Annotated in this window: 48 protein-coding genes (2 of these 48 running past the window's edge); 27 read left to right on the forward strand and 21 right to left on the reverse strand. The window is 62.8% G+C overall.

The window, feature by feature from the left end:
- The 3 genes from BC363_RS32455 to BC363_RS32465 all read right to left on the reverse strand — a co-directional run.
- Positions 1 to 1799 carry the 5' portion of a heavy metal translocating P-type ATPase gene (locus tag BC363_RS32455; protein ID WP_083223547.1) on the reverse strand. 724 nt of this gene lie to the left of the window's left edge, so only the first 1799 of its 2523 coding nucleotides appear in the window; it begins with the start codon at positions 1797 to 1799; its stop codon lies off the left edge, out of view.
- 109 nt (positions 1800 to 1908) lie between these two features.
- The gene (locus BC363_RS32460; protein ID WP_065784286.1) at positions 1909 to 2424 is read right to left on the reverse strand and encodes a DUF4396 domain-containing protein; all 516 of its coding nucleotides are present in this window, start codon (positions 2422 to 2424) and stop codon (positions 1909 to 1911) included.
- Between the two features lie 176 nt (positions 2425 to 2600).
- Positions 2601 to 2798 (reverse strand): heavy-metal-associated domain-containing protein, encoded by a 198-nt coding sequence (locus BC363_RS32465; RefSeq protein WP_065784287.1) that lies wholly within the window; start codon positions 2796 to 2798, stop codon positions 2601 to 2603.
- 431 nt (positions 2799 to 3229) lie between these two features.
- On the opposite strand from BC363_RS32465, the gene BC363_RS32470 reads away from it, so the two are divergent.
- Positions 3230 to 4522 (forward strand): NCS2 family permease, encoded by a 1293-nt coding sequence (locus BC363_RS32470; protein ID WP_065784288.1) that lies wholly within the window; start codon positions 3230 to 3232, stop codon positions 4520 to 4522.
- Between the two features lie 131 nt (positions 4523 to 4653).
- Here the strand turns inward: BC363_RS32470 and BC363_RS32475 are convergent, their stop codons facing one another.
- Both BC363_RS32475 and BC363_RS32480 read right to left on the reverse strand, forming a co-directional pair.
- The gene (locus tag BC363_RS32475) at positions 4654 to 4974 is read right to left on the reverse strand and encodes a 2Fe-2S iron-sulfur cluster-binding protein (RefSeq protein WP_065784289.1); all 321 of its coding nucleotides are present in this window, start codon (positions 4972 to 4974) and stop codon (positions 4654 to 4656) included.
- A 68-nt stretch (positions 4975 to 5042) separates the two neighbouring features.
- On the reverse strand, positions 5043 to 6296 hold the full coding sequence (locus BC363_RS32480; RefSeq protein ID WP_065784290.1) for a cytochrome P450: 1254 nt from the start codon (positions 6294 to 6296) through the stop codon (positions 5043 to 5045).
- Between the two features lie 110 nt (positions 6297 to 6406).
- Between BC363_RS32480 and BC363_RS32485 the strand changes: the two genes are divergently transcribed.
- A complete protein-coding gene (locus BC363_RS32485) occupies positions 6407 to 7255 on the forward strand; it encodes an AraC family transcriptional regulator (protein WP_083223548.1) in 849 nt (282 codons plus the stop codon).
- 69 nt (positions 7256 to 7324) lie between these two features.
- Here BC363_RS32485 and BC363_RS32490 read toward each other — a convergent pair whose 3' ends face one another.
- The 3 genes from BC363_RS32490 to puuE are packed head-to-tail and all read right to left on the reverse strand — an operon-like array spanning position 7325 to position 10287.
- Positions 7325 to 7810, reverse strand: a complete 486-nt coding sequence (locus BC363_RS32490; RefSeq protein ID WP_065784291.1) for an ureidoglycolate lyase — start codon at positions 7808 to 7810, stop codon at positions 7325 to 7327.
- Between the two features lie 29 nt (positions 7811 to 7839).
- Positions 7840 to 8862 carry an allantoicase gene (gene alc / locus BC363_RS32495; protein WP_065784292.1) on the reverse strand — a complete coding sequence of 341 codons (1023 nt, stop codon included), beginning with the start codon at positions 8860 to 8862 and terminating at the stop codon, positions 7840 to 7842.
- 9 nt (positions 8863 to 8871) lie between these two features.
- A complete protein-coding gene (puuE, locus tag BC363_RS32500) occupies positions 8872 to 10287 on the reverse strand; it encodes an allantoinase PuuE (protein ID WP_065784293.1) in 1416 nt (471 codons plus the stop codon).
- Between the two features lie 171 nt (positions 10288 to 10458).
- Here puuE and uraH point away from each other — a divergent pair, with 171 nt between their 5' ends.
- From uraH to xdhC, 4 genes are read left to right on the forward strand one after another with little or no spacing between them, the layout of a single operon-like run.
- The gene (gene uraH / locus BC363_RS32505; RefSeq protein WP_025428592.1) at positions 10459 to 10830 is read left to right on the forward strand and encodes a hydroxyisourate hydrolase; all 372 of its coding nucleotides are present in this window, start codon (positions 10459 to 10461) and stop codon (positions 10828 to 10830) included.
- Between the two features lie 6 nt (positions 10831 to 10836).
- Positions 10837 to 12318: a xanthine dehydrogenase small subunit gene (xdhA, locus tag BC363_RS32510; RefSeq protein ID WP_065784294.1), complete on the forward strand. Its 1482-nt coding sequence runs from the start codon at positions 10837 to 10839 to the stop codon at positions 12316 to 12318.
- 12 nt (positions 12319 to 12330) lie between these two features.
- Positions 12331 to 14682 carry a xanthine dehydrogenase molybdopterin binding subunit gene (gene xdhB, locus BC363_RS32515; RefSeq protein ID WP_065784295.1) on the forward strand — a complete coding sequence of 784 codons (2352 nt, stop codon included), beginning with the start codon at positions 12331 to 12333 and terminating at the stop codon, positions 14680 to 14682.
- Positions 14682 to 15551: a xanthine dehydrogenase accessory protein XdhC gene (gene xdhC / locus BC363_RS32520; RefSeq protein WP_065784296.1), complete on the forward strand. Its 870-nt coding sequence runs from the start codon at positions 14682 to 14684 to the stop codon at positions 15549 to 15551. Before xdhB ends, xdhC begins: the two co-directional genes overlap by 1 nt.
- A gap of 2 nt (positions 15552 to 15553) precedes the next feature.
- On the opposite strand, the gene BC363_RS32525 is transcribed toward xdhC, so the two are convergent.
- Positions 15554 to 15931, reverse strand: coding sequence for a helix-turn-helix domain-containing protein (locus BC363_RS32525; protein WP_065784297.1), 378 nt, complete (start codon positions 15929 to 15931; stop codon positions 15554 to 15556).
- Between the two features lie 99 nt (positions 15932 to 16030).
- Here BC363_RS32525 and BC363_RS32530 point away from each other — a divergent pair, with 99 nt between their 5' ends.
- Positions 16031 to 17011, forward strand: coding sequence for a zinc-binding dehydrogenase (locus BC363_RS32530; RefSeq protein ID WP_065784298.1), 981 nt, complete (start codon positions 16031 to 16033; stop codon positions 17009 to 17011).
- Positions 17012 to 17044: 33 nt separating this feature from the next.
- Here BC363_RS32530 and BC363_RS32535 read toward each other — a convergent pair whose 3' ends face one another.
- A complete protein-coding gene (locus tag BC363_RS32535) occupies positions 17045 to 17959 on the reverse strand; it encodes a LysR family transcriptional regulator (RefSeq protein ID WP_065784299.1) in 915 nt (304 codons plus the stop codon).
- A 147-nt stretch (positions 17960 to 18106) separates the two neighbouring features.
- Here BC363_RS32535 and BC363_RS32540 point away from each other — a divergent pair, with 147 nt between their 5' ends.
- Together BC363_RS32540 and guaD are read left to right on the forward strand one after the other, a co-directional pair.
- Complete coding sequence (locus BC363_RS32540) at positions 18107 to 19345, forward strand: urate hydroxylase PuuD (protein WP_065784300.1); 1239 nt, start codon at positions 18107 to 18109, stop codon at positions 19343 to 19345.
- Positions 19342 to 20697: a guanine deaminase gene (guaD, locus tag BC363_RS32545; RefSeq protein ID WP_065784301.1), complete on the forward strand. Its 1356-nt coding sequence runs from the start codon at positions 19342 to 19344 to the stop codon at positions 20695 to 20697. The genes BC363_RS32540 and guaD overlap by 4 nt, the downstream gene beginning before the upstream one ends.
- A gap of 66 nt (positions 20698 to 20763) precedes the next feature.
- On the opposite strand, the gene BC363_RS32550 is transcribed toward guaD, so the two are convergent.
- A complete protein-coding gene (locus BC363_RS32550; protein WP_065784302.1) occupies positions 20764 to 21585 on the reverse strand; it encodes an IclR family transcriptional regulator in 822 nt (273 codons plus the stop codon).
- 170 nt (positions 21586 to 21755) lie between these two features.
- On the opposite strand from BC363_RS32550, the gene gcl reads away from it, so the two are divergent.
- The 4 genes from gcl (at position 21756) to BC363_RS32570 (ending at position 26851) form a co-directional block, all read left to right on the forward strand.
- Entirely contained in the window at positions 21756 to 23540 is a 1785-nt protein-coding gene (gcl, locus tag BC363_RS32555) for a glyoxylate carboligase (protein ID WP_065784303.1), read from the forward strand.
- A 26-nt stretch (positions 23541 to 23566) separates the two neighbouring features.
- Positions 23567 to 24382 (forward strand): hydroxypyruvate isomerase, encoded by an 816-nt coding sequence (gene hyi, locus BC363_RS32560; RefSeq protein WP_065784304.1) that lies wholly within the window; start codon positions 23567 to 23569, stop codon positions 24380 to 24382.
- Entirely contained in the window at positions 24352 to 25272 is a 921-nt protein-coding gene (glxR, locus tag BC363_RS32565) for a 2-hydroxy-3-oxopropionate reductase (protein WP_244512936.1), read from the forward strand. Before hyi ends, glxR begins: the two co-directional genes overlap by 31 nt.
- Before the next feature lie 310 nt (positions 25273 to 25582).
- Complete coding sequence (locus BC363_RS32570) at positions 25583 to 26851, forward strand: glycerate kinase (protein WP_065784306.1); 1269 nt, start codon at positions 25583 to 25585, stop codon at positions 26849 to 26851.
- A 154-nt stretch (positions 26852 to 27005) separates the two neighbouring features.
- On the opposite strand, the gene hpaH is transcribed toward BC363_RS32570, so the two are convergent.
- The 3 genes from hpaH to BC363_RS32585 all read right to left on the reverse strand — a co-directional run bounded on the left by hpaH (position 27006) and on the right by BC363_RS32585 (position 29425).
- Entirely contained in the window at positions 27006 to 27809 is an 804-nt protein-coding gene (gene hpaH / locus BC363_RS32575; RefSeq protein ID WP_065793359.1) for a 2-oxo-hept-4-ene-1,7-dioate hydratase, read from the reverse strand.
- Between the two features lie 133 nt (positions 27810 to 27942).
- Positions 27943 to 28557 carry a LysE family translocator gene (locus BC363_RS32580; RefSeq protein WP_065784308.1) on the reverse strand — a complete coding sequence of 205 codons (615 nt, stop codon included), beginning with the start codon at positions 28555 to 28557 and terminating at the stop codon, positions 27943 to 27945.
- A 208-nt stretch (positions 28558 to 28765) separates the two neighbouring features.
- Complete coding sequence (locus tag BC363_RS32585) at positions 28766 to 29425, reverse strand: response regulator transcription factor (RefSeq protein ID WP_065784309.1); 660 nt, start codon at positions 29423 to 29425, stop codon at positions 28766 to 28768.
- 70 nt (positions 29426 to 29495) lie between these two features.
- Between BC363_RS32585 and BC363_RS36170 the strand changes: the two genes are divergently transcribed.
- The gene (locus BC363_RS36170; RefSeq protein WP_244519993.1) at positions 29496 to 30026 is read left to right on the forward strand and encodes a hypothetical protein; all 531 of its coding nucleotides are present in this window, start codon (positions 29496 to 29498) and stop codon (positions 30024 to 30026) included.
- Between the two features lie 9 nt (positions 30027 to 30035).
- Positions 30036 to 31271: a hybrid sensor histidine kinase/response regulator gene (locus BC363_RS32590; RefSeq protein ID WP_244519994.1), complete on the forward strand. Its 1236-nt coding sequence runs from the start codon at positions 30036 to 30038 to the stop codon at positions 31269 to 31271.
- A gap of 9 nt (positions 31272 to 31280) precedes the next feature.
- Here the strand turns inward: BC363_RS32590 and pbpC are convergent, their stop codons facing one another.
- The 3 genes from pbpC to BC363_RS32605 form a co-directional block, all read right to left on the reverse strand.
- A complete protein-coding gene (gene pbpC / locus BC363_RS32595) occupies positions 31281 to 33362 on the reverse strand; it encodes a penicillin-binding protein 1C (RefSeq protein WP_065784413.1) in 2082 nt (693 codons plus the stop codon).
- A gap of 8 nt (positions 33363 to 33370) precedes the next feature.
- Positions 33371 to 38821 carry an alpha-2-macroglobulin family protein gene (locus tag BC363_RS32600; RefSeq protein WP_065784412.1) on the reverse strand — a complete coding sequence of 1817 codons (5451 nt, stop codon included), beginning with the start codon at positions 38819 to 38821 and terminating at the stop codon, positions 33371 to 33373.
- A 156-nt stretch (positions 38822 to 38977) separates the two neighbouring features.
- Positions 38978 to 39643, reverse strand: a complete 666-nt coding sequence (locus BC363_RS32605; protein WP_065784310.1) for a GntR family transcriptional regulator — start codon at positions 39641 to 39643, stop codon at positions 38978 to 38980.
- Positions 39644 to 39921: 278 nt separating this feature from the next.
- Here BC363_RS32605 and BC363_RS32610 point away from each other — a divergent pair, with 278 nt between their 5' ends.
- The gene (locus BC363_RS32610) at positions 39922 to 40953 is read left to right on the forward strand and encodes a proline racemase family protein (RefSeq protein WP_065784311.1); all 1032 of its coding nucleotides are present in this window, start codon (positions 39922 to 39924) and stop codon (positions 40951 to 40953) included.
- A gap of 109 nt (positions 40954 to 41062) precedes the next feature.
- Here the strand turns inward: BC363_RS32610 and BC363_RS32615 are convergent, their stop codons facing one another.
- Positions 41063 to 41683, reverse strand: coding sequence for a cupin domain-containing protein (locus BC363_RS32615; protein WP_083223549.1), 621 nt, complete (start codon positions 41681 to 41683; stop codon positions 41063 to 41065).
- A gap of 234 nt (positions 41684 to 41917) precedes the next feature.
- Between BC363_RS32615 and BC363_RS32620 the strand changes: the two genes are divergently transcribed.
- The 11 genes from BC363_RS32620 (at position 41918) to rbsK (ending at position 55374) form a co-directional block, all read left to right on the forward strand.
- Entirely contained in the window at positions 41918 to 43495 is a 1578-nt protein-coding gene (locus BC363_RS32620; protein WP_065784312.1) for an ABC transporter substrate-binding protein, read from the forward strand.
- A 65-nt stretch (positions 43496 to 43560) separates the two neighbouring features.
- On the forward strand, positions 43561 to 44502 hold the full coding sequence (locus BC363_RS32625) for an ABC transporter permease (RefSeq protein ID WP_065784313.1): 942 nt from the start codon (positions 43561 to 43563) through the stop codon (positions 44500 to 44502).
- Positions 44499 to 45368: an ABC transporter permease gene (locus BC363_RS32630; RefSeq protein WP_083223550.1), complete on the forward strand. Its 870-nt coding sequence runs from the start codon at positions 44499 to 44501 to the stop codon at positions 45366 to 45368. Before BC363_RS32625 ends, BC363_RS32630 begins: the two co-directional genes overlap by 4 nt.
- A 1-nt stretch (position 45369) precedes the next feature.
- The gene (locus BC363_RS32635) at positions 45370 to 46383 is read left to right on the forward strand and encodes an ABC transporter ATP-binding protein (RefSeq protein ID WP_065784314.1); all 1014 of its coding nucleotides are present in this window, start codon (positions 45370 to 45372) and stop codon (positions 46381 to 46383) included.
- Complete coding sequence (locus BC363_RS32640; protein WP_065784315.1) at positions 46380 to 47393, forward strand: oligopeptide/dipeptide ABC transporter ATP-binding protein; 1014 nt, start codon at positions 46380 to 46382, stop codon at positions 47391 to 47393. The genes BC363_RS32635 and BC363_RS32640 overlap by 4 nt, the downstream gene beginning before the upstream one ends.
- Before the next feature lie 28 nt (positions 47394 to 47421).
- Complete coding sequence (locus tag BC363_RS32645) at positions 47422 to 49224, forward strand: aminopeptidase P family protein (RefSeq protein ID WP_065784316.1); 1803 nt, start codon at positions 47422 to 47424, stop codon at positions 49222 to 49224.
- 168 nt (positions 49225 to 49392) lie between these two features.
- Complete coding sequence (locus tag BC363_RS32650) at positions 49393 to 50124, forward strand: DeoR family transcriptional regulator (RefSeq protein ID WP_065784317.1); 732 nt, start codon at positions 49393 to 49395, stop codon at positions 50122 to 50124.
- Between the two features lie 178 nt (positions 50125 to 50302).
- Positions 50303 to 51316, forward strand: a complete 1014-nt coding sequence (gene deoC, locus BC363_RS32655; RefSeq protein ID WP_065784318.1) for a deoxyribose-phosphate aldolase — start codon at positions 50303 to 50305, stop codon at positions 51314 to 51316.
- 5 nt (positions 51317 to 51321) lie between these two features.
- Positions 51322 to 53706, forward strand: coding sequence for an aldehyde dehydrogenase family protein (locus tag BC363_RS32660; RefSeq protein ID WP_065784319.1), 2385 nt, complete (start codon positions 51322 to 51324; stop codon positions 53704 to 53706).
- A 156-nt stretch (positions 53707 to 53862) separates the two neighbouring features.
- Positions 53863 to 54318, forward strand: coding sequence for an RbsD/FucU family protein (locus BC363_RS32665; protein WP_065784320.1), 456 nt, complete (start codon positions 53863 to 53865; stop codon positions 54316 to 54318).
- A gap of 123 nt (positions 54319 to 54441) precedes the next feature.
- The gene (gene rbsK, locus BC363_RS32670; RefSeq protein WP_065784321.1) at positions 54442 to 55374 is read left to right on the forward strand and encodes a ribokinase; all 933 of its coding nucleotides are present in this window, start codon (positions 54442 to 54444) and stop codon (positions 55372 to 55374) included.
- Between the two features lie 238 nt (positions 55375 to 55612).
- On the opposite strand, the gene BC363_RS32675 is transcribed toward rbsK, so the two are convergent.
- The 3 genes in view from BC363_RS32675 to BC363_RS32685 are tightly spaced (at most 21 nt apart) and all read right to left on the reverse strand, a layout consistent with a single transcriptional unit that may run on beyond the window.
- Positions 55613 to 56119, reverse strand: coding sequence for a GAF domain-containing protein (locus BC363_RS32675; RefSeq protein WP_065784322.1), 507 nt, complete (start codon positions 56117 to 56119; stop codon positions 55613 to 55615).
- Positions 56120 to 56140: 21 nt separating this feature from the next.
- Complete coding sequence (locus BC363_RS32680) at positions 56141 to 56881, reverse strand: ABC transporter ATP-binding protein (RefSeq protein ID WP_065784323.1); 741 nt, start codon at positions 56879 to 56881, stop codon at positions 56141 to 56143.
- Positions 56878 to 57671, reverse strand: partial view of an ABC transporter ATP-binding protein gene (locus BC363_RS32685; protein ID WP_065784324.1) — the 3' portion only. It continues 40 nt past the right edge of the window; 794 of the gene's 834 nt are visible here — the last part of the coding sequence; its start codon lies off the right edge, out of view — the gene reads right to left on this strand; the stop codon is at positions 56878 to 56880. The genes BC363_RS32680 and BC363_RS32685 overlap by 4 nt, the downstream gene beginning before the upstream one ends.

Consider the following 57671-nt stretch of genomic DNA (forward strand, 5'->3'; position numbering starts at 1 on the left):
TGGACACTCCGCCCATTCACGACGGCGCTGGCGCCGAAGCCGGGGACAGCCTCGAAGTTCGAAGGCGCCGGGATCGCGACGCCTTCGGCCTTCGCAGCCTCGACGATTGCTTCGGCGATCGGGTGTTCGGATCGGGTTTCGACGGCGGCGACGAGTGCAAGCACCTCGCTGCGCTCAAAACCGGCTGATGTGTCGAGATCGGTCAGTTCCGGACGGCCCTTGGTCAGCGTGCCTGTTTTGTCGACGGCAATGATTTCGGCATTGCGCAGGGTCTGTAGTGCTTCGCCCTTGCGGAACAAGACACCCATTTCGGCGGCACGACCGGTACCGACCATGATCGAGGTCGGGGTCGCCAGGCCCATGGCGCAGGGGCAGGCGATGATCAGCACCGCGACGCCGTTAACGAGCGCGAAGGTCAGCGCCGGATCCGGGCCGAAGACCAGCCAGATCGCGAAGGTGACGGCGGCAATAGCGATGACGGCCGGAACGAACCACGCCGTTACCCGGTCGACCAGCGACTGGATCGGCAGTTTGGCGCCCTGGGCCTGTTCGACCATGCGAATGATCTGCGCAAGCACCGTATCGGCACCGACTTTGGTTGCGCGGAAGGTGAAGGACCCCGTCTTGTTGATGGTGCCGCCGACGACGTCAGCGCCCACGATCTTTTCGACGGGAACCGGTTCGCCGGTGATCATCGACTCGTCGACGTAGGAATTGCCGTCGAGGACGGTTCCGTCGACCGGCACGCGGTCGCCGGGACGCACCAGCACGGTATCGCCCGAATGAACATCGGCGAGCGGAATCTCGATCGTTTCCCCGTCGCGAACGACGCGCGCCGTCTTTGCCTGCAGGCCCATCAGGTGCTTGATCGCTTCGGAGGTGCGGCCCTTGGCGCGGGCTTCGAGCACCCGGCCAAGAAGGATCAGCGTCACGATGACGGCTGCGGCCTCATAATAGACGTTGGCTGTGCCTTCGGGCAGCAGCCCGGATGCGAAGGTGGCAACGACCGAATAGCCCCAGGCGGCGGCCGTGCCGATGGCGACGAGCGAATTCATGTCGGGCGCGAGACGCAAAAGGGCCGGGATACCCTTCTGGTAGAAGCGTAAGCCCGGGCCGAAAAGCACGAGCGTCGCCAACACGAACTGCAGATACCAGCTCTCCTGCATGCCGATGTTGATCATGACGAAGTCGTGCACGGCCGGAATGAAATGCGAGCCCATCTCCATCGCGAAGATCGGCAATGTCAGGGCTGCGGCAACCAATAGCGAACGGCTGAGGCGCCGGGTTTCGCGCTCGCGCTTTTCGGCTTCCTCGTCGGTGCTCTCGTCGCCGGTGATGCGCTTGGCGCCGTAACCGGCCGCGCGCACGGCCTCTTCCAGTGCGGTCGTGGTGGCAATTCCCTTGGTCAGGCGCACGGTGGCGCGCTCGGTCGCAAGATTGACATTGGCCTGCGTCACGCCGGGAACTGCCTTCAACGCCTTCTCGATGCGGGCAACGCAGGAGGCGCAGGTCATGCCGTCGATCGCCAGTTCGACCGATTCCTCAGCGGCGCCATAGCCGCTGTTCTCGATCGCCTTGACGATGTCGGCGGTCTTGGTCGTTCCATCGAACCGGACGTCGGCCCGTTCGGTTGCAAGGTTGACAGAGGCGGACGTGACCCCTGGGACTGCGCGGATGGCCTTCTCGACGCGCGCGACGCACGAAGCACATGTCATGCCTTCGACCGGTATGCTGGCCGTCAGGGCATTGCCGGGAATTGCTACGGCGCTTTTCGCTTCGATGGTGGTCACAGATCCCATGATCGTGGTCCTTTTCCTGTTCTTTTATCGGAAGATGGGGCTTCCAACGATGGGAAGGTCAAGGGCGGTTTGAAACATTTCTTCGGCCAATATGCATCGACCCACTTGCTCAGTGCCGGTGATGCGAATGCACGACGGCGTGACCCTTGCCCCGCGCGATCAGCCAGCGATTGACGGGAAAGGCGGCAGCGCCGGCGACGATGAGGGCAATCGCGAGGCTCGCCCAGAAGAGGAGGGACGTAACGCCCGCATCCATCGCACCCGGGATGATCAGCATCAGGGCGTTGTCGACGATCTCCATGATCACGATGGACGCCGTGTCGGCCGCAAGCGCGAGCTTCAGGACCGCGGCGAACGGCATGCCTGCTTTGATCAGTGGAAACATGGTCAGGCCATAGCCGAAGACAAAGGCAAGGAATACGGCAAGCGCGATGGTCTGGACATTGCCCCAGCCGAACGCCGAGCCGATGACCATGCCGAGCACCTCGCCGATGCCGCAGCCGGTCAGGCAATGCACCGTCGCAGATAGGGCGAGGCGGTTGAGCGACGTGCCTTCGCCTTGTGAGGGGCCTGCCGTCACCCTGCGGTGATCATGTCGAGTTGCGTGGTGTTCGTCGTGCTGCATGCTCGGTCTCCGTGAAGATGCGCAGCCGGCAAGCTAAAGCTTCCCACCGTTGTAAGGTCAAGGCGTGTGGTGGAGCGAATGGACCTTGGCCTCGGTCCGGCGACGTTAGACGGCAAACGCCTCGGCACGAGGCCAAGGCGCCAACCGGTGACTGGAGGCACCGTGGCGATCTTGATCTAGAGTTGGCGGCTCTCGTAGCCTGCCGCCTTCAGCGCTTCGGCGATCGGGCCGGATGCGGCGGCCGTGTCCACGCTGACCTCGCGCGCGCCGAGATCGACCTTGATGGTTGCCTGCGGATCAACGCTCAGGATCGCCTTTTGTACGCTGCCGGCGCAATGTCCGCAGGTCATGTTGTCGATCTTGTAATTCTGCATCGCTTGTCTCCTTCTTTTCGATGTGAAACAAACATGGGGTCTCCCACCGTTGGAAGGTCAAGAGGCAGTCCGGCCATATTTTTCCGCGTGCTTCAGCCGCTGAAACCGGTGGCGAAAGATCACGAACCGACCTGCCGATTGGCGGCAAATGCTCCGAAAAATTTGAAAGTCTTTCATTGCCGAACCCTGGAATGGACGGCTAGCGGTCGGCCGCGGGAAGACGCACAATCCGCAGGCTGTGCACAAGGGCATTCGCGTCGTCTCAAGGGGGCGGACGATCGCCCGCCCGGCACGGGCCGCAAACGGTTCGTGATGCGATCGCACCGGATTATCCGGGGATGATCGAAATGCACTGGTCGGGTACTGGAGGAGACTGTGTCCCGATCTCTGTCGTTCGGCTGCGTCGTGGCGACGCCGCCAAGGGAGGAAATATGTTTGAACGACTTTTCAAGTTAAAAGAGCATGACTCGTCCGTGCGCACCGAGGTGATCGCCGGCGTTACGACATTCCTGACGATGTCCTACATCATCTTCGTCAACCCCGACATTCTGTCGACCACGGGCATGGATAGGGATGCCGTCTTCGTCGCGACCTGTATTGCCGCGGCGCTCGGCTCGGCCGTCATGGCGCTCGTCGCCAACTGGCCGATCGGCATGGCGCCGGGCATGGGCCTCAACGCCTTCTTCGCCTTCACCGTCGTTGCAGCCCTCGGCTTCAGCTGGCAGCAGGCGCTGGGCGCCGTGTTCATCTCCGGCGTGATCTTCCTGATCCTGACCGTAACAGGGGTCCGAAGCTGGCTGATCGCCGGCATTCCGCATTCGCTCAGAAGCGCAATTGCTACCGGTATCGGTCTCTTCCTCGGTATCATCGCACTGAAGAATGCCGGTATCGTCGTCGACAATCCGGCGACGCTGGTCGGCCTCGGCGACCTGAAGCAGACCGGTCCGCTGCTGGCGATCCTTGGCTTTTTCGTCATCGCCGTGCTCGATTCGCTCAAGGTCCGCGGCTCGATCCTGATCGGCATCCTCGTCGTCACCATCCTGTCGATGCTGCTGGGTGTCAGCGAGTTCAAGGGCATCGTTTCCGCCCCGCCGAGCATCGCGCCGACCTTCATGCAGCTCGATATCATGGGCGCGCTGCATGGCGGCCTGGTCCACGTGATCCTCGTCTTCGTGCTCGTCGAAGTCTTCGATGCCACGGGTACGTTGATCGGTGTGGCCAAGCGCGCCAAGCTGGTCGAAGAAGGCAAGCCGAGCCGTCTCGGCCGCGCGCTTCTCGCCGACAGCACCGCCATCGTTGCCGGTTCGCTGATCGGCACCAGCAGCACCACGGCCTATGTCGAAAGCGCCTCGGGCGTCCAGGCTGGCGGCCGCACGGGTCTGACGGCGCTGACCGTCAGCGTGCTCTTCCTTGCCGCGCTGTTCTTCTCGCCGCTGGCAGCGGCCGTCCCGTCCTATGCGACGGCACCGGCACTGCTCTATGTCGCCGGCCTGATGATGCGCGAACTGACGGAAGTCGACTGGGACGACCTGACGGAAGCGGCGCCTGCCGCACTCACGGCACTCGCCATGCCCTTTACCTACTCGATCGCCAACGGCCTTGCCTTCGGCTTCGTGAGCTATGTCGTGCTCAAGGTGTTCACCGGCAAGTGGAGCGTCATCCATCCGGCAACGCAGTTGGTCGCGGCGCTCTTCATCGTGCGCTTCGCCTTCTTCGCCGAATAGGAAAAAGGCCGGGGCAAACGATGCCCCGGCCTCTCATACCTTCCCCCCGCGAAGGCTGGCCGGACCGTGGAGATTCCTGCGGCTCCGGCCTTTTTGCGCTTGGCGGCGGACGGTGGCTCAACCGCCCTCGATCAATATTGCCCGGCCGGCAGATGCACCACGAGGCCGTCAAGCGCGTCGGAGACGGTGATCTGACAGCTGAGACGGCTTCTTTCCTCCGGATTGACGACGCAATCCAGCATATCCTGCTCCTGATAGTCGGGCGACGGCAGCCTGTCTGCCCACGCACCATCGATGTAACAGTGGCAGGTGCCGCAGGCGCAGGAGCCGCCGCATTCGGCGGCGATGGCATCGATGCCGTTCTGGACGGCTGCCGACATCACCGACTGGCCCTCTTCAGCCTGCACCTCCGTCGACTTCCCCTCCGCATCCACAAAAACAATCCTGGGCATTGCATGGTCTCCACTCAAATCTGAAATCGGTCGTATTGCATTGCGCTGGATCGCGCGCTTGCCGGCGTTCAGGTCGGTTTGATGGCGATCTGCAGCCGCTTCGGCCCGCGCACCGAGAGGCCGCGCTTATATTCCGGCTTTTCATCAACAAGTTCGATCGTCGGGAAGCGCCGCAGCAAGGTGCTGAAGATGATGTCCATGTCGAGCCGGGCGAGATGGTTGCCGAGACAGAAGTGCACGCCGCCGCCGAAGGCCAGGTGCCTGTTGGGGGTGCGGCCGATGTCGAATGTATCGGCGTTTTCGAACTGTTTGGGGTCGCGGTTCGCCGCTCCATAAAGCAGCCCGAACTTCGTGCCGCGCGCGAAATTTCGTCCGCCGATTTCTACCTCCTCGATGCAGTGACGATGGAAGAACGGCAGGGGCGATTCGTAGCGGAACATCTCCTGCACCGCCGTCTGGATCAGTGCCGGATCCCGGCGCAGCCGCGCCATCTGTTCGGGAAAGCGCAGTAGCGCATGCATGCCGCTTCCAAGCACGTCGATCGTCGACCCATGGCCGGCCATCAGTATCAGCATGCACGTCGAAATGAACTCGTCTGAACTCATCGCGCCGGCGCGCTCGGCCTCGATGAGAACCGAGATGAGATCGTCCTTGGGGCTTCGCTCGCGCTCGTGTTTCAGTGCCGTCAGGTATTCGTAGAATTCGGTGGTGTTCGTCTCGGCGATGCGCTTGCGTTCATCCGACCGGTCGACGTCGAAGAACTGGACGATGTTCTCGGACCAGATGCGCAGCTGGGGACAGTCCTCGTCGGGGACGCCAAGCAGGCGGCCGATGATGTGGCCGGGTACGTGGGCCGCGAGATCGTCGACGAAATCGATCTGGCCGCGATCGGCAAGGCTGTCGATCAGCCTGTCGACATAGGCCTGGATCTGATCGCGCAGCTTGGCGATCATCGCTGGCGTGAAAAGTTTGAAGACCTGCTTGCGCAGCCGGTCGTGTATGGCGCCGTCGCTGTCGAGCAGGCTGAACTGCACGAAGCGCGAGTGATGCGGCATGTCGTGCCAGTTGCCGGCGCGCTGGATGGCGGCGATTTCCTCTGATGTTGCGATGTCCTCGAGCGAGCGGACCATGCGCTTGTCCATGACGATTGCCGAGACGTCCTCGAAGCGCGACGCCAGCCAGATGTCGAAATCCTCGAAATAGTGCAGGCCGCCCTTGTCGCGCAGCGCCTTATAGGTGGGATAGGGATCGCGCGCGAAATCTGGAGACAAGGGAGCGAACGCTGCCTCCACTCGGCCCTGTGTCGATAAGGTCTCCGCCATCTGCCACTCCCTGCAAAAACTGCATGATAACGTCATCGGGCAGATCGATGAAATGCAGCGCTCTCGCAAGATAATGGACAAAACCCGCATCGGCATGCAGAGTGTCGCGCATGTTGGCTGAGCGCGAAGAGATCTATTTTCACACACCGGCGCGTCTCGCCGGGGCGTTTCCCTACACCGCGCTGGTCGCCGGCGCTCGGGTGGCGTTGCCTGAGGAACCACCGATCCGCAAGCGCTTCCACCAGCATGTGCTGGTTCACACCACTGCGGGACAGGGGTTGATCGAGGTGCGCGGACAGCGGTTCGTCGCCCAGAAGGACATGTCGATCTGGTTGGACACATCGCAGGCCTATGAGCATCGCTGTGCGCCCGATGCCGGGGAATGGCGCTATCTCTGGATGGGCGTCGAGGGACACGGGCTGGACGATGTCTATGCCTTCCTCAATGTACAACAGTCACCGCTGTTCGAACCTTCCGATCGCGAAGCGGCACGGGCTGCGTTCCAGGCTGTCATCGGCTATCTCGACGAGCGCACGTCGGCAACGGATGCACTGGTCAGCGCGGCGATTGCCGGTCTGATTGCCAATCTGAGTGCGCCGCGATTGGCCGGTGCCGCACCAACCGACGATCCTGCATTGCGCGATCGGATAACCGGCGTGCTTGCGGCGGTCAGAAAGGACCTTGCAAAGGCCTGGACGATCAACGAGCTTGCCGCTCTCGCACGTCTCAGCCCGTCGCAACTCTTTCGCAGATTCAAGGATACGATCGGCACGACGCCGATGGATTGGCTGCGCCACGAGCGCATCAACCAGGCGAAACGCCAGCTGGTCGAGCCCGGCGCGAAGGTTTCAGCGGTTGCCGCGCATTGCGGCTATCCCGACCCGTACCATTTCTCTCGCGATTTTCGCCGTTTGACCGGTTACACCCCGACCAGGTTCAGGCGCGACGGCGGATATTAGATCGCGCATGAAGAGATGACGGCGCCCACTCCGATGGAGCGGGCCCGTCCTCTGGTTTCGAACCCGTCGTCAGCGCAGCAGGAAAGGCTCCTCGAAGAAATGCTCTTCAAGGTTGATGCCTTCGCCGCCGCGGTCGATCACGGCGAAGTCGGAGACGTCGTCGAGCGGCGTCAGGATGCCATGCCAGACATTGCGGGCGATGTTGACGCCCTGGCCCGGTGAGGTCCGGAAGGCAATCGGCTCGCTCGGGCCTTCTTTCGTCTCTGCCGAAACGACAACCAGAAAAGGGTTATCGGTCAAGGGAATGAAGGCCTGACTGCCGAGGGGGTGGCGTTCGACCATGGTCAGCTTCAATGGCAGCGGATAGGGCTCGCCGCGCACCAGGCTGATCATTGGCCGGGCCTTTTCGCCGGTGGTCTCGATCTTGGCAAGGTCATGGTAGCGGGTGCATTTTCCGCCGTTGATGGGGAAACTGTAGGCGTTTTCAGTCTCGATCACGTCGCCGAATGGCGCGAATGCCTCGCGTGTCAGCGGCTTTATCTCGATCTCCTTCATGTGACGCTCCTCCGTCCTATGTTGGTCGTTTATGGGGTGCCGGCCCTTGTAATGCGCCCGAAGACACGCAGCCGGCTGATGCCGCCGTCGGGGTAGATGTTGAGACGAACATGGGTGGCGTGACCGACCTCTTCGATCACGCCGGGGCCGTAGTCGTGGATGCTGTCGGCGCTGAGCTTCTGGCGCGGCAGCACCTCCCGCCAGTAGAGGGAGGAAGCGGTTACCAAGGCATCGGCCGCGCAGTCGGCCTCGCTGAGATCTGCCGCCTGCATCGAACAGGCGTCCGGGTAATTGCCCTTGAAATGCGCGGTATCGACGATGATGCGTTCGATCGACGTGCGCGCGGCAAGCTTGACGATGACCCAGTCGTTGCCGGGTTCACGCCGCCGCCGCGTTTCCCAGCCGTCGCCCATGTTGATCCCCCGACCGGGTGCCAGCAGCCGTTGATGGCCGTAGTGGCCGTTGGAGAAGACGACGATCCGGCCGCCGAGCAGCGAGGACGCGACATCGACGGTCTCGTCGCCGATCCGGTCCCGGTCGAGCTCCGGCGTGCCGTAGACCCGCAATCGGGCAACGCCACCGTCGGGATAGATGCGCAGCCTGACATGGCTCCAGATCCCGTCGGCAAGCGCCGTGAAGTGGTGATGGGCGCTTGGACCAAGCGGGCTCATGCTGAGCAGTTCGGTCCACACGGTGGTTTCATCAGGCCCATCAGGCGCCAGGCAGGCATCGATTGCGCAGGCAGAGGGGTAATTGCCGGTAAAATGCGCGGTATCCACATCGAAGCCGGCGATGCGGCCAGCGGCCGCAAGCGCGACGATCGCATGGTCATGGCCGGGACCGCGCCGACGCCGCGTTTCCCACCCATCCATCCATTTGCCGTGTTCGTCATAGACGCCCGGATGAAAGACTGCGGGGCAATCCTGCAGCAGCCGCTCGAGCGGGGCGAAGAACTCGTCGGTGGCAAAGACCGGCCTCGCACCGAGACCGGCGGAGGCGAGGTTGATCGCCTTGCGGGCGAAGTCAGGAAGGCCGACGCTGTCGATCGTCATCGCCTGGGCTCAGCTCGGCAGCATGTCTTTGAGGCGGAGAAGCGCAATCCTTTCCACCTGCCGGCATGCCGTCTCAAGTTCGAGGTCGCGATCGTTCCCGATCCGGCTTTCGAAGGCTGCGAGGATGTCCTCCTTGCTGCGGCCCCTGACCGCGATGATGAAGGGAAAGCCGAATTTCGAGACGTAGACGCTGTTGAGTTCGGTGAAACGTGCGCGTTCAGCGTCGGTCAGCGCGTCGAGGCCGGCAGAGGCCTGCTCGCTGGTCGAGCTTTCCGTCAGCCGCTTTGCCTGGGCCAGCTTGCCGGCGAGATCCGGGTGAGCGTTGAGCACGGCAAGACGCTCTTCTTGCGTCGCCTCGCGGAAGACTGTGGTCAGTGCCGCTGCAAGTCCGATCGCAGTATCACTGGCGGCCGACAGTTCGCCGGCAAATGCGCGCCTGGCGATCCACTCGGAATGTTCGAAGACGCCACCGAAGCGAGCGACAAAATCAGTCTCCGGAAGTCGCGATGGACGATCGTCCCAGGCCTTGAACGGATAGGTCCTTGCCCAGTGCCGTGCGATATCGATGCGCCGGGCGAGCCAGACCTTCTCGTGACTTTTTACGTAGTCGAGGAAGCGGGCAAGTGCTGCGGCGCGACCCGGCCTGCCGACGAGACGGCAATGCAGGCCGATGCTGAGCATCTTCGGCGCACCGGCGGCACCTTCCGCATAGAGCACGTCGAAGCTGTCCTTGAGATAGCTGAAGAACTGATCGCCGCTGTTGAAGCCCTGCGCAGTCGCAAAGCGCATGTCGTTGGTGTCGAGCGTATAGGGGATGACGAGCTGATGGCGGCCGGCATGTTCATGCCAATAGGGCAGGTCGTCGGCATAGCTGTCGGAGACGTAGTCGAAGCCGCCGGTCTCGGTGACCAGATCGAGCGTGTTTTCCGAACAGCGACCGGTGTACCAGCCGCGCGGCGGTTCACCGGTGACGACCGAATGCAGCCGGATCGCCTCAGTGATCTCTTCTCGCTCCCGTTCCGGACTGAAATCCTTGTGCTCGATCCATTTCAAACCATGCGAGGCGATCTCCCAGCCGGCGTCCTGCATGGCTGCCACCTGGGCAGGGGAGCGCTTCAGCGCGGTTGCTACGCCATAGACCGTCGCCGGCACCGCTTTTTCCGTGAACATGCGATGGAGCCGCCAGAATCCGGCGCGCGCGCCGTATTCATAGATCGATTCCATGTTCCAGTGTCGCTGTTCGGGCCAAGCCTGCGCGCCGACGATTTCCGACAGAAATGCCTCAGATGCGGCATCGCCATGCAGCACGCAGTTCTCGCCGCCTTCCTCGTAATTGATCACGAATTGCACGGCAATCCGCGCCTCGTCAGGCCAGACGGTGGTGGGGTTCGGGCCATGGCCGTGAAGATCGCGGGGGTATCTCATTTGAAGCAGTCCTCCAGACATTTGTCTCTGCGGGCTGATTCCTAACGGGATTTTTGCAGCGTCATTCCCCCCAAAAAATTTGAAAGTCTCGAATGATCCGCCTGCTTCTCAATGCACTGGCTCACCGGGATACTGCGAACTGGAAAGCTGACTTCGGGAGGAGCAAAACGCATGCAATCTCATGGTGGAAACGACGGCCGTCTGACGACCCATGTGCTCGACACGGCCAGTGGCAAGCCGGCCAAGGACCTGCGCATCGAGCTCTACCGTATCGAGGGGGAGCGGCAGACACATCTGCGCTCGGTCAGGACGAATGACGACGGACGCTGCGATCAACCGCTGTTGAGCGGATCGCTGATGCAGGCTGGCACCTACGAGCTGCATTTTCACGCCGGCGACTATCTCGGCTCTGAAGCTGCGCGCGGCGCCAACCCGTTCCTTGATGTCATCCCCATCCGCTTCGGTATCGACGACCAGGCGGCGCACTATCATGTGCCGTTGCTCTTGTCGCCCTATGGCTACTCGACCTACCGTGGGAGCTGATCGGCAATGACCATCCAGATCCGAAACACGATCCGTTTCCTCCTGAACCACCGCCTTGTCGAGCTTTCCGACGTTTCTGCAGTGCAGACGTTGCTCGATTTCCTGCGCATCGATCGCAACCTGCGCGGAACCAAGGAAGGTTGCGCCGAAGGGGATTGCGGCGCCTGCACGGTGCTCGTCGGCCGCATGCTTGGCGGGCAGCTCAAGTATGAATCCGTCAATGCATGTATCCGCTTCGTCGGCTCGCTCGACGGCTGTCATGTGGTGACCGTGGATTCGCTGGCAACGCCGGGTGGCCCGCTCCACCCCGTCCAGCAGGCGATGGTCGAGACGCACGCTTCACAATGCGGCTTCTGCACGCCCGGCTTCGTCATGTCGCTCTATGGGCTCTGGATGGAAAATCCGAAGCCCTCGGTCACCGAAATCGAGAAGGCGCTGCAGGGCAACCTGTGTCGCTGCACCGGCTATGCGGCGATCATTCGCGCGGCGGAAGCGATTTCGACCATCGGCGATCTCGGCAAGGATCCACTGTTTGCCGAGCGCGACCGGATCGCCGGCGAACTCTCGAGCCTTCAGGACGGTCGCCGCGTGGTGATCGGCGAGGGAGCTGAGCTGTTCATGCTGCCGGCGTCCGTCGACGATTTTGCCGATGTTCTCGAAGCCAATCCGAAGGCGACCATCGTCGCCGGCTCGACCGATGTCGGCCTTTGGGTCACGAAGTTCATGCGCGACATCGCGCCGGTCGTGCACCTCACGCATCTCGAAGAGCTTCGCCGCATCACTGTCGACGACAAGGGCGTGACGCTTGGCGCCGGTGTCAGCTATGCCGAAACCTATCCCGTCATCACCGAGCACTTCCCGCAATTGCGCGAGCTTTGGGACCGGATCGGCGGACAGCAGGTCCGCAACATGGGTACGGTTGGCGGCAACATCGCCAACGGTTCACCGATCGGCGACACGCCGCCGGCGCTGATCGCGCTCGGCGCGTCGGTGACGCTGCGCAAGGGCGCCCGCCGCCGCGCCGTCGCGCTCGAAGATTTCTTCATCGCCTATGGCAAGCAGGATCGTGAGCCCGGCGAATTTGTCGAGGCGGTCCACATTCCCTTCCTCGAAGCTGACACCAGCTTTGCCGTCTACAAGATCACCAAGCGTCTGGATGAGGACATTACCGCCGTCTGCGGTGCCTTCCGCCTGACATTTGACGGTGCCGGCGATGTCGCCGATGCGGTGATCGCCTTCGGCGGCATGGCCGGAACCCCGAAGCGGGCAGCTCATGTCGAGGCGGCACTCAAGGGTAAGGCCTGGTGCGAGGCAACGGTCGAGCAGGCGATCTCCGCCTTCGACCAGGACTTCACGCCGCTCACCGATTGGCGGGCCTCGGCGGAGTATCGTCAGCTGGTTGCGAAGAACCTGCTGCGCCGCTTCTATCTCGAAACGCAGGCGACCGGAAACATCCGGATCGACCGCAACATTGCCGTTGCCGTCTAGGAGGTGAGACCCATGAATGTGATGCAGCCCATCGACCGCATCCGCGGTGGCGTCCACGAAAACGAGCGGCACGAATCCGGCCACAAGCACGTGTCGGGAACGGCTGAGTACATCGACGATATTCCCGAACCGGCCGGCACTCTGCACGGCTATCTCGGCCTGTCCCAGCGCGCGCATGCCGATATCCTGTCGATCGATTTCGACGCGGTCAGCACCAGCGAGGGTGTCATCGGTATCCTGACTGCTGCCGATATTCCCGGCGAAAACGACATCAGCCCCGCGCACAAGCACGACGAGCCTATCTTCGTCACCGAAAAGGTGGAGTTCCATGGCCAGCCGATCTTCGCCGTCATTGCCACATCGCGCGAAGCGGCAAGGCGTGCAGCCGCCAAGGTCAAGATCGAATACCGTGACCTGCCGCATGTGACAGACGTGCTGGAGGCTGTGGCCGCGAACTATCCGCTGGTGATCGATCCCTTGAAGCTGGAGCGTGGCGACATCGAAGCCGGCTTTGCCAAGGCGAAGAACATCGTCGAAGGCGAGATGCGCATCGGCGGCCAGGACCACTTCTATTTGGAAGGCCAGATTTCCTTTGCCATCCCCGGCGAGGACGATGAGGTCCTGGTATATTCCTCCACACAGCACCCGAGCGAAACCCAGCACATGGTGGCAGCCGTGCTTGGCGTGCCGTCCAACGCGGTCACCGTCAACGTGCGCCGCATGGGTGGCGGCTTCGGCGGCAAGGAGACGCAGGCCAATATCTTCGCAGCCGTGGCGGCCCTGGCCGCGAAGAAGTACCGTTGCGCCGTCAAGGTCAGGCCCGACCGGGACGACGATATGTCGGCGACCGGCAAACGTCACGACTTCCATGTCGACTACAAGGTCGGCTTCGATGACGAGGGCCGCATCGAGGCGGTCGATGCGGTGTTTGCGGCGCGCTGCGGTTTCTCCGCCGATCTCTCCGGTCCCGTGACCGATCGTGCGCTCTTTCACGCCGACAACTGCTACTTCTACCCGAATGTCCGTCTGCGCTCGAAGCCGCTGAAGACCAACACCGTCTCGAACACGGCGTTTCGCGGCTTCGGCGGTCCGCAAGGCATGGTCGGCGGCGAACGCATGATCGAGGATGTCGCCTATGCCGTCGGCAAGGATCCGCTCGAAATCCGCAAGCTCAACTTCTATGGCGGTGAGGGCCGCAATCTCACGCCTTATCACCAGACGGTCGAAGACAACATCATCGGCCGCATCATCGAGGAACTCGAAACCTCGGCCGATTACGCCGCGCGCCGAAAAGCCGTGATCGCCTTCAACCGCGAAAACCACATTATCAAGCGCGGCATCGCGCTCACCCCGGTCAAGTTCGGCATCTCTTTCACCAAGACCGAGTACAACCAGGCCGGCGCCCTGGTGCACGTCTATACCGACGGATCGATCCACCTCAACCACGGTGGCACCGAGATGGGGCAGGGGCTTTATACCAAAGTTGCCCAGGTGGTGGCCGACGAGTTCCAGGTTGATCTCGATCGGGTCAAGGTGACGGCGACGACGACCGGCAAGGTGCCGAACACGTCGGCGACAGCGGCGTCCTCGGGTTCCGATCTCAACGGCATGGCGGCCGCCAATGCGGCGCAGCAGATCAAGGCGCGGCTGGTGCGTTTTGCCGCCGAACGCTGGAATGTTAGCGAAGCCGATGTCGCCTTCGAGCCGAATACCGTGCGCATCGGCGCGGAACGCTTAGCTTTCGGCGAGTTCATCAAGCTCGCCTATGGCGCCCGAATCCAGCTTTCGGCGGCCGGTTTCTACAAGACGCCGAAGATCCATTGGAACCGCTCGGAGGGCCGCGGCCGTCCGTTCTTCTATTATGCCTATGGCGCGTCCTGCTCCGAAGTCAGCGTCGATACGCTGACCGGCGAATATCAGGTCGATCGCACCGACATCCTGCACGATGTCGGCCGATCGCTGAACCCGGCATTGGATCTGGGGCAAGTCGAAGGCGCCTTCGTCCAAGGCATGGGCTGGCTCACCACCGAGGAACTATGGTGGGACGCCAAGGGGCGGCTGCGCACGCATGCGCCGTCGACCTACAAGATCCCGCTTGCCTCCGATCGTCCGCGCGTGTTCAACGTCCGCCTGGCCGAATGGTCGGTTAACCGCGAGGAAACGATCCGTCGGTCGAAGGCCGTCGGGGAACCGCCGTTCATGCTGGGCATTTCGGTTCTGGAAGCCTTGTCGATGGCAGCGGCGAGCGTTGCGGAGTATCGTATCCCTCCGCGCATCGACGCGCCGGCGACGCCGGAGCGGGTGCTGATGGCGATCGAGCGGCTACGGACCGCTGCAAGGCAAGAGGTGGTGGCACAGGATTGATGGCGATGGTTGCGAGCAGAGAGGATATCAGGGACTTCCTGCGCCGCGAGCCGGACTGCGTGCTGGTCGAGGTGACGGGTGCCGCTGGCTCGACGCCACGCGACACCGACGCCTGGATGCTGGTGGCGCCGGACGGCCTTTTCGGCACCATCGGCGGCGGCCAGCTCGAATATATGGCGATCGATCATGGGCGGCGCGCGCTCAAGCGCGGCGACGACGCCGATACGATGACGATCCCGCTCGGCCCCGAGATCGGCCAGTGTTGCGGCGGGCGTGTCGCGCTGGCCTTCACGCGCATTGATCGGGAGAAAGCGGCCATGCTGATTGAACGCAGCGATCTGGAGTTTGCCAGTCGACCCCATGTCTATGTTTTCGGCGCCGGACATGTCGGCGATGCACTGGCGATGGCGCTGTCGCTTGTGCCGGTGCGCACCATCCTCGTCGACACGCGCGAGGATGAGCTTTCGGCCGCCGACATTCACGGCATCGAGACTTGTCTGACGGCGATGCCCGAGGCGGTGGTCCGCGATGCCCCGCGCGGAAGCGCCTTCGTGATCCTCACCCATGACCACGCGCTCGACTTCCTGATTGCAGCCGAGGCGCTTAGGCGTGACGACGCGTCTTATGTCGGGATGATCGGTTCGAAGACCAAGCGCTCAACCTTCAAGAGCTGGCTGTCGCGGGAAATCGGCCGGCCCGATCTCTTCGACCGTCTCATCTGCCCGATCGGCGGCACGGCGGTGAAGGACAAGAGGCCGGCCGTCATTGCGGCCCTGGCCGCTGCCGAGATCATGACCGCCGCGCTCAACTACCATTGGGAAGCACCCGCCGTTTCGTCGGTCAAGGCAGGCAAGCGCATCGGCGCCTGACCTCAGGCGCTTTGGCGCGGTCGGATGACGCAGTCGCCGACCTGATCGAATTCACCCAGTTCTTCGGCGTGACGCTGCCCCCATTCGCAAAGGGCGAGCAGGACCGGCTCAAGACTCTGTCCCAGAGCCGTTGCCGAATATTCCACTCGGGGCGGCACTTCGCGAAAGATCTCGCGATGAACGAGGCCGTGTTCTTCCATCTCGCGCAGTTGCTGGATCAGCACTTTCTGGCTGACGGCGGGCACCAGTCGTCGCAATTCCGAGAGCCGCCGCGGGCCGTCGAACAGATGATAAAGGATCACGGCCTTCCATCGTCCGGAGATCACCTTGAGCGCACGCTCGGATGGCAGTGACGGCAGTCTCTTGATGATATCGGCCATGGTTACCATTCGGTCAGTATGGAACAAAAGGGTGTGTAGAGCCAAACCGGAGCCTAGCGCTAACTAGCGATCGAAGCCAATCAAATCGGGTCGAGATCCATGAAAGCAATCGAATACCGTACCTTCGGAGGCCCCGAAGTCCTTCAACTGATCGACATGCCGAAGCCGCTGCCGGCGCGCGGTGAAGCGCTGATGCGGGTTGGCGCGATCGGGCTCAATTTCTTCGAAGTTCTGATGCGGCAGGATCGCTATGCGGTCACGCCTGATCTGCCGATGGCGCCGGGTGTCGAGGTGGCGGGCATTGTCGAGGCGCTGGGCGCGGGCGTGAAGACGCCGGCAGTCGGCATGCGTGTCGCCGTGCCGATGTTCGCCTTCGGCCGCGGGGCGGGCGGATGTGCCGAATATGTCGCGATCGACGCGGACGCCCTCGTGCCGATCCCCGACGAGGTTTCGTTCGAGGTGGCGACGGCGCTGATGATCCAGGGACTGACGGCGCTTCATCTCGTTCGGCAGAGCGATCCCCGGGGCAAGACCGTGCTGGTGACCGCCGCGGCCGGTGGTGTCGGCTCACTGCTCATTCAGCTTGCAAGAGAGGCGGGCGCCAAAACGGTGATCGGGCTTGCGGGTGGCAGCGAGAAAGTCGCATTCGCTCGCTCGCTCGGCGCGGACCTTGCGATCGACTACCGGGCGGCGGATTGGCATGCGGCGCTCGGGGCGCGTCCGGCGGGTGGGCCCGTCGAGACGATCTATGACATGGTGGGTGGATCCGTCACCAAGTCGGCGCTTGGCGTTCTGGCGCAAGGCGGTGACCTCGTCTTCGGTGCGATGGGGCGCTTCGAACTCGAAACTGCCGATATCGAACAGATGCTGTCAGCCAATCAATCTCTGCGCGGGTTCGCCTTGTTGCCGTCGCTCACGCCTTCAACCATGAAGGCCGACCTCTGCGATCTGTTCCGTCGCGTCGTAGAAGGGCGGCTCAAGGTCCATGTGGGTGGTCGGTTTCCGCTGGGACAAGCGGCAGAGGCGCACCGCGCCATGGAAACGCGAAGCACGATCGGCAAGATCGTGCTCGTACCGTAGTCCATGGAAAAGAGCGCTGTATTGCCGCGGCGGTCAGGTCAGCATCTTGCCGATCAGCCGCTGACAGCGCTCGGCCATATAGTCGATCATCAGCCGCACCTTCGGATCCTGGAAGCGCTTGTGCGGATAGATCGCGGCCAATTGCACGCCGAGCGGCGGTGTCGCCGCCAGGATTGGTACTAGCTCGCCGGTATTGATGTGGCTCTTCACTTCGAAAAGCGGCTTGTTGATGATGCCGCGCCCGTCGAGCGCCCATTGCGTCAGCACGTCGCCGTCATCGGAATCATAAGGCCCGGTCACTTCAAATTTCCTGACGCCCTCCGGCGTCTGCAACGTCCAGAAGTATTCCTTGGACCCGGGGTAACGCAGCAGCAGACAGTCGTGTTTGTCGGCGATGAGATCGTCCGGCGTCTGCGGTATCCCGCGTTTTTCGAAGTAGGCGGGTGCGCCACAGACGACCCGCTCGCAATTCATGATGCCGCGCATGCGCAGGTTCGAGTCTTCGAGAATGCCAAGCTTGAAGGCGACATCGACCCCTTCCGACAGGATGTCGACGTTGTGGTCGGAGAGCCGCAGCCGCACCTCGATATCCGGATACTTGTCGTGAAATTCCGGAATGCCCGAGGCGATCAGCCGCCGACCTATCCCTAGCGGAGCGGTAATCTTCAGCGCGCCCTTCGGATTGTGCGACAGATCCGCGATGGCATTTTCCGCCTCGTTGACCGCTTCGAGGATCTTGACGGCACCGTCGTAGAACACACGACCGTGCTCCGTCGGGGTCAGCTTTCGTGTCGTTCGATTGAACAGCCGAACGCCCATGTGGCGTTCCAACTCTTTGATTCTATTGCTGGCAACCGCCGGCGTTACGCGCTGATCACGACCAGCCGCCGACAGTGTTCCAAGCTCTACGACGCGTACGAAGACGCGCACATTGTCCAGATATGACATGCCTCCCGATTTCTCCTCCGGGCCTTATGTAACGCATCCATTCCGTCGCGATTTTATAGTTTTTTTTGAAAGTGTTGGTGAAGCAGCGACGTTCCCGCGACCTCCAGCAATGACACATAATGCGCCACGGAGAAATGGGAGAATTGCATGTACGAGTATGCCATAGCCTGGGATTGGCTCACCTTTGCCATGAGATGGCTGCATGTCATCACCGGTATCGCGTGGATCGGTTCGTCGTTTTATTTCGTCGCGCTCGACCTTGGCCTGAAGAAAAGACCCGATCTGCCGGTGGGAGCCTATGGCGAGGAATGGCAGGTTCACGGCGGCGGCTTCTATCACATCCAGAAGTATCTGGTGGCGCCATCAAACATGCCGGAGCACCTGATCTGGTTCAAATGGGAATCCTACGTCACCTGGCTTTCCGGTTTCGGCATGCTGTGCATGGTCTACTACGCCGGCGCCGACCTCTATCTGATCGATCCCAATGTGCTCGACGTGTCGACGACGACGGCGATCGCCATTTCGCTGGCATCGATCGGTTTCGGCTGGCTTGCCTATGACACGATCTGCAAGTCGCCGGCCGGGCGCGACAACACCAAGCTGATGGTGCTTTTGTATTTCATCCTGGTCGCCATGGCCTGGGGCTATACACAGCTCTTTACCGGCCGCGCGGCCTTCCTGCATCTTGGCGCCTTCACCGCGACGATCATGTCGGCCAACGTGTTCTTCATCATCATTCCGAACCAGAAGATCGTCGTTGCGGACCTGATCGCCGGCCGCACGCCGGACGCGAAATTCGGTGTCATCGCCAAGCAGCGTTCCACGCACAACAACTACCTGACGCTGCCGGTGCTGTTCCTGATGCTGTCGAACCACTATCCGCTGGCGTTCGGGACGGAGTACAACTGGATCATCGCCTCGCTGGTGTTCCTGATGGGCGTGACCATCCGCCACTATTTCAATACGCGCCATGCCGACAAGGGCAATCCGACCTGGACCTGGCTTGCGACTGCGCTGCTGTTCATCGTCATCATGTGGCTGTCGACCGTGCCGAAGATCCTGAGCGGTGACGAAGAGGCAAAAGTTTCGGCCGCGCAGCAGCCCTTCGTCACAGCCGAAGCCTTTCCGAAGGTTCGCGATACCGTCCTTGGCCGCTGTTCCATGTGTCATGCCAAGGAGCCCGGCTGGGAGGGGCTGGTCGTGCCGCCGAAGGGCGTGACGCTCGAGACCGATACCGAAATCGCAAATCATGCGCGTGAAATCTATCTGCAGGCCGGCCGCTCGCACGCCATGCCGCCGGCCAATGTCACTGGCATATCCGACGACGAGCGCAAGCTTCTTGTCGCCTGGTATGAAACGGTTGTAAAGGGAGAGAAGGTCCAATGACCGATTTGCTGATCCGCGGCCGCGTGCTGACCTTCGTCGAAGCACCGAAGGGCGTCGACGATACCGCCTCCTATCGCTACTTTGAAGATGGCGCCGTTCTGGTGCGCAACGGCAAGGTTGCCGACATCGGCGAGCATGCGGATGTCGCTCGCCGCGCCGGCACAAACGTCAAGGTTGCCGACCACCGTCCGAACCTGGTGCTGCCGGGTCTGATCGACACGCATCTGCATTTCCCGCAGACGCAGGCGATCGCATCCTATGGCGCGCAATTGCTCGAATGGTTGAACACCTACATTTTCGTCGAGGAACAGAAGTTCCGTCAGCCGGAGCATGCGGAATTCATCGCCGGCCGGTTCATGGACGAGCTGCTTTCCAACGGCACGACCACTGCCGTCGCTTATTGCTCGGTCCATCCCGAAAGCGTCGATGCCTTCTTCGGTGCTGCGGAAGACCGCGGCATGCTGATGATCGGCGGCAAGGTGATGATGGACCGCAATGCGCCCGACGCGCTGCGCGACACGCCGCAACTCGGCTATGACGAGACGAAGCAGTTGATCGGCAAGTGGCACGGCCGCGGCCGCGCGCATTACGCCATCAGCCCGCGTTTCGCCATTACCTCGACGCCGGAGCAGATGGAGATGAGCCGCGCGCTCGTCGCCGAACATCCGGAATGCTACGTGCAGACGCATCTTTCCGAGAACAAGGACGAGATCGCTTTTGCAACATCGCTCTACCCGGAAGCGAAGGATTACACCGACATCTATGCGCGCTACGATCTCCTGACGCGCAAGACGCTGCTCGGGCACTGCATCTATCTGAGCGATCGCGAGATTTCGGTTCTCGCCGAGACGGGCGCTGTCGGCACCTTCTGTCCGACCTCGAACCTGTTTCTCGGCTCAGGCCTGTTCGATCGCGACCGTTTCGACAAGCTCGGCGCGCGCTGGTCGGTGGCAACCGATGTCGGCGCCGGCACCAGCTTCTCGATGCTGGAAACCATGGACGAGGCCTACAAGGTTCTTCATCTGCAGGGCCAGCGGCTTTCGCCGTTCAACTCGTTCTACATGATGACACTCGGCAACGCCCGGGCTCTGGATCTCGAGGACCGCATCGGCTCGCTGCATATCGGCGCCGACGCCGACATCGTCGTGCTCGACAGTCGCGCAAAGCCGTCGATGGAGCTGAGAATGCGCGTGGCCAGCACACTCGCCGAGGAACTCTTCATCCTGCAGACGATGGGTGACGACCGTTCGGTGGCAGAAACCTATGTTGCCGGCAAGCCGATGAAACATCGTGCAGGCACCCAGGCTGCTAAGGTGGGAATTAACGGTAGCCAGGTGCTCGAGACGGTCTGAACCGAAGCTGAAAATCCCCGATCTACGACATGCACGAGCCTCCCCTCCCAAGGGGAGGCTTTTCTGTCAGAGATCTTCCGGGCGCTTGCCGCCCATGGCCCGGGTCAGGGCATCGGCGCGCTCGCGCACGACCGGTCCCAGCACCGTGAGCTTGTCGTCATTGACGCGCACGGATGGTCCCGAGATCGAGATTCCGGCGATCGTTTCCCCATATTCGTTGAAGATCGGCGCGGCCACGCAGCGCATGCCGAGCGTGTGTTCCTCGTCGTCAATCGACCAGCCGCGCTGGCGAATTTTCTGAATGTCCTGCAGCAGGGCCGGCAGGTTGTCGCGTGTCTTGTCGGTGAAATGCGCCAGCTCGCGGCCGGCCAGCAGATGTGCGACATCCTTGTCGGCCCATGTCGACAGGATCGCCTTGCCGATGCCCGATGCATGGATTGGCCCACGCCGGCCGGGGCGAAAGAAGGCCCGCATCGGGGCATGGCTTTCCACCTGCGAGATGAACACGACATCTCCACCTTCCTCGATGCCGATGTTGGCGGTCTCGCCGCTTTCTTCCATCAGCTGTTTCAGGAACGGGCGGCTGATGGTGCCAAGCTTGCGGAAGCGCAGATAGGCGTTGCCGATCTCGAAGGCCTTGAGGCCGATCGTCCAGGCGCCGGTGTCGGGGTCGTTCATCACCATGCCGTGGTTGGCCAGCGACGTCAGCAGCCGGTGCACGGTCGATGGCGCCATCCCTGTGACGTCAGACAAGTTGGTCAATGTCGAGCCGTCGTTCTCGGCAACGATTGCCAGCAGCGTCAGGCTGCGGTCGAGCACCTGCACGGAGCCGGGCGCTGCATTTTCGCCTGCCTTCCGACCGCGTTTTCCCTTGCCTGTCGCATCCATGATCCATCCTCCAGCCGCCCGAGTCATTCCTATCATCCTCTAGCAGGACCAGGATCGATTGTTTCGAAATTCTTGAAGATGTTTATTTCCGTCTGATGGAAATGCATCCCATTTATATGTTGCATATCGCCGTTGATGGGGTATCGTTTCATCAAATAGGAGGAGTTTCCATGGCTAAGATGCGCGCCGTCGATGCGGCTGTTTACGTTCTCGAAAAAGAGGGCATCGATTGTGCCTTCGGTGTCCCCGGTGCGGCCATCAATCCGTTTTATTCCGCCCTCAGGGCGCGCGGCTCGGTTCGCCATATCCTTGCACGTCACGTCGAGGGCGCCTCGCATATGGCGGAAGGCTATACTCGCGCCAAGCACGGCAACATCGGCGTCTGCATCGGCACGTCGGGGCCGGCCGGCACGGACATGATCACCGGGCTTTATTCAGCCTCTGCCGACTCGATCCCGATTCTTTGCATCACCGGCCAGGCGCCTCGCGCCCGTCTGGACAAGGAAGATTTCCAGGCGGTCGATATCGCCAAGATCGCCGCACCCGTCACTAAGTGGGCCGTCACCGTTATGGAGCCGGCGCTGGTGCCCTTCGTCTTCCAGAAGGCCTTTCACCTGATGCGCTCTGGCCGGCCGGGACCGGTCCTGATCGACCTGCCGGTCGATGTTCAGCTCGCCGAGATCGAGTTCGATCCCGAGACGTATGAGCCGCTCGAACCCTACAAGCCGAAGGCGACGCGCGCGCAGGCGGAAAAGGCGATCGCGATGCTGAACGAGGCCGAACGGCCATTGATCGTTGCCGGTGGCGGCATCATCAACGCCGATGCCTCTGACCTGCTGACGGAATTTGCCGAGATCACCGGCATTCCTGTAATCCCGACCCTGATGGGCTGGGGTACGATCCCGGACGACCATCCACTGATGGCCGGCATGTGCGGCCTGCAGACGTCGCATCGCTACGGCAATGCCAGCATGCTCGCCTCCGACTTCGTGCTCGGCGTCGGCAACCGTTGGGCCAATCGCCACACCGGCAACGTCCCGACCTATACCGAAGGCCGCAAGTTCGTTCATGTCGATATCGAACCGACCCAGATCGGCCGAGTCTTCGCTCCGGATTTCGGCATTGTGTCTGATGCCGGCGCAGCTTTGAAGCTTTTCCTCGACGTTGCAACCGAGTGGAAGACGGCCGGCAAGCTGCGTGACTGGTCGGGCTGGGCGGAGGAGTGCCGTGAGCGCAAGCGGACCATGCTGCGCAAGACCCATTTCGACCAGACACCGCTCAAACCCCAGCGTGTCTATGAAGAGATGAATAAGGCCTTCGGCCGCGACACCTGCTATGTCTCGACCATCGGCCTCAGCCAGATCGCCGGCGCCCAGTTCCTGCATGTCTACAAGCCGCGCAACTGGATCAATTGCGGTCAGGCCGGCCCGCTCGGCTGGACCCTGCCGGCCGCCCTTGGCGTGCGTGCCGCCGATCCCGATCGGCCGATCGTCGCGCTTTCCGGCGACTACGATTTCCAGTTCATGATCGAGGAACTGGCGGTCGGGGCCCAGCACAAGCTGCCCTATCTGCACGTCGTCGTGAACAATTCCTATCTCGGCCTCATTCGCCAGGCGCAGCGCGGCTTCAACATGGACTTCGAAGTCAGCCTCGCCTTCGACAACATCAATGCGTCTGAAGACGCGGAGAAGGGTTATGGCGTCGACCATGTCGCCGTCGCCGAAGGGCTCGGCTGCAAGGCGATCCGGGTGCGCAGCCCGAATGAATTCCAGGAGGCTTTCGACCGGGCGCGGGCGCTGATGGACGAGCACCAGGTTCCCGTCGTCATCGAGTTCATCCTCGAGCGCGTCACCAACATCTCCATGGGTGCGGACATCAATGCCGTCGTCGAGTTCGAGGAACTGGCGATCCGCGGCGAGGACGTACCGACCGCGATCGAAGCGCTTCTCGACTGAAAACAATCACAAGGAGGAAACATCGCATGGCGAAGTTCGCTGCGAACCTGACAATGCTGTTTACCGAGGCACCGTTCCTCGATCGTTTTGCCCTTGCTGCAAAAGCCGGCTTCGAGGGCGTCGAGTATCTCTTCCCGTACGAATTCGAGAAGGTGAGCCTGCGCGCCGAGCTGCAGCGCCACGGTCTGAAACAGGTGCTGCACAACCTGCCGGCCGGCAACTGGGCCGGTGGCGAGCGCGGTATCGCCATCCTGCCTGACCGGATCGACGAGTTCCGCAAGGGCGTGGCCAGCGCCATCGACTATGCGACCGCGCTTGATTGCAAACAGGTCAACTGCCTGGTCGGCATTGCGCCGGACGGGGTCCCGGAAGCCGTACTGCGCAGCACCCTGGTCGCCAACCTTAAGCTGGCCGCGAGCGAACTCGGCAAGCAGGGCATTCGCCTGCTGATCGAGCCGATCAACCACTTCGATATTCCCGGCTTCTATCTCAACACGGTCGAACAGGCCGCTTCGATCATCGACGAGGTCGGCAGCGACAATCTCTTCATCCAGTACGACCTCTACCATCAGCAGCGCACGCGGGGCGAACTCATCGGCACCTACAGGCGCTTTGCCGGCCGCATCGCCCACGTCCAGCTTGCCGACAACCCCGGCCGCAACGAACCGGGTACCGGCGAGATCAACTATCCCCACGTCTTCGATGCACTCGAAGAGGCAGGCTACGACGGCTGGATCGGCTGCGAATACAAGCCGCGCACGACCACGGCCGAAGGCCTCGGCTGGCTTGGCGCCGAGCGCAAGCGCACGCAATCCGCAGATATCATCAAGATCAGGAGTTAAGCACAATGGCAACGATCGGCTTTATTGGACTGGGCATCATGGGTACGCCGATGGCACGCCATCTGCAGGATGCCGGACACACGATCATCACCTCGAAGTTCGCGATCCCGCCGCGCCAGGAACTGCTCGACAACGGCCTGAAGTTCGTCGAGACGCCGAAGGCACTTGCCGAGACCGTTGACACCATCATCCTGATGTTGCCCGATACGCCTGAAGTGAAGGACGTGCTCTTCGGCGAGAACGGCGTCGCCTACGGTCTTTCCAAGGGCAAGCTGGTCATCGACATGAGCTCGATCTCGCCGATCGAGACCAAGGAGTTCGCCAAGAAGGTTCGTGAAACCGGTGCGGAATACGTCGATGCGCCGGTCTCCGGCGGTGAAGTCGGCGCCAAGAACGCCTCGCTTTCGATCATGGCCGGCGGCTCGCAGGAGAGTTTCGACCGCGCCCTGCCGCTCTTCAAGCTGATGGGCAAGAACATCACGCTCGTTGGCGATTGTGGCGATGGCCAGGTGACCAAGGTCGCCAACCAGATCATCGTCGCCCTGACGATCGAGGCGGTTTCCGAGGCGCTCGTCTTCGCCTCGAAGGCCGGCGCCGACCCGGCGCGGGTTCGCGAAGCGCTGATGGGTGGTTTTGCCTCCTCGCGCATTCTCGAAGTGCATGGCGAGCGCATGATCAAGCGCACCTTCGATCCGGGCTTCCGCATCTCGCTGCACCAGAAGGATCTGAACCTGGCGCTGCAGGGGGCGAAATCCCTCGGTATTTCGTTGCCCAACACGGCTGCGACCCAGGAACTGTTCAACAACTGCGCCGCCAACGGTGACAGCGGGCTCGACCATTCCGGCCTGGTACGCGCCTTGGAGCGCATGGCGAACCATCAGGTCGCCTGAGACCGTTGCCGGCCGCATAAATGCGCATGATCCGTCCGGAGACCCATTGCACCGGGCCGATCATGTGTCCGGGCGGCGGTAGGAGGAACCGCCGCCCGAGACGACTACTGCATAATTCCTTAAATCGGAATCTATTTAAGGACAAAATTATGCAGCAACTCAAAGTGTTACAGCGACCTTTGCGCGTCTAAATAGACGCGCGGCGCTGTAAGCAATTCCAGCAAGAGCGCGCAGTAGCTTTGCGTCCGGAGTTGCGAATGACAGGTAGTAGAGCATCGAAGGCGATGCGACATGCTCTCGGGGGAGACCAATGCCAGCCATCACCGATCCACGCAGCTTCCTGGAGACGCTGTTCACCTCTGCTGTTGCCGCTGCCGATCCGGCACTGGTGATCGCGGCCAATTTGCCGGAGCGGCCAAAGGGCCGGACCGTCGTGGTGGGTGCCGGCAAGGGCGCGGCACAGATGGCGCAAGCCTTCGAGCGCCACTGGGACGGTCCACTTTCCGGTGTCGTCGTCACCCGCTACGGGTATGCAGCCCAATGCCAGCGCATCGAAGTCTTGGAAGCATCGCACCCGCTGCCGGACGAAAGCGGTCTGCAGGCCTCGCGACGCTTGCTCGCCGAGGTCAGCGGACTGTCGAAAGACGATCTGGTCGTTGCCCTTGTCTGCGGTGGCGGTTCGGCCTTGCTGCCTTCGCCACCCCCGGGGCTTTCGCTTGATGATGAAGTTGCCGTCAACCGGGCGCTGCTCGCCTCGGGCGCGCCGATCAGCGCCATGAATGCCGTGCGCAAGCATGTCTCGATGATCAAGGGCGGCCGGCTCGCAGCCGCGGCCTACCCGGCGAAGGTCGTTTCTCTCGTCGTATCGGACATACCCGGCGACGACCCGGCACTGGTAGCCTCCGGCCCGACCTTGCCGGATGCAAGCACCCGAGCCGACGCGCTGAAGATCGTTGAGCGCTACGGCTTGCAACTCCCCGAAAAAGTTCTGGTATGGCTCGCCGATGCGGCAGCCGACGCGCCGTCGCCGTCCGACCCGCGTTTCGCCGCCAACGAGGTACGCCTGATCGCATCCGCTTCCGTCTCGCTCGAAGCGGCGGCCGCCAAGGCGCGGGAAGCCGGCATCGAGGCGATCATCCTGTCAGACGCGATCGAAGGTGAGGCGCGTGACGTCGGCAGCGTTCACGCGGCGATTGCCCGCGAGGTCGCAGGCCGCGGCCGACCCTTCCCGAAGCCCGTTGTCGTTCTGTCCGGCGGGGAGACGACCGTGACCATGCGTGGCGCAGGCAAGGGCGGGCGCAACAGCGAGTTCCTGCTGTCCCTGGCGCTCGGCATTGATGGCGCCAAGGGCGTTTCGGCGCTTGCTGCCGATACCGATGGCATCGACGGTTCCGAGGACAATGCGGGTGCCTTTGCCGATGGCACCACCATCGCGCGGCTGGCCGAGCAACGGCTCGACGCGGCAGCGTTTCTGCAGCGGAATGACAGCTGGAGCGCCTTCGACGCGCTTGGCGATATCTTCAAGCCCGGACCGACGGGTACCAATGTCAACGATTTCCGGGCTATCCTGGTGCAATAGCACGCGAGGATAGAGCTACTAGAGCATTTCCAGGAAAAGTGCGAAGCGGTTTTCCGTCAGGAAATGCGTAAAAACAAAGAGTTATAGCGTTTCTGCGGTTCCGTTTAGACCGGAAACGCTCCAACGCATTGGTGCCGCTTGGTCAGGCGGCGCTTCAGGCGAAGTGGCAGCCGACTGTGCCATGGTTGCCGAAATCGGCAACGAAAGTGTCGCCGCTGCGTGCCTCCACCGCACGCACGAACGAACCGGAAAGCACGATCTGTCCCGGTTCGATCGCGTCGCCATATTGCGCCAGGCGGTTGGCAAGCCAGGCAATCCCGCGGGCGGGGTGGTTGAGAACACCGGCGCCCAGTCCGGTTTCTTCGACTTCGGCGTTGCGCGAGACGATGGCGCCCATCCAGCGCATGTCGACCGCGTCGGCCCGCATCGGTCGTCCCCCAAGGATCAGCCCGGCATTTGCAGCATTGTCGGCGATCGTATCGGCGATGCCCCGCGCCTGCTGCGTCTCCGGATCGCGTCTGACGATGCGGGTATCAAGGATCTCCAAGGCAGGGATGACGAAGTCGGTCGCGTTGAGCACGTTCAGGACGGTGACGCGCGGGCCCTTGAGCGGCGCCTTCATCACGAAGGCGATTTCTGCTTCTACTCGGGGCTGGATGAACCGATCGGCGGGAATGGTGGCGCCGTCCTCGAACAGCATGTCGTCGAACAGCACGCCGGAATCCGGCGCGTCGATGTTCAGCGCCTGCTGCATGGCCTTGGATGTCAACCCGATCTTAAAGCCGATGATCCGCCGGCCGAGGTCCCGCTTGCGCCGGACCCAGGCGGACTGAACCGCATAGGCGTCGTCTATCGTCATGCCGGGATGCTTGAGGGACAATAGGCCGATTTGGCTGCGATCGACTTCGGCCTGGTGAAGACTCTCGGCTGCTTGTGAAATCTCGGCAGGGCTGAGCATACGACCGCTTCCTCTCGCATGGACGCAACCATGGCCTTGCGATGGGCATCCGAAGGGTTTCGAGCGTTCAAGGCCTGGATATCATCGCCGAAACAGCCGGGATAGGAAAGGCTTGGTTGCAAGACGCCTCGCGTCAGACGGACTGCGTTGCCAGCATCATGCCGAGGCCGATGAGGATGGAACCGCAGGCGCGCGGGACCAGCCGGCTCTGGCCGCCAGCGAAACGGCCAAGGGTGAGGGATGCGAGCAACACGGCTGCGACATCAGCGGACGACAACGCCAGATTGACCAGCATGCCGAAGACCAGAAACTGCAGCGAGACCGGCATCGCCGCTGCCGGATCGACGAACTGCGGCAGGAACGTCATGAAGAACAACGCGGTCTTCGGGTTGAGGATTTCGACGAGGATGCTGTCGCGCAGCACGCCCGGCCTGGTGTCCGCCTTATGGCCGCCATGCTTGCCGATGCCGAGCAGCATCGTGCCGCCAAGCCAGACCAGATAGACGGCGCCGGCGAGTTTGATCGCTGCGTAGACAAACGGTGCGTGACTGAGAAGGGCGGCAAGCCCGAGGGTTGCGGCGGCGATATGCACATAGCAGCCGATATGAATGCCGAGAGCCGCCAGAAAACCGGCCTTGCGCCCATGGGCCAGTGTCTGGGCCGTCATATAGAGAATGGCTGGCCCGGGCATGCAGGCAAAGATCGCCGTGGCGACCGCAAACGAAATCCAGTGCTCGATCGAGGGCATCGCAGTTCCTCCGGTTTGCCGGCTGCTCCTCGGGCAGTGCGGCATTCGTCTCGACCCGGTCAGTCCGGAAATCGAGCCGGCAGAAAACTACTCTTGGTTGTGCTTTGGCGACATACGGCAGGTGCCGTATTTCGGAGCCGCGAACCTGCGGCTAATGATGGGGTGGTTAAGGGAATGTCATCGATGAAGCACGCGCAGCATGCGGATTTCAGCCAATGGGCAGGCCGATGCGAACCGCGTAGGCGGCGATCTCGGCGGCGCTATGCAGGCTGAGCTTGCGCATCAGGTTTTCGCGGTGCTTGCGTGCCGTGAGAGGGCTGATGCCGAGCCGCTCGGCAATCTCGCGCGCCGTCAGGCCCTGTGCTGCGAGCGAAAGGATCTGCATTTCGCGCCTGGTCAGAGGAATGGGCGAAAGCGCTTCGTCGTTGGCGGCGGGCAGTGTCTGTCGTTCCGGGTCGCTGACTGCAAAACGTATCGATTGCGCGAGGTAGATTTCGTTGGCGCCGAGCGCGTCGACGGCAGCGGAAAGCTCGGCAGGGTCGCCATTCTTCGTGAGGTAACCGTTGGCACCGGCATCGATGGCGGCCCGCACCGTTCGCGGTTCTATATTGGCGGTGAGCACCAGAATCTTCATCCTCGGCGCTATCGCGCGAAGGTCGGCAATGAACTGGATGCCTGCCACGCCCGGCATGCCGAGATCGAGGATCAGAAGGTCTGCCGGCTCGCTCCGGGCAAGCGTCAGTACGGCTTCGCCATCAGCGGCCTCACCAACCACCGATATGCCTTCCATCGTCGAGAGCAGCATCTTCAAGCCTTCGCGCACGATGGCGTGGTCGTCGGCAACGGTGACGGTGATGGCCTTCGACATGTAAGCAATCCTTCATTGAAATCAGCAATTGTCGGCAACGATAACCAGTCCGGCGAGCAGAGGCGGCGCAATGGAACAGCGTGAGCGATTGCAACCTCTCCTGATAGAACTACTATTTCGTCAATCTTACGCGGTGCTGTTCGCAAATTTTGCCATTCCACTACCGGTTGCCTACGTTCTGAAGGAGTGGGTGCCGTCAGACTTGCTTGAGGGATGGATCGCTGCTCTCTACGCGCTGACAATGGCACGCATCATTCTCGACCGCTGCTATCGCCGCAGTCCTCAAGCCGAGCGCAATGCGAACTGGCGCAGATGGGCGTGGCGCTTCGCGGTTTTGTCGTGGTCGTCCAGTGCTCTTTGGGGAATGCTCGCCGCTTTTGCCTTCCTGCCGGAGCAGCCGCACGCCCTGGCCTTCGTCTGCATCGTCGTCACGGGGCTTGCCTGCGGGGCCGTGCCATCGCTCTCGGCATTTCCACCGGCCTATGCCGGCTCGCTGCTGGGGATGCTGCTGCCATTTGCGTTTCGCTGTTTCATGGGGGAGGGCGCGATCTATGATATCTATCTCGTCTTCACGCTCTGCCTTGTCGGGGTCAATCTCTAGTACAGCCGGGTGACCTACCGTTCGATCGCCGAGACGGTGCGCTTGCGCTTCGAGAATCTGGCGCTGATCGGCAGCTTGCAGGAAGAGCGGGACCGCGCCCAATCGGCCGATCGTGCCAAGTCACGTTTTCTCGCGGCTGCCAGCCACGACCTGCGCCAGCCGATACACGCGTTGAGCCTGTTCATTTCCACCCTCGCGGCGCTCGGCCGTAACGGCAATGTCACCGCCGCGGATGCCCGCGATCTCGCAGGTCGGGCGCGTTCGGTGATCGGCAATCTGAGCGGCCTGCTCGACGCACTTCTTGACATCTCCAAGCTCGACGCCGGCGTCGTGACAGTCGCGCGTGAACCATTGGCGTTGGGGCGCTTGTTGACGGATCTGCGGGAGGAGTTCACCGGTCTCGCGAAGGGGCAGGGCCTGGAGTGGCAGGTCGTCATGACGGATGTCTGGGTCCATACCGATCCGATGATGCTGAAGCGTATACTCGACAACCTCGTTTCCAACGCGTTCCGCTACACCAGGAGCGGTCGCGTGCTGCTCGGGTGCCGCCGTTGCAACGGCGCGATCGAAATCCAGGTATGGGACACCGGCATCTGCATTCCCTTGGAGGACCAGAAAACGATCTTCGAGGAGTTCGTGCAACTGCAAAACCCGGCCCGAGACCGGGCACAGGGCCTCGGCCTCGGGCTTGCCATCGTTCAGCGCATGGCCGATCTACTGGGCCATCGCATCCGGGTGCGCTCCGTCGAAGGGCGCGGGTCGATGTTTTCGGTGCTGCTGCCGATGGCCGCGCCTGTGCCTCTGCAGGGGCGGGGCGATCGGGCGAAGCCTGCAACGCCTCGCCTTGGCGGCATCCTTGTGATCGATGACGAGCGCGATGCGCTTGATGCGTTGAGCCTGCTTCTGAAAACACTCGGTTATAGTGTTTATCCCGGTCGTTCCGCCGCCGAGGCCTGCCGCAATCATACCAAAGCCGCCCGGCGCGGGCCGACGCCGATCGACCTGGTCATTAGCGACTACCGGCTCGCCGGCGGGCGAACCGGCTTGGAGGCAATCGGTGAAGTCGTGACCTATCTCGGCCGCCCCGTACCCGTCATCGTGCTTTCAGGAGATACCTCTCCGGCACGCTTGCGCGAGGTCGGCACCAGCGGCCATCATCTCTTGCACAAGCCGGTCGATGCCGAACATCTACAGGAGGCAATCGATGCCTTGTTGAGCGAGGCACGCAAAACCGCAGCCGAATGAGGTTTACCCCTATTCGATGAAGACCCGGACGCTGGCAGCCCGCCCGACTGCGTCGATAACCGTGAGGGTGGAATAACCGGCGCCGTCCGGCTGCCATTGAGTTGTCCGTCGGCGGGTAGGGTCGGGAAGCGGCCTGCCGTTTGCGAGCCACCGGAAGGGCGCGCGGCCGCCCTGCAGCTTCAACGTCAATGGCGACAAGGTCTCATGGCCGACGCCGAGTTCGACGCGCGCGCCCTCCGGCGGGAAGACGATCTGTGGGGCGGGCTCGCGCGCCGAAGCGTTGACGAGACCGCTTGCCGTCATCGAGAAACGGCGCTGACTGATCGGCAGCTCGGTCTGCGAGATGCGAACGGCACCTGACGGTGCATCCGGCAGCGGCGTGACGGGCAATCCGGATTTGGCAAAACCTTGAAAGAGAATGGGCGCAGCTGCGCCATAGCCGGTCAGGCCCGGAACGGCGCCATTGTCCGGCCGCCCGACCCAGACCCCGAGGACATAACGGCCATCGTAGCCGACGGACCAGGCGTCGCGGTAGCCATAGCTGGTGCCCGTCTTGTAGGCGATGCCGCGCTGGCGGCTTCCTGCGGGCGGAAGGACGGCCGAAAGCACATCCGAGACATGCCAGGCGGAAACGGCAGACAGCAGCGGCTCGCCGTCGATCAATCCGGCCGTGCCGGTGATGCCATCGCCGAGCCGCACCGGGAAGCCGCGATTGGCAAGGCCCGCGTAGAGCTGCACGAGATCGCGCAGCGTCAGACCGACCCCGCCAAGGCCGATCGCCAGTCCGGGCGCCTCGCCGGCCGGCAGCACTGGCTTCACCTCGGCACGGCGGAACCGCACCATCAGCCGGGCAGGGCCGACGACATCGAGCAGGCGGATGGCGGGTACGTTGAGTGACAGTTGCAGCGCCTGTCGCACGCTGACGTCGCCCTGGTAGCTCATGTCGAAATTGCGCGGCCGATAGCCGAAGAAGTCGGCCGGACGATCCTCGATAATGGTTTCCTGGCTGACCAGCCCCTCTTCGAAGGCGAGACCGTAGATGAAGGGCTTCAGCGTCGAGCCGGGCGAGCGGGTGATCCGCGTCATGTCGATCCAGCCCGAGCGGCTTGCATCGAAATAGTCGGCCGAGCCGACTTCGCCGATGATCTCGCCCGTGCGCGCGTCGGCCATGATCATGGCGACGGACACCCTCGGGCCCAGCTTGGCGGCGCCGTCATGCGCAACCGCCTCGAGGCCGCGCTGAACGTTGCGGCGCAGCGTCGTCTGATGTTGCACGGCCGTCGGCTGCTTGCGCAGCGCTGCTTCTGCCAGGTGGGCGGCATAGGCCGGCAACTGGAGGCGGCGGGTGGGAACGGTCGTCATCGCCGCGCGCTCCGCCTCGCCTTCGCCGATCACTTCGGCAACGGCCATGCGGGTCAAAACGCGCTTGCGTGCCGCTTCGGCCGCGGCATGATTGCGATCCGGCCGGCGCCTTTCCGGCAATTGCGGCAGCGCCACCAGCAGTGCGGCTTCGCCCACTGAAAGGCGCTTGGGCTCCTTGCCGAACCAGGCAAGGCTTGCTGCGCGCACCCCCTCGAGATTGCCGCCATAGGGCGCGTGGCTCAGATAAAGATCGAGAATCTGGTTCTTCGAAAGCCGGCGTTCGATCTGGATCGCACGGGCAATCTGGAGCAGCTTGGCGGCGATGCTTCGCTGCTCGCGCGGTTCGATCAGCCGCGCCACCTGCATCGAAAGAGTGGAGGCGCCGGAAACGATGCGGCCATTGGTGACGAACTGCAGCGCGGCGCGGCCAAGCGCGAGGAAGTCGATGCCGGCGTGCTCGCGAAACCGTTGGTCCTCATAGGCGACCAACATCCGCAGGAACTGCGGATCGACGTCATCGACAGTCGTCTTCAACCGCCAGAGACCGTCAGGCGTTGCAAAGGCCCTGAGCAACTGGCCGTCGATGTCGAGGACCTCGCGAGACACGATGCCGGCCGCCTCCAGTGGCGGCGGAAATGCCTGATCGGCCTTGTTGAGCGCAAAGGATGACAGCCCCGCCAGCAACAGGCCGGCGGGGATCGCGATCAGTAGTTTTTGCCTTATCGACATCATCAGGCCTATTGGGCTGCCAGGACCTCCATGCGCCCGGTTGCGGTGCGTGCCGAGAACTGCGGCCGGTACATGTCTTCGACGCTTGCGGCGGGATGATCGTAGACGCCCGGGTTCACCGCCCTGACGACGTAAGCAAGCGTCAGCTCACGGCTGTCGCCGGTAGCGCGGTCGAAGGCGGCGACGAAGCGATCGTTACGGAATTCCGTATGCGTCGCGGTGATCTCACCGAGCCATTCGAAGTTCGTCAACTGGGCGCTGTCGACAAGGCTCGGGTTGTCGATCTGGAAGCCTGCCGGCAGCAGGTCCGAAACAAGCACACGGGAGGGCCAGTCGTTCGTTTCCGTGACTTTCAGCACCACGACATAGCGTTCGTTCTGTCTGGCCTGGCTGACATTGGCCTCAGTACCATCAAGAGTGTAGTAGGTGCGCTCGATGGCAAAGCCGTCACCGCCGGCCGACAGCGGCTGGGCTGGGGCCGCAACCGTAGTGACCACGGCAGAGACGGCGTCCGCCCCCTCGTTCCTGATCACCACCGGATGAGACAGAAGCGCATCACCGGTCATCCGAGCGGCGTAGCTGCCGGTCTTCGACGCGCCGTTGACGTCGAGCAGCATGTCCTCGTCACCGCCCTGCACCGCGCGGGCTGCAAGCAGCATCCAGGCCTGTTCCTGGGTGCTGGTGTATTTCTTCTGCTCCCATTGCCGGGCGACGACCTTCGACAGTTCCGGGATCATCGGCGGCACAGGACGACTTTCCGCGGCCAGAGCCAGGACGGCTGCATCGTCGCGCAGAGAAGAACCATAGTCGGAACGCGACAGGCTGACATTGACGAGGCCCGTCGACATGTTGGCAGAGGACGCAAAGATTTCCTGCGAACGCTGGGCATCGCCGTAGAGCGCCAATGCCGCCGCGATATGAGCCTTGGCCAGCGGCGTCGGGAAATCGTCGATCAGCGTGTTGGCGTAATAGCGGATGTCGTTGACCGCGGCCTTGCGATTGCGCGCGAGTACGTAGAGCGAATAGGCGATCTCGTTGCCGCGATCCTTGGCATTGGTATCGTAGCCGAGGCCGTTCTGGAGGTTTTCGAGTGCCTGCACCATCGCTGCCTCAGGCACGTCGTATTTCTGTTCGCGTGCGCGTGTGAGGAAGTCGGTGACATAGGCATCGAGCCAGAGGTCGCCATAGCCCGGGCCCCAAAGGCCGAAACTGCCGGAAGACGACTGGTAGGAGAGCACGCGGTAGATCGCCTCCTGCACCCGTTTCGTCACCTCGCCGTCATCGGCAAGGCCCGACTGCTTCGCCAGTTCGCTCAGATAGAGAAGCGGCAGCGCCCGGCTGGTCGTCTGCTCGGCGCAGCCATAGGGGTAGCGGTCGAGCGCCATCAGGATGGCGGGAATGTCGAAGGCTGCCGACCGGGTGACGCTCAGTGAAACCGACGCGCCCTGGAGCACGCTGTCGGCCAGCAACTGGCCGTCGATCGTCAGGCTGCTGCCCGCGGCGAGGTTGACCACCTGCCGCTGCGTGACCGGCAAGGTGGCCGGGCGCACGGGAATGTTGAGCGCCTGTTCGAGCGAAAGCCCGGATGCCCCGGTGAGCTGCACGGTGACGAGCCCGTCGCCTGCGTGCTGGCCGACCAGCGGCAGCGTCAGAACCGACTTGCCACCCTGTTCGAGGCGTACCGTTTCACTGGGGCCGGTCTGCTCCACCGTCGCCGGTCCGTTGGTCGTCAGTTGTACCTGATAGTCGCCGGCCGGGGCGTCGGTGTTGGCGATATCGAGCCGCAGTTCGGCGCGATCTCCAGGCGCGAGGAAGCGGGGCAGGCTCGCGGTCACCACGATCGGGTCGCGGATCACGACGTCGCGGACGGCATGACCGACGCCGGACTTCGTCCAGGCGACGCTCATGATGCGCGCCGTGCCGTTGAATTGCGGGATATCGAAGCTGACTGTCGCCCTGCCGTCGGAGTCGAGCTCCACCGGGCCTTCGAAGAATGCCACGAGCTTTTCGGTGGGCGGGCTTCCCTGCAACGCGACCTGGCCGCCGTCGCCGCCGGTGCGCAACTTTCCGGTCGCCCCGAGCGAGCCATCGATCAGCCGCCCGTAGAGATCGCGCATTTCGAGGCCGAGCTGGCGCTGGCCGAAATACCAGGCCGCCGGATCCGGGGCTTCGTAACGGGTCAGGTTCAGGATGCCGACGTCGACGGCGGCAATCGTGACATAGGCGTCCTCATTGGCGCCGGCGCCTGCCACCTGCAGGCTGATATCGAGCGGCTTGCGCGGCTCGGTGTTTTCGGGCGCTTCGAGGGTCACCGCAAGCTTGCGCTCGGCCGGATCGACGGCCAACCATTTGATGCCGATCGCGCGCATCGGCATGCGGCTTTCCTGGGCGTCGCCGGGGCGAAAGAGGGTCGCAGTCACATAGGCGCCGGCACCCCAATCGGCGGTGACAGGCAGATCGACCTCGCCGCCTTCGGCGGCAATCGTCGCGCTCTGTGTTGTGACCAGGTCTTCCGTCCCGACGGTCACGAGCAGTTCACCGGCAAAACGCGGCGACACCTTGAGCTTGGCGGTCTCGCCGACGGCATAGTTTTCCTTGTCGAGCGCGACTTCGAGGCCGTCGGGCGTTTCGGTCGACGTCGAGGCGACGTACCAGCCGGCATCGAACTCGACGCTCGACGTCGGCCCATCGAGGGCGGCGGTCCCAACTTCGAGACGGTAGCGGCCCCAGCCGACGGGCACGGCGATCTCGCCGCCATCGGCGGTCACGTCGAGCGTACCGTTCGCAACCTGCTTGGTGGTGACCACCGGCTCGTATTTCCAGGCGGTTCCGTCGCGGTACCAATGATAGTTGCGTTCGACGCTGATCAGTTTCCAGAGCAGCCCCGGCATGGGCGCCTTAGCGCCGTCGGGGTCAATGGCGACCACGCGGAACTTGCCGACGGAGTTTTCCTGAAGGTCGCCCGAAAATTCCGGCTTGATGCCGATCATCGTCCCTTCCGGCTTCACCGGCAGCGTCAAGGAGCGCTCGACGGCGCGGCCGCCGGCCTCGCGCATGCGCACGGTGACATTGGCGCTGAGGAGCTGCGTCGTCGACGGCACTTCGCTCAGCGCGACGTCGAAGGTCGACTTGCCTTCGTCGTCGAGAGGCACGAGTTCTTCCAGCGGCAGGCGCGTCTCCTCGCTCGCCTCCTCGTCGGCGAGGCCGAAGAAATATCCCTTGAAGGCCGCGCTTTCGCGCGTTGGTTTGAGGACCACTTCGCCCTCGAGCTCGAGGCCGGCTGCCGGCGCGCCATAGAGAAAACGCCCGTCAACCGCGACCTGCACCGGCTCGCCGACAGCAATCTCCTTTGCCTCGCTGGTCAGATCGAATTCCGTGCGATCCGGCACGAAATCGTCGACCAGGAACTGCTTCTCGCCGATCGGCGAGGCCCTGGGGTCGGTGAAGATCTGCATCGTCCAGGTGCCGCGCATGGCGTTTTCCTGAACATCGAGATCGAGCGTGTGGCCGCCGAGCTTACCGCCATCGCTGATCATCCTGCGGTATTCGACGCCATCAGGGCGCAAGAATACGAAGGTGAGCGGCAGGTTCTCGATCGCCTCGCCATTGACGTCGCGGGCAAGCGCTGACGCATGCACGGTTTCGCCGACGCGGTAGATGCCGCGCTCCGTCCAGGCGAGGGTGTCGATCGCGCCGGGGGCGGCACGACCGGTGACGCCACGGTCCGAAAGGTCGAAACCGGCCCTTGTCATGTCGAGGAAGACGAAATCGTCTTCGCCGCTCTTGGCCGTGATCACTGCCGGCGTCAGGGCGGCGGTGCCACGGATGAGGCCGGCGGTAAAGGTGGCGCGGCCATCGCCATCCGTCGTTGCCGTGCCGAGGATCTCGTTGTTCTTGGCGACAAGTTGCAGCTCGACGCCTTCGATCGGCTTGGCGGTTGCGAGCGACCGGGCAAAGACGTTGAGGCCGTCGGTGCCCGCATAGGTCGACACACCGATATCGGAGACGACGAACCATTGCGTCGCGCGGGCATCCCAGTCCTGGCTGACGCCGGCTTCCGACGCCGCGGTCAGAACGTAGACGCCAGGCTTGCGCTGCGGCAACGCTTCATCGACCGGGAAGCTGGTGACCACCTCCTTGTTGATCACGCTATCGATGCCAATCGTGCCCTGCCAGACGAGCTCGCCGCTTTCATCCTCGATGCGCTGGGCGCTGTAGCCGTCGATCTGCGTCAGGAACTGCGAGTTCTGCAGGACCTGCGCCAGACTGCGGTCACCAATGCGGTAGAGCTTGAGCTTGGCGCTGTCGGTGTTGACGGAGACAAGCGGGATACCGCGCCGCGCCGTCGACGGCAGCACGAAGCTGTCGCCGGTAAACCGCACCATCTGCGCGCGGTCATTGACATAGATTTCGAGGCTGACGGGCGCTTCCAGCACCTCGTCGACCGACGAAGGCAGGCCGGTGCGCAGCGTCAGCTTGTAGCGCTGACCGTGCGACAGCCCCTCGACGCAGATTTGGTCGCCCTTGGCTTCAACCGCTTTCGGGGCGGCGCCATCGAGTGTCACGAAGGAGGCATAGTCGGCGCCGCTCTTCATGAGCTGCTCGGAAAATTGCACGCAGGCGCGCGGCGACGCGCTATCGGCGTCAACGGTGTTTTCGATGACGCGGAAGCGCTTGCGTTCCTTGAGGTCAAGGTAGGCGGTCTCGACCGTTTTCGATTGCACGAGTTCGAGGCTGGCCTTGTAGGCATTCAGCGAGCCGCGGAAGTTTTCGGCGTTTTCGAGCGACTTGGCGAGAACGGCCAGCGCATGAGCGCGGCTTTCAGCCGTCCGCGTCAGCTGGTAGCCGTTGATCGCCGCAAGGGCGGCTTGCGTGGCGACATCGGTATTGCCGGTGACCCGGTTTGCCGTGCGCGCCGTTTCGAGCCACAGCTCACTGTCTTCAGGGGTAATCGCAAGCGCCCCCTGGAATGCCTTCAAGGCGCCGTCGATAATGCCCCCGGCCGCCTGGGCGCGCGCCGTTTCGATCAGGCTGTTGACGCCGAAGCCCTGCTGATCGTCGGCAAGCGAAAGATCAGCCTTGGCGTCGCGTGCGTCCTGAAGGATCTGGTCGGAGAGGAAGGAAAGCCGCGGTGGGGCGCCGAGGTCCGGCTGCACGGCCTGCGCCGGGACGATCTTGCCGGCGATGGCGCCGGGAAAATCGTTCAACTGGTTGAAGTCGGACTTCAGGAAGCACCATTTCACCTTGGGATTGTAGGTGAATGCACGGCAGGATTGGTCCGCAATGCAGGCGGTCTCGCATTGATCCAGCGAGACGTTCTGCTCGGTTCGAAGATCGAACCCGAAATAATCAGCGTCCTGGGTGATCTCGACCTGACGGCCGGTCTCGGCCGAAAAAGCGGGGTATCCGGCGGCCAAAACAGATACAAGGAGAGTGGAAAGGCCGAAAAACGCGCGCACAGACATAAGTCCTCCCAACGCAGCCGGTCTCGATAGGGGTTCACTTTCTCAAGGTTCCAGACGGCTTGTCAACCGGAGGCGTCCAAGAGTTGGCCGACAATTTACGCGAGAACGAACGATGCGTCCTGCTATGACGGCGGCACTGCGACAGCGCGCTTAGCCTCTCTGTTCTTTCAGGAAAACGACGAGCGAGCGGCCGGCGTCGAGGATATGGTCCCGGGTGAGCGACGAGGCCAGTTCGGCGTCGCCCTTGGTGCAGGCATCGAGGATCGCCTCATGCTCGCGCGCTGCGCGCTTCATGCCGTCCGTCAGGGTCAGTTGGGCGCGCAGATAACGATCGATACGGTCGAGCGAGGCGCGCACGATCTGCAGGTAGTAAGGCCGGCGTGCAGCCTCATAGAGGCTGTAGTGGAAGTTCCGGTTGGTTTCGCCCCACTTGGCCGAATCGGATTCTTTGCCAAACTCGTCACAGTGCCTGCGGGCAAGCTCGAGCGTCCTTCTATCCATGTTGGGCACGGCAAGCCGGATGACCTCCGCCTCCAGCAGCGCGCGAAATTCGAAGATCTCTTCGATTTCCTCGATGGAGAGGCCGGCAACGACGGCGCCCTTGTAGCGTTGCGTCGTTATCAACCCATGCTGCTCAAGGCGCGAGAGCGCTTCGCGCACGGGGATGCGGCTGGTGTTGAACATCTGGGCGATCTGGTCCTGCCGCAGGTTTTCCCCCTCGGCAAGCGCGCCTTCGATGATCGCCTTGCGCAATGCCTCGTAGACGATATCGGCTGCGGAAGCGGCTTGCCTGACATCAACGGCATCGAGTTTCATCGCGTCTAAACCCCGGCGGCTTGTGTCCCTGGCAGCGCGGAAACTGCCGTGGCTCTGGTCATAGGTCCATTCCCTTGGCCGGGCAACAGAGCGCGCGGCTTTGCACAAAGTTTCGGATATTTCAGATTGTATATTGGATCCAATCTTTCTATGAGTATTCGCGCGTCGGCCATTGCAGGCCTTTGGTGGCCGAGGGAGCCGTTCTCCTGAATGTCGGCGTGCAGATATCAAGGCATGGCATGTGGATGCAGTCCGCATGCGCCGCATGGAGGCGAGAGATGCGCAGCAGCAAGGTCATTCATATTGTTTCCTGCCACGCGGAAGGCGAAGTCGGCGACGTCATCGTCGGCGGCGTCGCGCCGCCCCCGGGCAAGACGCTTTGGGAGCAGCGACGCTTCATCGCGGAGGATCAGACACTGCGCAATTTCGTGCTCAACGAGCCGCGCGGCGGGGTCTTCCGTCACATCAACCTGCTGGTGCCGCCGAAGGATCCGCGCGCGACCATGGGCTTCATCATCATGGAGCCGGAGGACACGCCGCCGATGTCCGGTTCCAACTCGATCTGCGTTTCGACCGTGCTGCTCGATAGCGGCATCGTCCCGATGCAGGAGCCGGAAACCAGAATGGTGCTGGAGGCGCCGGGCGGACTGGTCGATGTCGTCGCCACCTGCCGCAACGGCAAGGCCGAGCGCATCACGGTGACCAACGTGCCGTCCTTTGCCGGAAAGCTCGACGCCAAACTCGAGGTGGAAGGGCTCGGCACGCTCACCGTCGACACCGCCTATGGTGGCGATAGCTTCGTCATCACCGATGCCCGCACGCTCGGCTTTTCGGTCACGCCCGATGAGGCACGCGAACTGGCCGAGACCGGCATCAGGATCACCCGCGCAGCCAACGAGCAGCTCGGCTTTTCACATCCGGAAAACCCGGAATGGGCCCACATCTCGTTTTGCCAGCTGACGCTGCCGGTGGAAGAGCGCGACGGCGTCCTGCACGGTCGCAACACGGTGGTGATCCAGCCGGCCAAGCTCGACAGATCGCCGACCGGCACCGGCTGCTCGGCGCGCATGGCGGTGCTGCACGCCCGCGGACAGATGAAGGTTGGGCAACGTTTTGTCGGCCACTCCATCATCGATTCGACGTTCGATTGCCGCATCGTCGGCGAGACGACCGTTGGCGGACATCCGGCCATCGTTCCGGAAATCTCCGGTCGTGCCTGGGTCACCGGCACGCACCAGGTGATGCTCGATCCGGCTGATCCGTGGCCGGCCGGCTATCGGCTCGCCGATACCTGGCCGCGCAAGCAATAGAGCATTTCCAGGAAAAGTGCGGTTTTCCGCTGGAAAATGCGTAAAAGCAGGGAGATAGAGCGTTTCTGCGGCCCCGCCTGAACCAGAAACGCTCGACTGCCCCGGCGGCCTATTCCTCGGCAATGATGCGCGTGGTGCCGACCCAGAGTTCGCGAGCCGGCCCCGCGCCGATGTTGCGCGCACGGTGCGGAAGCGACGAGGGGAAGTGCAGGGTGTCGCCGGCCTTCAGGACATATTCCTTGCCGTCGATCTCGTAGAGCATCTCGCCTTCGATCAGATAGAGAAAGTCCTCGCCCTCATGGCTCGTCAGCTCGGAGGCGTAACCGGCCGGCATGTGGGTGATGCAGCCGTTGAGCTGGGCGCCGGGAAAGCCGCGCTCGAGCAGCTCATAGACGCGCTCCTTGGTCTCGACATTGTAGCCGCGGCGCTCGCCGGCGTGGGACACCATGGAATGGGCATGCTGCGGCGGCTGCGACAGGAAGGTGTCGACACTGGTGCCGAGTGCATTTGCAACATTGTAGAGCGAGATCAGCGAAGGGGTCGAAATGCCTCTTTCGATCTGGCTGATAAAGCCTTCGGTCAGGCCCGCTTCGTGCGCGACCTGCTTCATCGTCTTGCCGATTTCCTTGCGGCGTGCCCGTAGCATCTGGCCGATCGTTGCGGCCGCAGGCATGTCGGGAAGGGGGGCGCCGGCGTCTGCCGCAGGCGCCTCATCCGTATCGAGAGGCATGGTTTTCTTTCTGCTTGACTCACGTCTGTTGTTGTACTTTAGTCCAGCTAAAGTCGGTTACGCAAGCTGATCAGCTCCGCTGCACCACCGCTTTAAAAAGGGGAACAACAAGAATGCCTTCGCTGCAATCCGGACGCAAAGAAAAACGTTCGGAGAAATTGGATCCAATATCCAATTAATGCGCCGAGGTGTCGCGCCGGCGTTTGCCGGTCGATCAAACAGGAGGAGTGAGAGATGAAACGTTTGTTGCCGATCTTACTGGGCGCGGCACTCGGGCTGGCTGCGGCCACGTCTGCGCTCGCCATCGAGCGTGGCGGCGCGATGACTTTTGCGCGTTACGACGATTCCACGGTCATCGACCCGGTCTATGCCGATCGCAATCCGGATCTCTGGATGGTCACCGGCCTTTACGAAACATTGCTGCGCAACGGCCCGGACGGGTCGATCGTGCCGGGGCTGGCCGAGGGCTACGACGTCGCTGCCGACGGGCTTTCGATCAAGCTCAAATTGCGTGACGGCCTGAAATTCTCCGACGGGTCGGCCCTGACGGGTGCCGACGTGGTGTTCTCGCTCGACCGGGCCCGCAATCCCGAGCTTGGTCCTTGGGCGGGCCTGCTTGGTGCCGTCGACAAGGTTTCCGCCGACGGCAACCAGGTGACGCTGTCGCTCAAGAACCCGGACCCGACCATCGTCTCGATCCTCGCGACCTTCAACACCGGCATCATGCCGCAAGCGGCCTTCGAGAAGGCGGCCGGCGCCACCGACCAGGAAAAGGCGCGTGCCTTCTTCGAAGCCGGTCCGGTAACCTCCGGCCCATTCACCATGAAAAGCCGCGTGCAGGGCTCGAGCATGACCTTCGCACGCAATCCGAACTACTGGCGGCCCGGCACGGATGGGCAGTCGCTGCCCTATCTCGACCAGGTCGATTTCGTCATCATCCCCGACGATGCTACCCGCATCCTCAAGCTTCAGGCGGGTGAAGTCGATGCCGCGGAGTTCATTCCCTTCGCTCGGGTTGGGGAACTTGGCGCCGATCCGGCGCTAAAGATGGAGCTCTTCCCCTCAACCCGCATCGTCTATGCGCCGATCAATACGCGCGAGACCCGCAAGGACGGCTCCAAGAACCCGCTTGCCGATGTAAAGGTAAGGCAGGCGCTGAACTACGCCACCGACAAGAACGTGCTGATCAAGCTCGTCACCTTCGATACCGGCAAGCCGATGACGTCGTTGATGTCGGCAGCCACTCAGCTCCATTACGGCCCCGAGCCGCTCTATCCTTACAATCCCGAAAAAGCCAAGCATCTGCTGGACGAAGCCGGCCTCGGCGGGGGCTTCGAGGTGAAGTTCACCACGCTTGCCGGCAGCGCCGACGACGCGACCTTGTTCACCGCCCTGCAGCAGATGTGGTCGCCGCTCGGTGTCAACCTCAAGGTCGAACAGGTCGACAATCCGACGCGCGGCGAGAAGAACCGCTCCGGAGACTTCGACATCCACACCTATGGCTGGGCAAACGACGTCAACGACCCGGCGCAGGTCACCGGCTGGCTCGGCTACTACAAGCAGCGGCAGGCCGTGGGTACCGGCTGGAACAATCAGGAGTTCAACACGCTGTTCGAAGCATCCAACGTCGAGGTCGATCCGGCCAGGCGCAAGGAAGAGTACAAGCAGATGCAGGAAATCTATGCCGAGGGCGCGCCGCTGCTCTTCCTCTTCGAAACCCCCTTTGCTGTCGCCGTATCGAAGTCGATCGAGGGGTACGTGCAGACGCCGCTCGGTGCGAACGATTTCTCCGAAGCCTGGCGGGCCAAGTGACAACAGCCTGATTTCCGGGTGTCGGGCGGCGAGAGCTGCCCGGCAACGCTCACAAGGTTCAACCCATGCCCTCGTTATCCTATCTTCTGGCGCGGCTGCTGCAGATCATCCCGACCTTTCTTCTGGTCATGATCTTCATCTTCCTGCTTGTCCGGCTGCTGCCCGGGGACCCTGCCATCGCCATGGCTGAAGCCAAGGCAACGGATGCGCAACTCGAGCAGATCCGCCACAATCTTGGTCTCGATCAGCCGCTGCCGATCCAGTTTCTCGTGTTCGTCAAGAACACGCTGACTGGCGATCTCGGGCGTTCGATCATGCTGAAAGCCCCGGTAACCGAGATCATTCTCGATCGCCTGCCGACCACGATCTTCCTGGCGCTCTATTCGGTGCTGCTGGCAATCTGTCTCGCGGGTCCGCTGGCGTTTCTTGCTGCGTCGCGGGTCAACGGTCCCGTTGATGTGGCAATTCGCAGCGTCTTCCAGGTCGGGCTGTCCATGCCGGTCTTCTACATCGGTCTGGTGCTGTTGACGGTCCTTGCTGCCCAGCTGCGCTGGTTTCCCGTCGGAGGCTACGGAACGGGCTTTCTCGACAACCTTCATCATCTGATTCTGCCGGCGCTCAGCGTCGCGCTCTACACCTCGGCCATCATCCTGCGCAATCTGAGAGCGTCGCTGATCGAGGTGCTCGATGCCGACTACGTGCAGTTCGCCCGCGCCAAGGGGCTGTCACGGCGCATCGTCATGACGCGGCATGTGCTGCGCAACGCGCTGGTCTCGACCGTGACGCTGCTCGGCCTTTCCATCGGCAACCTGATGAGCGGAACGCTGGTCACCGAGACCGTCTTTGCCGTTCCGGGCGTCGGTCGGCTGATGCTGGAGGCGATCTTCGCCCGTGACTATCCGCTGATCCAGGGGCTCACGCTCACTTTCGCCGTTTTGGTTTCCGTCGTCTTCCTGCTGACGGACATCGTGCAATCCTGGCTCGATCCGAGGCTTCGCCAGTCATGAGCATCGTCGTGCAATCTCCTATCCGGAAGGCGGGCCGCTTGCGCGCCTTCCTTGGCCGTGCTTTCTCGCGACCGTCCTTCGTCCTCGGCTTTGCGATCCTCGCGCTGTCGATCGCGCTGGCGCTATTCCCTGGGGTGTTCGCACCCTACGATCCGCTCGCCTTCGACCTGAGCGCGATCCAGCAGGGGCCGAGCCTTGCCCATCCCTTCGGCACCGATAATTTCGGGCGCGACGTGCTCTCGCGCGTCATCTGGGCCTATCGCGTCGACATGCAGATGGCCTTCTTCGCCACGATCTTCGCGCTTCTGATCGGGATGACGGTCGGGGCCTTCGTCGGCTATTACGGCGGCATCGCCGACACGATCTTCGGCCGCTGCGTCGATGCGATTATCACCTTTCCCTTCCTCGTGCTGGTCATCGCCATCGTCGCGGTGCTCGGGCCTGGCCTCGTCAACATGTATGTGGCGATCACGGCCGTGAACTGGGTCTACTATGCCCGTCTGACCCAGGCCGAGATCATGGCGCAAAAGGCCAACGACTATGCCGCGGCCGGCCGTGTGCTCGGCTATTCCGACCGGCGCATCATCTTCCGGCATCTGCTCCCGAACGCGATCTCGCCGATTATCGTCTACTGGATGACCGATATGGCGCTCGCCATTCTTCTCGGCTCATCGCTCGGCTATCTCGGCCTGGGCGCCCAGCCGCCAGCGGCCGAATGGGGCGTGCTGATCGCCGAGGGCCGCAATTTCCTGCTGACGGCCTGGTGGATGAGCCTGATGCCGGGCATTGCCATCGTCTTTACCGGCCTCGGCTTCAGCCTTGTCGGCGATGCTCTTGCCGATTTGCTTCGACCGAAAGGGCGCTGACATGAGCCAACTTGAGAAAGAAACGGTTCTGGAAGTCTGGCACCTGCGCACGGAGTTCGGACTACCGGAGCGCCCCCTTGTCGCCGTCGACGATGTTTCGTTTCAGGTGAGGGCCGGCGAGATCCTGGGGCTTGTCGGCGAATCCGGCTCGGGCAAGAGCATCACCCTGCGTTCGATCCTCGGCATCGTGCGGCCGCGCGGCCGCGTCAGCGGCGAAATTCTCTGGAAGGGCAGGGATCTGGTGCCGCTTGATGAAGCCTCCTTGCGACGGGTGCGCGGGCGCGAGATCGCGATGATCTTTCAGGAGCCGATGTCGTCGCTCAACCCGCTTCTGACCGTCGGCTTGCAGATCTCGGAGAACCTTGCGGCCCATACCGAACTTGATGCGAAGGCGCGCAAAGCCCGCGCGATCGAGCTTCTCGACATGGTCGGCATTCCCGCGGCGCGCGATAGGCTCGGCGACTATCCGCACGAATTTTCCGGCGGCATGCGGCAACGGGTGATGATCGCCATCGCCCTTGCCTCCAACCCGAAGCTGCTCTTGGCAGACGAGCCGACGACGGCGCTCGACGTGACCATTCAGGACCAGATCCTGCGCCTCATTCAGGCGCTCAGCCGCGATCTCGGCATGGCCGTGATCCTCGTCACCCATGACATGGGCGTCGTGGCGGAGACCTGCGATCGGGTGGCGGTGATGTATGGTGGGCGACTGTGTGAAACGGGACCAACGGCTGACGTCATTCGCGACGCCCGGCATCCCTATTCGCTCGGGCTTTTGCGCTCCATTCCGCGTGACGTCGCACCGCGCACGCCGCTTTATTCCATTCCCGGTGCACCGCCGGCATTGAACGCCTTGCCGGCTGGCTGTGCGTTTACGGCCCGCTGTCCCGTGGCCGGCCCGGAATGCCTCGATGTTCGCCCGAGCCTGGAAGCTGCCGGACGACAGCGCCAGGTCGCCTGCCATCACCGCGAGGAAGCACTCGCCCATTTCAGCGCGCGGGAGGCGGCGCAATGATTGAGTCAACGCATCAGGCGGCCACGCCGCTGCTTTCCATTCGCGATCTTTTCATGCGGTTTGAAAAGCGTCGCTCTCTGTCGGACACCCTTACCGGCCGGCCGCGGCAGGTCGTCTCGGCGTTGAACGGCGTCGATCTCGATGTGATGCCGGCGGAAACGCTCGGCATCGTCGGCGAATCCGGTTGCGGCAAGTCGACGCTCGCGCGTTGTATCGCCGGCCTGCATCGGCCGACATCAGGGGACATCCGCTTCGAAGGTGAAAGCGTCATCGGTCTCAAGGGCGCCAGGCGACGCGGCTACAACAAGCGCGTCCAGATGATGTTCCAGGATCCCTACACGTCGCTCAATCCGCGCATGACCGTGCGCGACACCCTGCGGGAGGCGATCACGGTCCATCGCATGCGCGATGGCGCCGGCATCGACCGCCGCATCGACGAGTTGCTTGAACTGGTGCGGCTGCCTGATGGTGCCGCAGACAAGTATCCGCACGAATTTTCCGGGGGACAGCGTCAGCGCATCGGCATCGCGCGGGCGCTTTCCCTGGAGCCGACCTGCCTTGTCGCCGATGAGCTGGTTTCCGCGCTCGACGTTTCCGTTCAGGCGCAGGTCGTCAATCTGCTGCTGGAGCTGCAGGACAATCTTGGGCTGACGGTGCTGTTTGTTGCCCATGACCTGAGGCTGGTTCGCCATGTCTCCCATCGCGTGGCGGTGATCTATCTTGGCGCCATCGTCGAGATCGGCCCGTCCGAGGCGCTCTTTTCCAAGCCGATGCACCCGTATTCGCAAGCCCTGCTGGCGGCGGCCCCTTCGCTCGATCCGTCTGAGCGGCGCCGGGCGCCGGCCCTGTCCGGCGAATTGCCGAGCCCGCTCGACATTCCGCCGGGCTGCCCCTTCCACGTCCGCTGCCCGCACGCCACCGAGCTTTGCAGTCGGGAAAAGCCGGCACTCCGGCCAGTCGGCAACGGCATGACCGCCTGTCACTTCGCAGAAGCGATCGGTGGTGCGTGAAGAGCAATATCTAACAGGGAAAGACGACATGACATCGAAAGACAGGCTGGACGCCTCCGGCCGGATCGGGGCCCTGCGCCGCAAACTCGACGAGCAGGGGCTGGACGGCTACGTCATCCCGCGGTTCGACGAACACCAGGGCGAATATTGTGCGCCCCATGACAACAGGCTCGCCTTCGTGACCGGCTTCACCGGATCTGCCGGCGTAGCTATCGTCATGCGCGACCGCGCGGCAATCTTTGTTGACGGCCGCTATCAGGTGCAGGTTCGCCAAGAGATCGACGTCGACGTCTTTGCCATTGAGCATTTCTACGACGCACCCTTGAAGGACTGGCTGAGGAAGAACCTGCGCAAGGGCGAACGCGTCGGCTTCAATTCGATGCTGCTGCCGTCGACCTGGGATGTCGATTGCGGCCAATCCGTTGTCGCCGCCGGCGCCGAGTGGGTTGCCGTGACGGATGATCTCGTCGATGCGATCTGGTCGGACCAGCCGGAACGCCCGCTTGGCAATGTCATTGCCCTATCGCGCGACTATGCCGGCGAAAGCGTCGCCGACAAGAAGCGCCGCATCGGTCAGATGCTGGCGGAGTACGGAGCCGACGTTCTGATCGAGGCGCAGCCCGACAACATCGCCTGGTTCCTGAACGTCCGCGGCCGTGACGTGGCCTTCAACCCGATGCCGCAATCCTTCATGATCGCCGACAGGGACGGTCGGGTCGAATGGCTCGTCGACCACCGCAAGCTGCCCAACGATTTACAGGACTTCGAGCTCGACGGCGTGACGATGGCCGCGCCGGATGTGCTTCTCGACCGCGTCCGGACGGTCGCCGCCGGGCGGGTAGCGCTCGTCGATCCCGGCTTCGCCCCGTCGGCAGTCGCCCATGCGACGCGTGAGGCCGGCGGCAACGTCCGCCTTTTGCGCAGCCCGATCACGCTTGCCAAGATGCTGAAGAACCCGGTCGAACTCCAGGGCTTTCGCGATTGCCACAGCCATGACGGCGCCGCGTGGATCAAGTTCTTCGCCTGGCTTGAGGCCAATGCGGCCGAGCGGGAGCAGGAGGGACGGCCCGTGACCGAACTGGAGGCGGAGGAGCGTATCCTCGCCTTCCGGCAGATGGAGGAGACGTTCGTCGAGCCGAGCTTCCGATCGATCTCGGCCGCCGCCGGTCACGCCGCCATGTGCCATTACGCGGCGAGCACCAAGAGCAATGCGCCGATCACCTCGCGTGGCGTCTATCTGCTCGATTCCGGTGGGCAATACTTCACCGGCACGACGGATGCGACGCGCACGACGGCAATCGGGCCGGTCAACGAAGAGGTCCGCCGCGCCTACACGGCAGTCCTCAAGGGGTTGATCTCCATGGTGACGCTCAAGTTCCCGAAGGGGACCTACGGCCACCATCTCGACGCCTTCGCGCGGCGGCCGCTCTGGGACTTGGGACTAGACTACGATCACGGTACCGGCCACGGCGTCGGCCATTTCCTGTCGGTGCACGAGCAGCCGCAACGCTTCGACCGCCGCGTCAACGAGATCGAGCTGCGCCCGGGCATGGTGACAACCATCGAGCCCGGTTATTACAAGGCTGGGGAATACGGCATCCGTATCGAGAACCAGGTGGAAGTGATCGACGACGGCGACGGCTTCATGAGCTTCCGCAGCCTGACATTGGTGCCGATCGATCTCAGGCTCGCCGATATCAAGCTGCTGAGCGAAACCGAGAAGCAGTGGATCGACGCCTATCACCGGCGGGTTGCCAAGACGATGGAAGGCTTGCTCGATCCCGAGACATCGGCCTGGTTGACGGCACGCACTGCGCCGATCGGTGGCTAGCGAGAGCAATGGACGGCGGAGGCATTCGTTGCAGCCGCCGTCTCCCGTCTTGCCGAGCTTGTGAAGCTGCTTGCTGTTCATCGCCTTTTTGTGATATTTGTCACAAACAATGTTCAGCCATCTCCGCTGTGATGCGTTGGCTCGAACGACCATGCAGACGGAACGATCATGGCCAGCCGCAAGACAGCCCGCATCATTCAGCTCGCCGACGCGCTCTCCGGCCGTCGCGTTCTTCATCTGCGCGATGCCGCAGCCTTGCTCGGGGTTTCCGAGATGACCATCCGGCGGGACGTCGCCGATAATCCGGGGCAATTCACCTTCCTCGGTGGCCACATCGTACCTGCCGGCGAAATCGACGGCGACATGCCCTATGAACTGGCGCGTGAGGCCGATAGTCATGCGGCGGCCAAGCGCGAGGCCTGTGTCCATGCAGCGCAGCATATCCGCCCGGACGAAACGATCTTTATCGATTGCGGCACGACGCTAGAATATCTGGTCGATCTCATTCCGGACAATTATTCAATTACTGCAGTGTGTTACTCGCTCAATGTCGCTGACAGGCTGACGCGAAAGCCAAACGTCCGCATTGTCATGCTCGGCGGTGTCTATCATCCCGCGTCGGCGTCGTTCTCTGGGAATTCGGGGCTTGAAACGCTCGATTCACTTGGGATCAATGTTGCCTTTCTCTCCGCCGCTGGCGTGGACCCTGGGCGCGGCGCAACCTGCGTGCATTTTCACGAGGTGGCGGTGAAGCAGAAGGTGATCTCGCTTGCACGCGAAAACTACCTCGTGGTCGACCTAAGCAAGATCGGCAAGCTGAAGCCGGCCTTCTTTGCGCCGATGAACGTCTTCCGCTCGGTGATCACCGAGGACGGCGACACGCTCGTTCCAGCGATCTGACTCCTCTGCCAAGCATCCCAGGGTTTATCGAAAGGTGTCAGCGTCGCTTGACACTGCCTGCCTTTGGTGGAATGCTAACAAAAAATAGATAGAAAAATAACAAAATGAGAATCGCCACCGACACGGATTTGTCCCGTGCTATCGTGCCGCGATGTCAGGGAGTTCGAGGAGCAATCGCTTGGAAGACCTTGCTGTGAAGAATGTGACCACGAAAGCCGTGGCACCGGTGGCCTCGGGCCACAACTGGCCGCGCAACGACGGCACGGAGCTCGATCTCGGCTGGGTCGTCGACCAGCGTGTCAATCTGTCGGCTGCCGAACGGCGCGTCTCGACGCTGCCTGGTCGCCGGACGGTGAAGAAGGACGCGCAGGCCGCCTGGCTTCTGAAGGCCGTGACCTGTATCGACCTGACGACGCTGAACGGCGACGACACGACGGAACGCGTCAAGCGGCTTTGCGCCAAGGCGCGCCAGCCGGTGCGCCAGGACATTCTCGATGCGCTTGGCATGGGCAATCGCGGTATCACCACCGGTGCCATCTGTGTCTATCACCGTTTCGTTTCGACCGCTGTCGAAGCGCTTGAAGGCTCGGGCATTCCGGTCGCTGCCGTATCCACCGGCTTTCCTGCCGGTCTCATTCCGCACGACGTCAAGCTGCGCGAAATCGAGGCTTCGGTTGCCGACGGCGCCAGGGAAATCGATATCGTCATCACCCGTGAACATGTGCTGACCGGCAATTGGCAGGCGCTCTATGACGAGATGCGCGATTTCCGCGCCGCCTGCGGTGATGCCCATGTCAAGGCGATCCTGGCAACCGGCGACCTGAAGACGCTGCGCAACGTTGCCCGCGCCTCGCTCGTCTGCATGATGGCGGGAGCCGATTTCATCAAGACTTCTACCGGCAAGGAAGGCGTCAACGCCACCCTGCTGGTGACGCTGGTCATGCTGCGCATGATCCGCGCCTATCAGGAGCGCACGGGCATCAAGGTTGGCTACAAGCCGGCCGGCGGCATTTCCGCCGCCAAGGATATCCTCAACTACCAGTTCCTGATGAAGGACGAACTCGGTCGCGAGTGGCTGGAGCCGGATCTTTTCCGCATCGGCGCATCGAGCCTGCTCGGCGATATCGAGCGCCAGCTGGAGCATCACGTGACCGGCGCCTACTCGGCCCTCAACCGACACCCGATTGGATGATCCCGATGACAGTCGCAAGGTATTTTGACGAAATGTCCTATGGTCCCGCGCCGGAAGCCGATGCCGAGGCCCGCCAGTGGCTGGCGCGCCACAAGGGCGAGTTCGGCCACTTCATCAACGGCGCTTTTGTTGCGTCGTCCTCCGGCAAGACCTTCGAGACCTTTGAGCCCGCAACCGGTGCGCTCCTGGCGAAGGTCGCACTCGGCGGCGCGAAGGACGTGGATGATGCGGTCGTCGCCGCACGAAAGGCGCAAGGGTCCTGGGCCAAGCTGCCGGGCCATGCCCGTGCCCGCCACCTCTATGCCCTTGCCCGCATGATCCAACGCCATGCGCGCCTGATCGCGGTCGTCGAAGCGATCGACAATGGCAAGCCGATCCGCGAGACACGCGATATCGACATCCCGCTGGCGGCGCGCCACTTCTACCATCATGCCGGCTGGGCGCAGCTGCAGGAAACCGAGTTTGCCGATCAGGTCCCGGTTGGCGTCGTCGGCCAGGTCATTCCCTGGAATTTTCCGTTCCTGATGCTCGCCTGGAAGGTGGCGCCGGCCTTGGCGCTGGGCAACACGGTCATCCTCAAGCCGGCCGAGTTCACGCCGCTGACGGCGTTGCTGTTTGCCGAACTTGCCTCCGCCGCCGGACTGCCGGCGGGCGTGCTGAACGTCGTGACCGGCGAGGGCGAAACCGGCGCGCTGATCGTCGAGCATACGGATATCGACAAGATCGCCTTCACCGGCTCGACGGAAGTCGGTCGCCTGATCCGGGAAAAGACCGCGGGCACCGGCAAATCGCTGACGCTCGAGCTCGGCGGCAAGTCGCCGTTCATCGTCTTCGATGATGCCGATATCGACGGCGCGGTCGAGGGTGTGGTGGACGCGATCTGGTTCAACCAGGGACAGGTCTGCTGCGCCGGTTCGCGGCTTCTGGTGCAGGAAGGTGTCGCGCCGCTCTTCTATGAGCGCCTGACACGGCGCATGCAAACCCTGCGTGTCGGCCAGCCGCTCGACAAGGCAATCGACATGGCGGCGATCGTCGCGCCGGTGCAACTGCAGCGCATCGAGAGCCTGGTCGCCAAGGGTGTCGCCGAAGGCGCCAAGCTTCACCAGCCGAAGATCGAGCTGCCGAAGGGCGGCAGCTTCTACCCGCCGACCTTGCTCACCAACGTCCAGCCGACATCGATCGTCGCGACCGAGGAAATCTTCGGCCCTGTTGCCGTGTCGATGACGTTCCGCACGCCGGAAGAGGCAATCCAGCTCGCCAACCATTCGCGCTACGGCCTGGCCGCAAGCGTGTGGAGCGAAACGATCGGCCTGGCGCTGCACGTGGCAGCCAAGCTTGCGGCCGGCGTCGTCTGGGTCAATGCCACCAATCTTTTCGATGCTGCGGCTGGTTTCGGCGGCAAGCGTGAATCCGGTTTCGGCCGCGAGGGCGGCCGCGAAGGCTGCTACGAATATCTGAAGCCCAAGGCCTGGGTGGGTCGCAAGCTGCGCGCAGCACCAGCAGAGCCGGTGTTGAAGCAGGCGTCAGGCGATTTCTCGCTGCCGTCGCTCGACCGAACGACCAAGCTTTTCATCGGTGGCAAGCAGGCGCGTCCGGATGGCAACTATTCGCATGCCGTAATCTCGCCGAAGGGCAAGGTGATCGGCGAGGTCGGCGAAGGTAACCGCAAGGATATCCGCAACGCCGTGGTTGCCGCGCACGCCGCTTCCGGCTGGGCGTCGGCGACGTCGCATAACCGTGCGCAGATCCTCTATTACATCGCCGAAAACCTGAGCGGCCGGGCCGATGAATTCGCAGACCGTATCGTCGCGATGACCGGCGCATCGGCAGCTAACGCGAAGGCGGAGGTCGAGGCGTCGATCGCGCGGCTCTTCACCTATGGCGCCTGGGCCGACAAGTACGAAGGCGTGGTTCATCAGCCGCCACTGCGCGGTGTGGCTCTCGCCATGCCCGAAGCGATCGGTGTCGTCGGGGTCGTCTGCCCGACGGAGGCGCCACTGCTCGGCTTCATCAGCCTCGTGGCGCCATTGATCGCCACCGGCAACCGCGTGGTCGCCGTTCCAAGCGAACAGCACCCGTTGGCAGCGACGGACTTCTATTCGATCCTCGAGACATCGGACGTTCCAGCCGGGGTCGTCAACATCGTCACGGGCTCGGCGATGGAACTGGCAAAAGCGCTGGCAAGCCACAACGACGTCGACGCGCTCTGGGCCTTCGGCACGCAGGAGCTTTCGACAGTGGTCGAAAAGCTCTCGGCTGGCAACCTGAAGCGGACCTTCGTCGACTATGGTAAGGCGACCGATTGGTTCGATCGCTCGGCGGCAGAGGGGCAAGCCTATCTGCGCCGTGCCACCGACGTCAAAAACATCTGGATCCCTTACGGCGAGTAAGGGATCCCCATCTCGGGGCGCGGGGAGAGCCGACCCGAGAATGCAGCGACTGCAACGTTGCGAGGGGAAATTTGGGAGAGCGTGGCGCCAACACGACGTCACACAGTTTCACGCCACTCGCAAGCCTGCGAGCGGGCGTCTGGAGGAGGGTTGTTTATGCTGAAAAATCTCGACCCGGCGCTCAATGCCGATGTATTGCACGCGCTTCGTTCCATGGGGCACGGTGATACGCTGGTCATTTCTGACACCAATTTCCCATCCGATGCGATCGCCAGACAGACCACGCTCGGCAGGCTCTTGCGGATCGACAATGTATCTGCTGCCCGTGCCGTGAAGGCGGTCCTGTCCGTCCTGCCGCTCGACACGCCGTTGCAGCCGTCAGTCGGGCGCATGGAGATCATGGGGGCGCCGACGGAAATTCCTGGTGTCCAACAGGAGGTCCAAGCCGAAATCGATCGCGCCGAGGGCAAGCCTGCCCCGATGTACGGCATCGAACGCTTCGCCTTTTATGAGGAAGCCAAGAAGGCCTATTGCGTCATTACCACCGGCGAGACGCGCTTTTATGGCTGCTTCGTCTTGACCAAGGGCGTCATTCCGCCCGAAACGGCCTAGCTGACCAAACGTCAGCCTGTGCATCGGCCGCTTGAGCTGACCGTCATAACATCTTGAAGTCGTAGAAATTTATCTGGGATCTTCGCGTCGTCCTTCGCAGCGGTGTGACCAGGGGAGGCAGGAATGAAGGTTGGTGTTTCGATCCTCGGGATCTTCGTGGCCGATACGGCCTATCTGGCGCGGCGCATGCCGGCTGTCGGCGAAACGATTACCGGGAGCGGCTTCTCCGTCGGGCCGGGCGGCAAGGGGTCGAACCAGGCGGTTGCGGCGGCACGCGCCGGCAGTCAGGTCTCCTTCATCTCGAAAATCGGACGCGATACCTTCGGCGACATGGCGCTTCGCACCTATGCCGAGGCCGGCGTGACACCGAAGATCGTCCAGATGGACGACCTGCCGACCGGGGCAGCCTTCATCTATGTCAACGACCAGAATGGCGAGAACGCGATCATCGTCTATCCCGGTGCGGCCGGCTCGATCGGCATCGACGATGTCGAGGCGGCGCGGGAAACGATCGAAGGATCGCGCATCTTCGTCACGCAACTCGAGCAGCCGCCGGCCGCCGCCCAGCGAGCGCTGGAAATCGCACATTCGGCAGGCGTGGTCACCGTCTTCAATCCGGCGCCGGCGGAACCCTTCCCGGATACGATTTACCCGCTCTGCGATTACATCGTGCCGAACGAGACGGAGGCGGCAGCGCTGGTCGGATTTGCACTTGCCACGGCCGATGACGCGCGGCGGGCGGGTGACGCGCTCCTGAAGAAGGGCGCCAGAACGGCGCTGATCACCCTCGGCGAACGGGGTGTTCTCCTTCACAACGAGAGCCAATCCGTTTTCGTCCCGGCGATGGCAAGCGGCCCCGTGATCGACACGACCGGTGCGGGCGATGCCTTCGTCGGTGGGTTCTCGGCGGCATTGGCGCGAGGATTGGCCCCGGTCGACGCGGCGCGTTTCGGTTGCGCGACGGCCGGGATCTCGGTTACCCGTCGCGGCACGGCACCTGCCATGCCGACGCTTGCTGAAATCGAAGCGCTGCTTGAACTGGAAGTGGAGCCCTGATCACGAGCCACGTTGCTTGCGGCTCCTCGATCATCCAGCCGTAGGCAACGGTCGGCGCCGGCAAGCGCTGTTCAAAAAATGCAGGCTTTTGCGCCTGGCGAAGGGGCGAAGGCTCAACGGTAGAAGATTGGTTTGACCTGGGGCGACTGGCTTCAGAAGCGCTCGCTCGGCGCCACCTATGTCCGCTCATCCAGCGCGGCAGCGGCCGAGGGCAATCAAAGCCCTCGGCCTTGATGGATCAATTCTTGGCCGAGCGTGCGGCGGCAAGGAAGGCCAGCTTGGCCGGCATTTCAAGATGCTTGGACAAGGCAACGCGCTCGGGCGTGTAGTGATGTTCGACGTCGAGGCAGTTCACAGTCCCGAGCAGTTCGCCACCGACGACGACGGGGATGTTGATGACCGATCCGCAGCCGAGCGCCCAGATCGTCTCGTGGTCGCCGAACACCTTGGAGATGTCGGCAATCGTATTGGCGACGAAGGTTTCATGCGCCTTGTGCACGATGTCGAACCAGCTGTCGTAGCGGATCGGCTTGGTGCCGGAGGTCGGGTATTCCTCGGGGTGCGAGGTATAGGCGCGACGGGCAACTTCGTTGACCATGTCGACGGTCATGATCGTGAAGAGTTTGGCGCCGATCACCTGGCGGCAAAGCGTCTGAAGCGCGCCCCATACGGCGTCCGCGTCGATATTCCTGGCAATCGCCGCGTCGAATTCAGCCAACGCGGCAGCGATCTGTTCACTGTTCATCATATGTCCTTGGGAGGTTGTTTAGCTCGCGTGCGCGGCGCTGATGTGCATCAGTTCGCGCGAATAGGGGTCCTTGAGGTCGCCACGCTTGAGGTCGGCGACATCGGCCACCTCGACGATGCGGCCCTGCCGCATGACGGCCAGCCGGTCGCAGAGGAAGGAAACGACCGGCAGGTTGTGGGTGACCATCAGGAAGGTAAGATTCTGCTCCTGCCGCAACCGATTGAGCAGGTTGAGGATTTCGGCCTGCACCGACACATCGAGCGCCGAGGTGGGCTCGTCGAGCAAGAGCACCTTCGGCTTCAGCATCAGAGCCCTTGCGATGGCGACACGCTGACGCTGGCCGCCGGAGAGCTGGTGCGGAAAGCGGAAGCGGAATTTCCGGTCGAGGCCGACGGAGGACATCACCTCTTCGATGCGGGCGCTGCGATCGCCGATGCCGTGGATGGTCAACGCTTCGCCGAGCGTGGCGTCGACCGTCTTGCGCGGATGCAGCGAGCCGTAGGGGTCCTGGAACACCATCTGGCATTGACGGGAGAAGGCCCGGTCGATGCCGTGGCTACGCCGCTTGCCGAAGACGTCGATCTCGCCGGTCCACTCGGGAGCCAGGCCGGCGATCGCCTTCAGCACCGTCGACTTGCCGGAACCGCTTTCACCGACAAGCGCAAAGCTCTCGCCATCGGCAATCTCGAGATTGACGTCGTGCGTGATGTGCGCGTCGCCGTAGAAGATATCGAGGTTCTTCAGAGAAAGCGCCGTCATTTCTTTGCCCATGCGCTGCGGTCGAGCACGGGAAGCTCGTTCCGGGTTTCGTCGAGGCGCGGGATCGAGGCGATCAGGCCGCGAGTATAGGGATGCTTGGCGTTCATCAACTCGCCCGCCTTGCACTCTTCCACCACCTCGCCGGTGTTCATTACCAGGATGCGGTCGCAGTAGCTCGAAACAAGGTTGAGGTCGTGGCTGATGAAGATCAGGCCCATGCCCTTGCGCTTGACCAGCTCATCGATGATGTCGAGCACCTGGGCCTGCACCGAGACGTCGAGCGCCGAAGTCGGTTCGTCTGCGATCAGCAGATCGGGTTCCGGGATCAGCATCATCGCGATCATCACGCGCTGGCCCATGCCACCAGAAACTTCATGTGGGTAAAGCTTGGCAACGCGCTCGGGATCGGCGATCCGGACCGATTCCAGCATGGTGTGAACGCGGTTGCTCACCTCGCGGCGCGGCAGACGCTGATGCGTCAGCAGTGCTTCGGCGATCTGTTCGCCGATCGTCATCACCGGGTTCAACGAGAATTTTGGATCCTGCATCACCATCGAGATGCGTGCGCCGCGGATGGCGCGCATCTGCCGTTCGGAGCGCGTCAGCAGGTCGATGCCGTCGAAGGCCAGTCTGTCTGCCGTCACCCGGCCGGGTGCACGCACCAGCTTGAGGATCGAGCGGCCGGTCATCGATTTTCCCGAACCGCTTTCGCCGACGATGCCGAGGCGTTCGCGGCCGAGCGTGAAGGAGAGGCCCCGTACGACCTCAAGGTCGCCGCGCGGCGTCGGGA

It is taken from the genome of Ensifer sp. LC384 (genome assembly GCF_001695865.1).
Lineage (GTDB): Bacteria > Pseudomonadota > Alphaproteobacteria > Rhizobiales > Rhizobiaceae > Ensifer.

Coding starts and splice junctions, on each gene's coding strand:
- pbpC (WP_065784413.1), bottom strand. CDS start 33,362: ATGTCGATAAGGCAAAAACTACTGATCGCGATCCCCGCCGGCCTGTTG.
- hpaH (WP_065793359.1), bottom strand. CDS start 27,809: ATGCTCAGCCCTGCCGAGATTTCACAAGCAGCCGAGAGTCTTCACCAG.
- xdhB (WP_065784295.1), top strand. CDS start 12,331: ATGAATGTGATGCAGCCCATCGACCGCATCCGCGGTGGCGTCCACGAA.
- BC363_RS32620 (WP_065784312.1), top strand. CDS start 41,918: ATGAAACGTTTGTTGCCGATCTTACTGGGCGCGGCACTCGGGCTGGCT.
- guaD (WP_065784301.1), top strand. CDS start 19,342: ATGACCGATTTGCTGATCCGCGGCCGCGTGCTGACCTTCGTCGAAGCA.
- BC363_RS32580 (WP_065784308.1), bottom strand. CDS start 28,557: ATGCCCTCGATCGAGCACTGGATTTCGTTTGCGGTCGCCACGGCGATC.
- BC363_RS32630 (WP_083223550.1), top strand. CDS start 44,499: ATGAGCATCGTCGTGCAATCTCCTATCCGGAAGGCGGGCCGCTTGCGC.
- hyi (WP_065784304.1), top strand. CDS start 23,567: ATGGCGAAGTTCGCTGCGAACCTGACAATGCTGTTTACCGAGGCACCG.
- BC363_RS32585 (WP_065784309.1), bottom strand. CDS start 29,425: ATGTCGAAGGCCATCACCGTCACCGTTGCCGACGACCACGCCATCGTG.
- BC363_RS32540 (WP_065784300.1), top strand. CDS start 18,107: ATGTACGAGTATGCCATAGCCTGGGATTGGCTCACCTTTGCCATGAGA.
- rbsK (WP_065784321.1), top strand. CDS start 54,442: ATGAAGGTTGGTGTTTCGATCCTCGGGATCTTCGTGGCCGATACGGCC.
- alc (WP_065784292.1), bottom strand. CDS start 8,862: ATGACGATCGACAGCGTCGGCCTTCCTGACTTCGCCCGCAAGGCGATC.
- BC363_RS32570 (WP_065784306.1), top strand. CDS start 25,583: ATGCCAGCCATCACCGATCCACGCAGCTTCCTGGAGACGCTGTTCACC.
- BC363_RS32615 (WP_083223549.1), bottom strand. CDS start 41,683: ATGCCTCTCGATACGGATGAGGCGCCTGCGGCAGACGCCGGCGCCCCC.
- gcl (WP_065784303.1), top strand. CDS start 21,756: ATGGCTAAGATGCGCGCCGTCGATGCGGCTGTTTACGTTCTCGAAAAA.
- BC363_RS32660 (WP_065784319.1), top strand. CDS start 51,322: ATGACAGTCGCAAGGTATTTTGACGAAATGTCCTATGGTCCCGCGCCG.
- BC363_RS32470 (WP_065784288.1), top strand. CDS start 3,230: ATGTTTGAACGACTTTTCAAGTTAAAAGAGCATGACTCGTCCGTGCGC.
- puuE (WP_065784293.1), bottom strand. CDS start 10,287: ATGAGATACCCCCGCGATCTTCACGGCCATGGCCCGAACCCCACCACC.
- BC363_RS32665 (WP_065784320.1), top strand. CDS start 53,863: ATGCTGAAAAATCTCGACCCGGCGCTCAATGCCGATGTATTGCACGCG.
- BC363_RS32680 (WP_065784323.1), bottom strand. CDS start 56,881: ATGACGGCGCTTTCTCTGAAGAACCTCGATATCTTCTACGGCGACGCG.
- xdhA (WP_065784294.1), top strand. CDS start 10,837: ATGACCATCCAGATCCGAAACACGATCCGTTTCCTCCTGAACCACCGC.
- BC363_RS32625 (WP_065784313.1), top strand. CDS start 43,561: ATGCCCTCGTTATCCTATCTTCTGGCGCGGCTGCTGCAGATCATCCCG.
- BC363_RS32530 (WP_065784298.1), top strand. CDS start 16,031: ATGAAAGCAATCGAATACCGTACCTTCGGAGGCCCCGAAGTCCTTCAA.
- BC363_RS32650 (WP_065784317.1), top strand. CDS start 49,393: ATGGCCAGCCGCAAGACAGCCCGCATCATTCAGCTCGCCGACGCGCTC.
- BC363_RS32640 (WP_065784315.1), top strand. CDS start 46,380: ATGATTGAGTCAACGCATCAGGCGGCCACGCCGCTGCTTTCCATTCGC.
- BC363_RS32635 (WP_065784314.1), top strand. CDS start 45,370: ATGAGCCAACTTGAGAAAGAAACGGTTCTGGAAGTCTGGCACCTGCGC.
- BC363_RS32535 (WP_065784299.1), bottom strand. CDS start 17,959: ATGTCATATCTGGACAATGTGCGCGTCTTCGTACGCGTCGTAGAGCTT.
- xdhC (WP_065784296.1), top strand. CDS start 14,682: ATGGCGATGGTTGCGAGCAGAGAGGATATCAGGGACTTCCTGCGCCGC.
- BC363_RS32460 (WP_065784286.1), bottom strand. CDS start 2,424: ATGCAGCACGACGAACACCACGCAACTCGACATGATCACCGCAGGGTG.
- BC363_RS32645 (WP_065784316.1), top strand. CDS start 47,422: ATGACATCGAAAGACAGGCTGGACGCCTCCGGCCGGATCGGGGCCCTG.
- BC363_RS32605 (WP_065784310.1), bottom strand. CDS start 39,643: ATGAAACTCGATGCCGTTGATGTCAGGCAAGCCGCTTCCGCAGCCGAT.
- BC363_RS32525 (WP_065784297.1), bottom strand. CDS start 15,931: ATGGCCGATATCATCAAGAGACTGCCGTCACTGCCATCCGAGCGTGCG.
- BC363_RS36170 (WP_244519993.1), top strand. CDS start 29,496: ATGGAACAGCGTGAGCGATTGCAACCTCTCCTGATAGAACTACTATTT.
- BC363_RS32485 (WP_083223548.1), top strand. CDS start 6,407: ATGTTGGCTGAGCGCGAAGAGATCTATTTTCACACACCGGCGCGTCTC.
- BC363_RS32480 (WP_065784290.1), bottom strand. CDS start 6,296: ATGGCGGAGACCTTATCGACACAGGGCCGAGTGGAGGCAGCGTTCGCT.
- BC363_RS32465 (WP_065784287.1), bottom strand. CDS start 2,798: ATGCAGAATTACAAGATCGACAACATGACCTGCGGACATTGCGCCGGC.
- BC363_RS32610 (WP_065784311.1), top strand. CDS start 39,922: ATGCGCAGCAGCAAGGTCATTCATATTGTTTCCTGCCACGCGGAAGGC.
- BC363_RS32490 (WP_065784291.1), bottom strand. CDS start 7,810: ATGAAGGAGATCGAGATAAAGCCGCTGACACGCGAGGCATTCGCGCCA.
- BC363_RS32475 (WP_065784289.1), bottom strand. CDS start 4,974: ATGCCCAGGATTGTTTTTGTGGATGCGGAGGGGAAGTCGACGGAGGTG.
- BC363_RS32550 (WP_065784302.1), bottom strand. CDS start 21,585: ATGGATGCGACAGGCAAGGGAAAACGCGGTCGGAAGGCAGGCGAAAAT.
- uraH (WP_025428592.1), top strand. CDS start 10,459: ATGCAATCTCATGGTGGAAACGACGGCCGTCTGACGACCCATGTGCTC.
- BC363_RS32675 (WP_065784322.1), bottom strand. CDS start 56,119: ATGAACAGTGAACAGATCGCTGCCGCGTTGGCTGAATTCGACGCGGCG.